Origin of the sequence: Micromonospora sp. NPDC048839 (assembly GCF_040649915.1) — a bacterium.
Classification (GTDB): domain Bacteria; phylum Actinomycetota; class Actinomycetes; order Mycobacteriales; family Micromonosporaceae; genus Micromonospora.
This window is the reverse complement of sequence record NZ_JBEZGL010000011.1, coordinates 121780-179450: the sequence shown is the minus strand read 5'-3', so window position 1 is coordinate 179450 and position 57671 is coordinate 121780. Positions and strand designations below refer to the sequence as shown.

45 protein-coding genes (1 of these 45 running past the window's edge) are annotated in these 57671 nt (G+C 71.4%); 22 read left to right on the top strand and 23 right to left on the bottom strand.

Annotation, left to right across the window (positions count from 1 at the left end):
* Nucleotides 1-445, bottom strand: partial view of a type II toxin-antitoxin system PemK/MazF family toxin gene (locus tag AB0C25_RS21950; protein WP_357375848.1) — the 5' portion only. It extends 98 nt beyond the left edge of the window; the window shows 445 of its 543 coding nt (coding positions 1-445); its start codon is at nt 443-445; its stop codon lies beyond the left edge, outside the window.
* 418 nt (nt 446-863) lie between these two features.
* On the opposite strand from AB0C25_RS21950, the gene ligA reads away from it, so the two are divergent.
* The 4 genes from ligA (at nt 864) to gatA (ending at nt 7799) form a co-directional block, all read left to right on the top strand.
* On the top strand, nt 864-2999 hold the full coding sequence (gene ligA / locus AB0C25_RS21945) for an NAD-dependent DNA ligase LigA (protein WP_357375846.1): 2136 nt from the start codon (nt 864-866) through the stop codon (nt 2997-2999).
* A 156-nt stretch (nt 3000-3155) separates the two neighbouring features.
* Complete coding sequence (locus AB0C25_RS21940) at nt 3156-5795, top strand: bifunctional diguanylate cyclase/phosphodiesterase (RefSeq protein ID WP_357375844.1); 2640 nt, start codon at nt 3156-3158, stop codon at nt 5793-5795.
* A gap of 146 nt (nt 5796-5941) precedes the next feature.
* A complete protein-coding gene (gene gatC / locus AB0C25_RS21935; protein WP_007456314.1) occupies nt 5942-6247 on the top strand; it encodes an Asp-tRNA(Asn)/Glu-tRNA(Gln) amidotransferase subunit GatC in 306 nt (101 codons plus the stop codon).
* Nucleotides 6248-6323: 76 nt separating this feature from the next.
* Nucleotides 6324-7799: an Asp-tRNA(Asn)/Glu-tRNA(Gln) amidotransferase subunit GatA gene (gene gatA, locus AB0C25_RS21930; RefSeq protein WP_357375842.1), complete on the top strand. Its 1476-nt coding sequence runs from the start codon at nt 6324-6326 to the stop codon at nt 7797-7799.
* A gap of 61 nt (nt 7800-7860) precedes the next feature.
* On the opposite strand, the gene AB0C25_RS21925 is transcribed toward gatA, so the two are convergent.
* Both AB0C25_RS21925 and AB0C25_RS21920 read right to left on the bottom strand, forming a co-directional pair.
* Nucleotides 7861-8208, bottom strand: coding sequence for a hypothetical protein (locus AB0C25_RS21925; protein WP_357375840.1), 348 nt, complete (start codon nt 8206-8208; stop codon nt 7861-7863).
* Entirely contained in the window at nt 8205-8477 is a 273-nt protein-coding gene (locus tag AB0C25_RS21920; protein WP_357375838.1) for a hypothetical protein, read from the bottom strand. The genes AB0C25_RS21925 and AB0C25_RS21920 overlap by 4 nt, the downstream gene beginning before the upstream one ends.
* 140 nt (nt 8478-8617) lie before the next feature.
* Here AB0C25_RS21920 and gatB point away from each other — a divergent pair, with 140 nt between their 5' ends.
* The 3 genes from gatB (at nt 8618) to AB0C25_RS21905 (ending at nt 13933) form a co-directional block, all read left to right on the top strand.
* Nucleotides 8618-10117: an Asp-tRNA(Asn)/Glu-tRNA(Gln) amidotransferase subunit GatB gene (gene gatB, locus AB0C25_RS21915; RefSeq protein ID WP_357375836.1), complete on the top strand. Its 1500-nt coding sequence runs from the start codon at nt 8618-8620 to the stop codon at nt 10115-10117.
* 122 nt (nt 10118-10239) lie between these two features.
* A complete protein-coding gene (locus AB0C25_RS21910) occupies nt 10240-12597 on the top strand; it encodes a pyruvate dehydrogenase (RefSeq protein WP_357375834.1) in 2358 nt (785 codons plus the stop codon).
* 295 nt (nt 12598-12892) lie between these two features.
* Nucleotides 12893-13933 (top strand): phosphotransferase, encoded by a 1041-nt coding sequence (locus tag AB0C25_RS21905; RefSeq protein ID WP_357375832.1) that lies wholly within the window; start codon nt 12893-12895, stop codon nt 13931-13933.
* Here the strand turns inward: AB0C25_RS21905 and AB0C25_RS21900 are convergent.
* The 3 genes from AB0C25_RS21900 to AB0C25_RS21890 form a co-directional block, all read right to left on the bottom strand.
* Nucleotides 13863-15479: a metallophosphoesterase gene (locus AB0C25_RS21900; RefSeq protein WP_357375830.1), complete on the bottom strand. Its 1617-nt coding sequence runs from the start codon at nt 15477-15479 to the stop codon at nt 13863-13865. The genes AB0C25_RS21905 and AB0C25_RS21900 overlap by 71 nt on opposite strands.
* A 61-nt stretch (nt 15480-15540) precedes the next feature.
* Nucleotides 15541-16713, bottom strand: coding sequence for a PQQ-dependent sugar dehydrogenase (locus AB0C25_RS21895; RefSeq protein WP_357375828.1), 1173 nt, complete (start codon nt 16711-16713; stop codon nt 15541-15543).
* Nucleotides 16714-16785: 72 nt separating this feature from the next.
* Nucleotides 16786-18603, bottom strand: a complete 1818-nt coding sequence (locus AB0C25_RS21890) for a GAF domain-containing SpoIIE family protein phosphatase (protein ID WP_357375826.1) — start codon at nt 18601-18603, stop codon at nt 16786-16788.
* A gap of 186 nt (nt 18604-18789) precedes the next feature.
* Here AB0C25_RS21890 and AB0C25_RS21885 point away from each other — a divergent pair, with 186 nt between their 5' ends.
* Entirely contained in the window at nt 18790-19716 is a 927-nt protein-coding gene (locus AB0C25_RS21885; protein ID WP_357375824.1) for a 2-hydroxyacid dehydrogenase, read from the top strand.
* A 9-nt stretch (nt 19717-19725) separates the two neighbouring features.
* On the opposite strand, the gene AB0C25_RS21880 is transcribed toward AB0C25_RS21885, so the two are convergent.
* Nucleotides 19726-20100: a PH domain-containing protein gene (locus AB0C25_RS21880; RefSeq protein ID WP_357375822.1), complete on the bottom strand. Its 375-nt coding sequence runs from the start codon at nt 20098-20100 to the stop codon at nt 19726-19728.
* A 215-nt stretch (nt 20101-20315) separates the two neighbouring features.
* On the opposite strand from AB0C25_RS21880, the gene AB0C25_RS21875 reads away from it, so the two are divergent.
* Nucleotides 20316-22697 (top strand): GGDEF domain-containing phosphodiesterase, encoded by a 2382-nt coding sequence (locus tag AB0C25_RS21875; RefSeq protein ID WP_357375820.1) that lies wholly within the window; start codon nt 20316-20318, stop codon nt 22695-22697.
* A gap of 6 nt (nt 22698-22703) precedes the next feature.
* Here the strand turns inward: AB0C25_RS21875 and AB0C25_RS21870 are convergent, their stop codons facing one another.
* Entirely contained in the window at nt 22704-23726 is a 1023-nt protein-coding gene (locus AB0C25_RS21870) for a LacI family DNA-binding transcriptional regulator (RefSeq protein WP_357375818.1), read from the bottom strand.
* 112 nt (nt 23727-23838) lie between these two features.
* On the opposite strand from AB0C25_RS21870, the gene AB0C25_RS21865 reads away from it, so the two are divergent.
* Entirely contained in the window at nt 23839-26283 is a 2445-nt protein-coding gene (locus AB0C25_RS21865; protein WP_357375817.1) for a glycoside hydrolase family 2 protein, read from the top strand.
* A 223-nt stretch (nt 26284-26506) separates the two neighbouring features.
* On the opposite strand, the gene AB0C25_RS21860 is transcribed toward AB0C25_RS21865, so the two are convergent.
* From AB0C25_RS21860 to AB0C25_RS21850, 3 genes are all read right to left on the bottom strand, one after another.
* Nucleotides 26507-27469 (bottom strand): HNH endonuclease, encoded by a 963-nt coding sequence (locus AB0C25_RS21860; protein ID WP_357375815.1) that lies wholly within the window; start codon nt 27467-27469, stop codon nt 26507-26509.
* 107 nt (nt 27470-27576) lie between these two features.
* Nucleotides 27577-27771 (bottom strand): DUF397 domain-containing protein, encoded by a 195-nt coding sequence (locus AB0C25_RS21855; protein WP_357375813.1) that lies wholly within the window; start codon nt 27769-27771, stop codon nt 27577-27579.
* On the bottom strand, nt 27764-28645 hold the full coding sequence (locus tag AB0C25_RS21850; RefSeq protein ID WP_357375811.1) for a helix-turn-helix transcriptional regulator: 882 nt from the start codon (nt 28643-28645) through the stop codon (nt 27764-27766). Before AB0C25_RS21850 ends, AB0C25_RS21855 begins: the two co-directional genes overlap by 8 nt.
* A 243-nt stretch (nt 28646-28888) precedes the next feature.
* Here AB0C25_RS21850 and AB0C25_RS21845 point away from each other — a divergent pair, with 243 nt between their 5' ends.
* The 3 genes from AB0C25_RS21845 to AB0C25_RS21835 all read left to right on the top strand — a co-directional run bounded on the left by AB0C25_RS21845 (nt 28889) and on the right by AB0C25_RS21835 (nt 32165).
* The gene (locus AB0C25_RS21845; RefSeq protein ID WP_357375809.1) at nt 28889-29140 is read left to right on the top strand and encodes a hypothetical protein; all 252 of its coding nucleotides are present in this window, start codon (nt 28889-28891) and stop codon (nt 29138-29140) included.
* Nucleotides 29137-31158 (top strand): hypothetical protein, encoded by a 2022-nt coding sequence (locus AB0C25_RS21840; protein WP_357375807.1) that lies wholly within the window; start codon nt 29137-29139, stop codon nt 31156-31158. Before AB0C25_RS21845 ends, AB0C25_RS21840 begins: the two co-directional genes overlap by 4 nt.
* A 188-nt stretch (nt 31159-31346) precedes the next feature.
* The gene (locus AB0C25_RS21835; RefSeq protein ID WP_357375805.1) at nt 31347-32165 is read left to right on the top strand and encodes a DUF3152 domain-containing protein; all 819 of its coding nucleotides are present in this window, start codon (nt 31347-31349) and stop codon (nt 32163-32165) included.
* A 72-nt stretch (nt 32166-32237) separates the two neighbouring features.
* Here the strand turns inward: AB0C25_RS21835 and AB0C25_RS21830 are convergent, their stop codons facing one another.
* From AB0C25_RS21830 to ilvD, 4 genes are all read right to left on the bottom strand, one after another.
* Complete coding sequence (locus AB0C25_RS21830; protein ID WP_357375803.1) at nt 32238-33074, bottom strand: hypothetical protein; 837 nt, start codon at nt 33072-33074, stop codon at nt 32238-32240.
* Between the two features lie 205 nt (nt 33075-33279).
* Nucleotides 33280-34335, bottom strand: a complete 1056-nt coding sequence (locus AB0C25_RS21825) for an aminoglycoside phosphotransferase family protein (RefSeq protein ID WP_357375801.1) — start codon at nt 34333-34335, stop codon at nt 33280-33282.
* Nucleotides 34332-36803 carry a hypothetical protein gene (locus AB0C25_RS21820; RefSeq protein WP_357375799.1) on the bottom strand — a complete coding sequence of 824 codons (2472 nt, stop codon included), beginning with the start codon at nt 36801-36803 and terminating at the stop codon, nt 34332-34334. Before AB0C25_RS21820 ends, AB0C25_RS21825 begins: the two co-directional genes overlap by 4 nt.
* A 318-nt stretch (nt 36804-37121) precedes the next feature.
* Nucleotides 37122-38969 (bottom strand): dihydroxy-acid dehydratase, encoded by a 1848-nt coding sequence (ilvD, locus tag AB0C25_RS21815; RefSeq protein WP_357375796.1) that lies wholly within the window; start codon nt 38967-38969, stop codon nt 37122-37124.
* Between the two features lie 111 nt (nt 38970-39080).
* Between ilvD and AB0C25_RS21810 the strand changes: the two genes are divergently transcribed.
* The 4 genes from AB0C25_RS21810 (at nt 39081) to ilvC (ending at nt 45234) form a co-directional block, all read left to right on the top strand.
* Entirely contained in the window at nt 39081-41453 is a 2373-nt protein-coding gene (locus AB0C25_RS21810; protein ID WP_357375794.1) for a bifunctional diguanylate cyclase/phosphodiesterase, read from the top strand.
* A gap of 187 nt (nt 41454-41640) precedes the next feature.
* Nucleotides 41641-43533, top strand: coding sequence for an acetolactate synthase large subunit (locus AB0C25_RS21805; protein ID WP_357375792.1), 1893 nt, complete (start codon nt 41641-41643; stop codon nt 43531-43533).
* Nucleotides 43534-43614: 81 nt separating this feature from the next.
* On the top strand, nt 43615-44130 hold the full coding sequence (gene ilvN, locus AB0C25_RS21800; RefSeq protein WP_124815780.1) for an acetolactate synthase small subunit: 516 nt from the start codon (nt 43615-43617) through the stop codon (nt 44128-44130).
* Between the two features lie 90 nt (nt 44131-44220).
* Complete coding sequence (ilvC, locus tag AB0C25_RS21795) at nt 44221-45234, top strand: ketol-acid reductoisomerase (protein WP_357250632.1); 1014 nt, start codon at nt 44221-44223, stop codon at nt 45232-45234.
* Between the two features lie 91 nt (nt 45235-45325).
* Here ilvC and AB0C25_RS21790 read toward each other — a convergent pair whose 3' ends face one another.
* Nucleotides 45326-45490, bottom strand: a complete 165-nt coding sequence (locus AB0C25_RS21790) for a hypothetical protein (protein WP_357375789.1) — start codon at nt 45488-45490, stop codon at nt 45326-45328.
* A gap of 277 nt (nt 45491-45767) precedes the next feature.
* Here AB0C25_RS21790 and serA point away from each other — a divergent pair, with 277 nt between their 5' ends.
* Nucleotides 45768-47366 (top strand): phosphoglycerate dehydrogenase, encoded by a 1599-nt coding sequence (gene serA / locus AB0C25_RS21785; protein WP_357375787.1) that lies wholly within the window; start codon nt 45768-45770, stop codon nt 47364-47366.
* A 76-nt stretch (nt 47367-47442) separates the two neighbouring features.
* Here the strand turns inward: serA and AB0C25_RS21780 are convergent, their stop codons facing one another.
* The gene (locus AB0C25_RS21780) at nt 47443-47799 is read right to left on the bottom strand and encodes a hypothetical protein (protein ID WP_357375784.1); all 357 of its coding nucleotides are present in this window, start codon (nt 47797-47799) and stop codon (nt 47443-47445) included.
* A 300-nt stretch (nt 47800-48099) separates the two neighbouring features.
* Nucleotides 48100-48942, bottom strand: a complete 843-nt coding sequence (locus tag AB0C25_RS21775) for an FAD:protein FMN transferase (protein WP_357375782.1) — start codon at nt 48940-48942, stop codon at nt 48100-48102.
* A gap of 226 nt (nt 48943-49168) precedes the next feature.
* On the opposite strand from AB0C25_RS21775, the gene AB0C25_RS21770 reads away from it, so the two are divergent.
* Nucleotides 49169-50200 carry a 3-isopropylmalate dehydrogenase gene (locus tag AB0C25_RS21770; protein ID WP_357375780.1) on the top strand — a complete coding sequence of 344 codons (1032 nt, stop codon included), beginning with the start codon at nt 49169-49171 and terminating at the stop codon, nt 50198-50200.
* 162 nt (nt 50201-50362) lie between these two features.
* Nucleotides 50363-51460 (top strand): branched-chain amino acid aminotransferase, encoded by a 1098-nt coding sequence (locus AB0C25_RS21765; protein ID WP_357375778.1) that lies wholly within the window; start codon nt 50363-50365, stop codon nt 51458-51460.
* A 78-nt stretch (nt 51461-51538) separates the two neighbouring features.
* Here the strand turns inward: AB0C25_RS21765 and AB0C25_RS21760 are convergent, their stop codons facing one another.
* From AB0C25_RS21760 to AB0C25_RS21745, 4 genes are all read right to left on the bottom strand, one after another.
* The gene (locus AB0C25_RS21760; RefSeq protein WP_357375776.1) at nt 51539-52330 is read right to left on the bottom strand and encodes a tyrosine-protein phosphatase; all 792 of its coding nucleotides are present in this window, start codon (nt 52328-52330) and stop codon (nt 51539-51541) included.
* A 24-nt stretch (nt 52331-52354) separates the two neighbouring features.
* Nucleotides 52355-52813 carry a PRC-barrel domain containing protein gene (locus AB0C25_RS21755; RefSeq protein WP_357250609.1) on the bottom strand — a complete coding sequence of 153 codons (459 nt, stop codon included), beginning with the start codon at nt 52811-52813 and terminating at the stop codon, nt 52355-52357.
* A gap of 136 nt (nt 52814-52949) precedes the next feature.
* Entirely contained in the window at nt 52950-53480 is a 531-nt protein-coding gene (locus AB0C25_RS21750; protein WP_357375774.1) for a carboxymuconolactone decarboxylase family protein, read from the bottom strand.
* A gap of 2 nt (nt 53481-53482) precedes the next feature.
* A complete protein-coding gene (locus AB0C25_RS21745) occupies nt 53483-53656 on the bottom strand; it encodes a hypothetical protein (RefSeq protein ID WP_357375772.1) in 174 nt (57 codons plus the stop codon).
* A 316-nt stretch (nt 53657-53972) separates the two neighbouring features.
* Here AB0C25_RS21745 and cimA point away from each other — a divergent pair, with 316 nt between their 5' ends.
* On the top strand, nt 53973-55556 hold the full coding sequence (gene cimA / locus AB0C25_RS21740; protein WP_357250601.1) for a citramalate synthase: 1584 nt from the start codon (nt 53973-53975) through the stop codon (nt 55554-55556).
* A 13-nt stretch (nt 55557-55569) separates the two neighbouring features.
* On the opposite strand, the gene AB0C25_RS21735 is transcribed toward cimA, so the two are convergent.
* Entirely contained in the window at nt 55570-56505 is a 936-nt protein-coding gene (locus AB0C25_RS21735) for an endonuclease/exonuclease/phosphatase family protein (RefSeq protein WP_357376008.1), read from the bottom strand.
* Nucleotides 56506-56912: 407 nt separating this feature from the next.
* On the opposite strand from AB0C25_RS21735, the gene AB0C25_RS21730 reads away from it, so the two are divergent.
* On the top strand, nt 56913-57422 hold the full coding sequence (locus tag AB0C25_RS21730) for a hypothetical protein (RefSeq protein WP_357375769.1): 510 nt from the start codon (nt 56913-56915) through the stop codon (nt 57420-57422).
* Nucleotides 57423-57671 lie beyond the last annotated feature (249 nt).

Genomic DNA, 57671 nt, shown 5'->3' with positions numbered 1-57671 from the left:
CCGGTTCGGTCAGGCTGAGGTAGCTGTCGTGCTCCGCGCCGGGGTCCCAGTCCTGGGTGGGGATCCGCACGTGGTCGTCCCGGTCGCTCTTGTCCTGACTGGTGATCTTGAGGACGTCGGCGCCCCGGGAGTCGGCGCGCAGCACCAGACAGGGGCGGACCTTCGAGCCAGTGCCGTCGGCGTACGGCACGTCGGCCCACCAGATCTCGCCCGGCGCCGGGGCGTCCCTACGGTCGGTGTCGCGTGAGCGGGGCTTTGCGCCCGGTCGGTCGGTGCCGCGCGGTCGAGGTGGGGTGGGCCGACGACCGCCGGTGCCGGCCGTGGCACGGCGATCCGGTCGGGTGCCCGACGGCCGGTTGGAAACCCGGTGCCGCCAGCTGTTCCAGGCCCAACCCGCACCCACGGCCAGCAGGATCGCCACCGCCCAGAGCAGTGCCTCGCGCATCGCACAACCTCCTGCCACCGACGGACGCATCCCCGCCGCTCTGCCCACCGGCGGGTGCCCCGCCTCGTGCCCACCGGCGGGTGCCCCGCCTCGTGCCCACCGGCGGGCGTACCCCCGCCTCCTGGCGGCTCGCGGGCCGCACCGTCCGGCGATCCTCGCACGCCGTCGCCCGTGCCGCCCGCCAACCACACCGCGGCTGCCCCGACGCCCCGCGGCACCCTGGGGACACCCCCTTGATCACTTCAGGGTGAGCAGCCGGATCGGGCCGTCGACGACCACCGAGCATCACGTGATCACGGAACGCGGTGGAGAGGAACGTCGCTGCGAGCGCGGGCGGGCAACGGATTGTCTCACCGGCCCGATACCGTGCCGGAGTAGCGTGATCAGGGAGGTCGCAGGCGTGTCCGAAGGTGGCGGTGTGTCCGAGGAGCAGATCGGTCAGCAGGTCAGCCCGGCGCAGGAGGCGGCGGCCGGGGCTGAGCCGACGCCGCAGGCCCGGGAGCGGCATGCCACGCTCAGTCAGGAGTTGACCGAGCATCAGTACCGCTACTACGTGCTGGACTCGCCGACCATTCCCGACGCCGAGTTCGACAAGCAGCTGCGTGAGCTGGAGGCGTTGGAGGCGGAGTTCCCCGCCCTGCGGACACCCGACTCGCCGACCCAACGCGTGGGCGGCACGTTCTCCACCGACTTCACCCCGGTCACCCACGCCGAACGGATGATGTCGCTCGACAACGCCTTCGCCGACGAGGAGTTGGCGGCCTGGGCCGAGCGGGTCGAGCGCGACGCGGGCGGCCCGGTGCGCTACCTGTGTGAGCTGAAGGTCGACGGGCTGGCCATCAACCTGACCTACGAGAAGGGCAGGCTGGTCCGGGCCGCCACCCGGGGTGACGGCCGCACCGGTGAGGACGTCACCGCCAACGTGCGCAGCATCCGGGACGTGCCCGGTCAGCTGACCCCGTCCGCCGAATTCCCGGACATTCCCGAGCTGGTGGAGGTTCGGGGCGAAATCTACTTCCCGGTCGCCGCGTTCGCCGATCTCAACGCCGGCCTGGTGGAGCAGGGCCGGGCGCCCTTCGCCAACCCCCGTAACGCCGCGGCGGGCAGCCTTCGACAGAAGGATCCGCGGGTCACCGCCTCCCGGCCGCTGCGTCTGGTGGTGCACGGCATCGGCGCGCGTCGCGGGTTCCAGCCCACCGCGCAGTCCGAGTCGTACGCGGCGCTCAAGTCGTGGGGGTTGCCGACGAGCGACCGCTGGCGGGTCGTGCCCGACCTGGCCGGCGTCGCCGAATACATCGCCTACTACGCCGAGCACCGGCACGACGTCGAGCACGAGATCGACGGGGTGGTGGTCAAGGTCGACCCGGTCTCCATCCAGGGCCGACTGGGCTCGACCAGCCGCGCGCCCCGGTGGGCGATCGCCTTCAAGTACCCGCCGGAGGAGGTCACCACCAAGCTGCTCGACATCGACGTCAACGTGGGGCGCACCGGCCGGGTCACCCCGTTCGCCGTGCTGGAGCCGGTGCGGGTCGCCGGCTCCACCGTCGCGCTCGCGACCCTGCACAACGCCCGTGAGGTCGAGCGCAAGGGCGTGCTCATCGGTGACACGGTGGTGCTGCGCAAGGCCGGCGACGTGATTCCCGAGGTCCTCGGCCCGGTGGTCGACCTGCGTCCCGCCGACGCCCGGCCGTTCGTCATGCCGACCACCTGCCCGGCCTGCGGCACCCCGCTCGCGCCGTCGAAGGAGGGCGACGTCGACATCCGTTGCCCCAACACCCGCAGCTGCCCGGCCCAGCTACGCGAGCGGGTGTTCCACCTTGCCGGTCGCGGTGCCTTCGACATCGAGGCGCTCGGCTACAAGGGCGCGGCGGCCCTGCTGGACGCGGAGGTCATCGCGGACGAGGGCGACCTCTTCCAGCTCGATGCCGAGCAGCTGTCCCGATCCCCGTTCTTCGTCAACAAGGACGGCAGCCTGGGCAGCAACGCCAGCAAGTTGCTGGACAATCTGGCCGTCGCCCGGCAACGGGACCTGTGGCGGGTGCTGGTGGCGCTCTCCATCCGGCACGTCGGCCCGACCGCCGCCCAGGCGCTCGCCCGGCACTTCCGCTCGATGGACGCCATCGACGCGGCCACCGAGGAGGAGCTGTCCTCGGTCGACGGCGTCGGGCCGACGATCGCGGCGAGCCTCCGCGAGTGGTTCGCGGTGGACTGGCACCGCGAGGTCGTCCGCAAGTGGGCCGAGGCCGGCGTACGGATGGCGGAGGAAGCGGGCGACGAGGGGCCGCGCCCGCTGGAGGGGCTGACCGTCGTGGTGACCGGCACGCTCGCCGGTTTCTCCCGGGATCAGGCCGCCGAGGCCATCCAGAGCCGGGGCGGCAAGGTCAGCGGGTCGGTCTCCAAGAAGACGAGCTTCGTCGTGGTGGGAGACAACCCGGGGTCCAAGGCCGACAAGGCGGCCAGCCTGAAGGTGCCGGTGCTCGACGAGGCAGGGTTCCAGCTCCTGCTGGACGCCGGCCCGGACGCCGCACGGGAGGTCGCCCAACCGGGCGGCTGACCGCACGGGTGCGACGCGCGGCGACTGGTCGCGTATACCAACTTAATTACGACTACGACCGATTCGTGACTGTCATACCGGGAAACCGGGGGCCGAGGGCGTTTCATTGGGTCACGGCGTGCGCACCCGCACGCCGAAGGTCGGTCGGGAGGTGTCGTGGAGGTCGCCGACCCACGCAACTCGCTGCCCCCGGGACGGGTGGCGCCGTTCGCCGCCTTCGTCGTCGGCATCCTGGTGGTGGCCGCGGTGACCGCAGCCGTTCCACTCGCGACCCTTCCCGATGAGCTGTCCCAGTTGCCGGTGGCGTTCTGGACGATGGCCGCGCTCGCCGTGGTCTGCGACGCCCGCCCGTTCGTCCCGCCGGGGCGCCGGCAGACCTCGGCGGTGTTCCCCTCCACCTGCTTCACCTTCGCGATCCTGCTCGGCTGGGGCCTCGGTCCGGCGGTGCTGGTGCAGGCGGTGGGGGTGCTCGTGTCGGGCTGGCGGATGCGGCACGCGGCGTGGCGGACGGCGTTCAACGTCGGGCAGTACGCGTGCGCCCTCGCCGCCGCGTACGGCGTGATCCTGCTCGGGCCGGGCACCATCTTCTCCGGCGGACGGTTGCACTGGACCGACGTGGCCGCCGTCGGCGGGGCGACGCTGGCCTGGTTCGTCGTCAACTACGGGCTGGTCAGCTGGGCGGTACGGCTGCGCTTCGGGGACCGGTGGTGGCCCACCCTGCGGCAGGGGCTCGGCTTCGAGATGCTCTCCACCGGCTCCCTGCTGCTGCTCGCCCCGGTGCTCGTCGCGGCGGCGCGGGTCAGCGCGGCACTGATCCCGCTGGTGCTGGTGCCGCTGTTCGCCGTCTACCGGATGGCGCGGCTGACCGTCGAACAGCAGCACCTCGCCGCCGCTGACCCGCTCACCGGTCTGCCCAACCGCAAGGCCCTGTTGACCGAGGTGGCCGAGCAGGTGCACGTGCATGCCGAGCGGACGGCCCGCGGCGAACCCGACGGTCAGTTGGCACTGCTGTTGATCGACCTGGACCGCTTCAAGAACGTGAACGACGCCCTCGGGCACGCCGTGGGCGACCGGCTGCTGGTCGAGGTGAGCGCGCGGCTCACCGACGTACGGCCTCGACCCCAGATGATCGCCCGGCTCGGCGGCGACGAGTTCGCCATCGTGATGACCGGGCTGACCGACGTGGGTCAGGCGCGGGAGTTGGCCGACGAGGTGGTCGAGGCGCTGGCCGAGCCGGTGCCGCTCGACGGGCTTCCGTTGGACGTGGGCGGGTCGATCGGGATCGCCCTCTTCCCCGAGCATGGCGAGGACTTCGCCACTCTGATGCGCCACGCCGACGTGGCGATGTACGACGCCAAGCACCGCAACGACACGGTGGCCGTCTACGCCCCCGAGTCCGACCACAACTCCGCCGAGCGTCTCGGCCTCCTCGCCGACCTGCGCCGCGTACTGGAGTCCGGCCCGCCGGTCGACGGACCGTTCGACGCCGAGCCGGCCGGCCACGGTCACCTCGGAGGAGCGCCGGAGCAGGCCGGGCGCGGCCGGAACGGCGTGCCGGGTGAGGTGGTCGGCGTACCCCTCGACGTGACGGCCGAGGTGCGCGGCGGCGACGGGGCGGCGCTGCCCACCGGGACGCCGGCCGAGGCCGCGCCGCACACGGACCCGGCGCCGGCGATCGCGACGGCACCCCGGTCCGGTGGCCGGTGGTGGGGACGCCGGCGGCGCGACGACGCCGACCTGGTGCACGCCGACGAGCTGATCAACCAGATCGCGACAGGTGCCGACCCGATCCGGGGCCGTAACACCCGCGGCGCGGTCAGCGGCAACCGGCCGGGTCGAGGTCGGGAGCGGCGCGCCGGGCTCGGACACGGCAGGCGGTCGCCGAACGGGAGCGCGGTCGCCGCGCTGGGCGCCGGGGGGCTCGGGCCACGGCGGGACGTCGGGCCGGACTCACCGGGGCGACCGGTCGAACCGACGGGGTGGGCGCACGCGGACGACGGACCGGCCGACGACGCCGGGGAAATCACGATGTACTACCAGCCGCAGATCGCCATCGCGACCGGCGAGGTGGTCGGTGTCGAGGCCCTGCTGCGGTGGCGACACCCACGGCGGGGCATGGTCGACCCGGAGGAGCTCATCCGGGTCGCCGAGCAGAGCGCCGTGATGCGGCTGCTCACCCGGCGGGTGGTCGACGACGTGGTGGAGCAGCTCGCCGCGTGGTCGGCGGCCGGCATCGGCCTGCGCGCGGCGTTGAACGTCAGCGTGCGTGACCTGCACACCGGCGAGATCGCGGACCAGATCGCCGACCGGCTGGCCCGCTACGGGGTGCCCGCCGAGCGGCTGCAGGTGGAGATCACCGAGGGTGCGTTGATGGCGGACCCGCGCCGGGTGCTGGCGACCATCTCCCAGTTGCACCGGATCGGGGTGGGCATCGCGCTCGACGACTTCGGCACCGGCTACTCGTCATTGCAGCACCTGCGTCGGCTGCCGCTCTCCGAGGTGAAGGTGGACCGGTCGTTCGTCCTCGGCATGGCCGACGACGCCGACGACGCGGCGATCGTCCGGTCGATGATCGAGCTGGCCGGCGCGCTGGGATTGCGGGTGGTGGCCGAGGGCGTCGAGGACGAGCGGACCTGGCGGATGCTGCACGCCGCCGGTTGCGACGCGGCACAGGGCTGGTTCTACGCCCGACCCATGCCCGCTGCGGAGCTGGTCACCTGGCTGGCCCGGTACCGGCCGGTGCGCCCCACGGGCGGGCCTCCGCAGGCCGACGTCACGCGCCGCCCCACCCGCTGACCCGGCACGGGGGCAGCCGGAGGGGGAGTCCGGGGACGCGGCACCGGAGCGGAACAATAGACTCGCTCCGGTCACCGCGCGTCACGCTTCCGTCGTCGTGCGGCCGGCACACCGCCCGACCAGCAGGACATCAGAAGGGGGCACGGATGGCCGCCATCTCCCGCGAGGAGGTCGCGCACCTGGCGCGCCTGTCGCGGCTCGCCGTCACCGAGGAGGAGCTGGACACGTTCGCCGGCCAGCTCGACGTGATCCTCCAGGCGGTCGCCCAGGTCGGCGAGGTCGCCGCCGCGGACATTCCGCCGACCTCGCACTCGGTGCCGTTGACCAACATCTTCCGCGAGGACGTGGTCACGCCGTGCCTGACCCCGCAGGAGGCGCTGTCGGGCGCGCCGGACGCCGAGGACCAGCGGTTCCGCGTACCGCGGATCCTGACCGAGGATGTGGCCTCATGAGCGAGCGCCAGCGAGTGAATCATGGTTGCAGCGCCGTGGTGCCTCGTGGCGTCGCGGAGCGAAGCGGAGTGACGGCATGACCGATTTGACCAGAATGACCGCGACGGAGATCGCGAGCCTGGTCGCCGGCGGCGAGACCTCCGCCGTCGAGGTGACCCAGGCGCACCTGGACCGGATCGCCGCGGTCGACGACCGGGTGCACGCCTTCCTGCACGTCGACAGCGACGGCGCGCTCGCCGCGGCCCGCGCGGTGGACGAGCGCCGGGCCGCCGGTGAGGAGTTGGGTCCCCTCGCGGGTGTGCCGGTCGCGGTGAAGGACGTGCTCGCCACCCGGGGTGTGCCGACCACCGTGGGGTCGAAGATCCTGGAGGGTTGGCGTCCGCCGTACGACGCGACGATCGTGCAACGCCTGCGGGACGCCGGCACGGTGATGCTCGGCAAGACCAACATGGACGAGTTCGCGATGGGGTCGTCCACCGAATACTCGGCGTACGGGCCGACGCACAACCCGTGGGACCTGAGCCGGATCCCGGGTGGCTCGGGTGGTGGCAGCGCCGCCGCACTGGCCGCGTACGAGGCGCCGTTGGCGATCGGCTCGGACACCGGCGGCTCGATCCGCCAGCCCGGCGCGGTCACCGGCACCGTGGGCGCGAAGCCCACCTACGGCGGCACCTCCCGCTACGGGCTGGTCGCCTTCTCCTCGTCGCTGGACACCCCCGGCCCGTGTGCCCGTACGGTGCTCGACGCGGCCCTGCTGCACCAGGTGATCGGTGGGCACGACCCGCGGGACTCCACCTCGATCCCGCAGCCGGTGCCGGACGTGGTGGCGGCGGCGAAGCTCGGCGCGACAGGTGACCTGACCGGTGTGCGGCTGGGCATCGTGAGCGAGTTCGTCGGCGAGGGCGCCGAGCCGGGTGTGATGGCCGCGTTCCGCGAGTCGGTGGACGCGCTGACCAAGATGGGCGCCGAGGTCGTGGAGATCTCCTGCCCGACGTTCGCGTACGCGCTCCCGGCGTACTACCTGATCGCCCCCAGTGAGTGCTCCTCCAACCTGGCCCGGTTCGACGGAGTCCGGTTCGGCCTGCGGGTCGGCGACGACGGCAACCGGTCGCTGGAGGAGGTCATGTCGCTGACCCGGGAGACCGGCTTCGGCCCGGAGGTCAAGCGCCGCATCATGATCGGCACGTACGCGCTGTCGTCGGGTTACTACGACGCGTACTACGGGCAGGCGCAGAAGGTCCGGACGCTGATCACCCGGGACTTCACCGCCGCGTTCGAGCGGGTCGACGCGTTGATCTCGCCGACCACCCCGTCGGTGGCGTTCCCGATCGGCGCGCGCACCGCCGACCCGTACCAGATGTACCTGGCCGACCTGTACACGATCCCGACCAACCTGTACGGCGGGCCGGGCATCTCGGTGCCGTGCGGGCTCTCCGAGGGGCTGCCGGTCGGTCTCCAGGTGATGGCCCCGACGATGGCCGACGACCGGATGTACCGGGTCGCCGCCGCGTTGGAATCCGCCGTCGGCACGTTCACCCCGCCGACGCTGTAGCGCCGTCGCGACCGGCCCCGACGGATCCGTCCGTCGGGGCCGGTCGTCTGTCCGAGGGCTCTCAGGTGTTGCGGTGGTTGGCGAGGTAGCGGTCGGCCTCCCGCAGGTCACGCCAGCGCATCCAGCCCTGGACCGCCCAGAAGACGCCGAGCACCACCGCGATCACCCGGGTGGAGGGGCGGGAGGCGCCGACGACCAGCAGTGCCTCGACCAGCACGGCGACGCCGAGGATCCACAGCACCCAGCGTCTGCCCCGGCGGCGTTCGGCCTCCTGGCGAGCGAGGGAGTCGACGCGCGGGTCGTCGGTGTGCCCGGCGCGCAGGGCCTGGCGGGCCGCCGGGCTGGCGGTCCGGGGTGCGGGTAGCCGGCGGCCGATCGGCTGTCGCCGCGGGGACGGCGGCGAGGTCACGACCCGGCCCGGTCGCGCTGCCGCCAGGCCGTCAACCTGCCCGTCCCCCAGGCGACGGCCAGCCCGATCAGGCCCGGGATGATGAGCAGCACCACCAGGAGCCGAAGGTCGTCCGGCTGCCGCTCACCGCCGGCGACAGTCCAGCCGATCAGGGCGACCACGGCCCCCACCGCCCACGCGGCCAGCACCACCAGCAGGACCCGCCTGTTGTCGTACCGCCGCCCCGGCCCGGCCCGGCGAATAGATCGATCATTCCCCGTATTCGTCATGGTCGACCGATACCCACGTGTCGGCGCGCACACACCCGGTTACGACCATTGCCAGGTGTCTCGGGAAACCCGGGCGACAGGCGGCCCGACAACCCCACTAGGCTGGACCGGTTCTGTCCGGATCGCGCCTGGAGCGTCTCATGACCACGACACTGCCCGCGTACGACGAGGTCGTCGCGCGCTTCGAACCGGTGATCGGCCTGGAGACCCACGTCGAGCTGGGCACGAACACCAAGATGTTCTGCGGTTGCCCGACCGACTTCGGTGGCGAGCCGAACACCCGGGTCTGCCCGGTGTGCCTGGGCCTGCCCGGTTCGCTGCCGGTGGCCAACAAGGCGGCCATCGAGGCGATCATCCGGATCGGCCTGGCGCTGAACTGCTCGATCGCCGAGTGGTGCCGCTTCGCCCGGAAGAACTACTTCTACCCGGACATGCCGAAGAACTTCCAGATCAGCCAGTACGACGAGCCGATTTGCGTCGACGGTTACCTGGACATCGAGGTGGGCGGCGAGACGGTGCGGATCGAGATCGAGCGGGTGCACCTGGAGGAGGACACCGGCAAGACGCTGCACGTGGGCGGGGCCACCGGCCGCATCCACGGCGCGACGGAGTCGCTCGTCGACTACAACCGGGCCGGCATCCCGCTCGTCGAGATCGTCACCAAGCCGATCACGGGCACCGGTGCGCTCGCGCCCGACGTGGCCAAGGCGTACGTCGCCGAGCTGCGCGACGTGATCCGTACCCTCGGCGTCTCGGACGTGCGGATGGAGGAGGGTTCGCTGCGCTGTGACGTGAACACCTCGCTCAACCTGCCGGGCGCGGAGTGGGGCACCCGTACCGAGACGAAGAACGTCAACTCCCTGCGGTCGGTGGAGCGGGCGGTCCGCTCGGAGATGCTGCGCCAGGCGTCGGTGCTCGAGGCGGGCGGCCGGATCACCCAGGAGACGCGCCACTTCCACGAGGACACCGGTGACACCACCCCGGGTCGCTCGAAGGAGACGGCCACCGACTACCGGTACTTCCCGGAGCCGGATCTGGTGCCGATCGCCCCGGACCGGGCCTGGGTCGCCGAGCTGAAGGCCGCCCTGCCGGAGCTGCCGCGGGTGCACCGGCGTCGGCTCCAGGAGCAGTGGGGCCTGTCGGACCTGGACATGCAGTCGGTGTTGAACGCTGGCGCGGTCGAGCTGATCGAGGCCACCGTGGCCGCCGGCACCACCCCGGCCGCGGCCCGCAAGTGGTGGCTGGGTGAGCTGTCCCGCCGGGCCAACGAGAGCGGTGTGGAGCTGGCCGAGATCGGCGCGACTCCCGCCCAGGTCGCCGAGCTGCAGGGGCTTGTCGACGCAGGCAAGCTCAACGACAAGATGGCCCGTACGGTGCTGGAGGGCGTGGTCGACGGTGAGGGCTCGCCCACCGAGATCATGACCAGCCGGGGCCTGGAGGTCGTGTCGGACACCGGCGCGCTCACCGCCGCCGTGGACGAGGCGATCGCCGCGAACCCCGGCATCGCCGACAAGATCCGCAGTGGCAAGGTCGCGGCGGTCGGCGCGCTGGTCGGGGCGGTCATGAAGACCACCCGGGGTCAGGCCGACGCGAAGACCCTGCGTGAGCTGATCCTGGAGCGCCTCGGCGTCCAGGGCTGAGAGACCCACCCGGAGCAGGCCGTCGCCGTGACCCGGCGGCGGCCTTCCGCAACCCTGTCGACTACGCGGCCACCCCGCACCCCTTGCGAGGGCGTCAACGGCGACGCCCGGATGGAGCCACCGTGACCGAGCACGACCTCGATGTCCTCGACGAGATCCAGCGGCGGGTGCTGTGGCTCGCCACCCGGATCGTGGACGCCGCCAACCACGACCGGGCCACCGGCGACGGGGTGAAGGTCGGCGGCCACCAGGCGTCCAGCGCCTCCCTGGTCACGGCGATGACCGCGCTCTGGTTCGCGCACCTGGACGCCGAGGACCGGGTCGCCGTGAAGCCGCACGCGTCCCCGGTGTTCCACGCCATCCAGTACCTGCTCGGCAACCTGGACCGCTCCTACCTGCCCCGGCTGCGCGCCCGTGGCGGCCTCCAGTCGTACCCGTCGCGCACCAAGGACCCGGACGAGGTGGACTTCTCCACCGGCTCCGTCGGCCTGGGCGCCGCCGCGCCGCTCTTCGCCGCGGCCACCCGGCGGTACGTCGACGCGCACTTCGGGGCACGGCCGCACTCCCGGTTCGTGGCGCTGATCGGTGACGCCGAGCTGGACGAGGGCAACATCTGGGAGGCGGTGGCCGACCCGGCGACCACCGGGCTGGGCAACGTCATGTGGCTCGTCGACTTCAACCGGCAGTCGCTGGACCGGGTGGTGCCGGGCATCCGGATCAACCAGTGGCGGGGCCAGTTCGAGGCGGCCGGCTGGCACGTCGTGGAGGTCAAGTACGGCCGGCGGCTCGCCGAGGCGTACGCCCGGCCGGGTGGCGAGGCGCTGCGCGACTGGATCGACGCGATGCCCAACGAGCAGTACCAGTCGCTGTTCGGGTTGACCGGCCCGCTGCTGCGCAAGCAGTTCCTCGACGGAGCGCCGGCCGGCATCGACGAGCTGATCGCCCACGTCGACGACGAGGAGCTGGGTCCGCTCGTCACCGACCTGGGCGGGCACGACCTGCAGGCGATGCTCGACGCGTACGCCCAGTGCGACGCGGTCACCGACCGGCCCAGCGTCGTCTTCGCGTACACCGTGAAGGGTTGGGGGTTGCCCATCGCCGGCAATCCGCGCAACCATTCCGCGCTGCTCAGCCCGGAGCAGGTCGACACGCTGCGCGCCGCGCAGGGGTTGACCGCCGAGACCGAGTGGGACCGCCTCGACCCGGCGTCACCCGCCGGGATCCGGGCCGGCGCCCGCCGGGAGGCGCTGTCCCGCGCGCCGCGCGAGCGCGCGCTGGGCGTCACCGTCCCGGAGAGCACGGGAGTACGCGCCAACAAGCCGATCTCCACCCAGGAGGTCTTCGGTCGGGTGCTGGTGGACCTGGCGCGGGACCGGGAGGTGGGCCGCTACCTGGTCACCACCGCCCCGGACGTGGCCACCTCCACGAACCTCGCCGGGTTCATCAACAAGACCGGGGTGTTCGCCCCCACCGAGCAGCGCTCCTGGACCGAGGACCGGATGCTGCGCTGGACGGAGAGCCCCGCTGGGCAGCACATCGAGCTGGGCATCTCGGAGATGAACCTGTTCCTGCTGCTCGGCCAGCTCGGCCTGTCCTGGGACCTGTCCGGGCAGCCGCTGCTGCCGGTGGGCACGGTCTACGACCCGTTCGTGCTGCGCGGCCTCGACGCGTTCCTGTACGGCACGTACTCCGGCTCCCGGTTCGTGGTGGCAGGCACCCCGTCCGGCATCACCCTCGCCCCGGAGGGCGGCGCCCACCAGTCCACGATCACCGCGTCGGTCGGCCTGGAGCTGCCCGGGGTGACCTTCGTCGAGCCGGCGTACGCGACCACCCTCGACTGGCTGCTCTGCGACGCGCTCGGGCAGATCGCCGGCGGGTCGACCCCGGCCGCGACCGCCGCTCCCGCCGAGGACGGCGCGTACTACTTCCGGTTGAGCACCCGACCGCTGGACCAGGCGCCGTTCGAGGCGGCCCGCGCCCGGCTCGGCGACGCGGTGCTGCGCCGTCAGGTGGTCGCCGGGGCGTACCGGCTGGTCGACGCGCACCAGGCGTACCCGCATCTGGTGGACGCCCCGGTGGTGCAGCTGGCCGCCTCCGGCGCGGTGCTGCCCGAGGTGCTGGCCGCCGCGGCGGAGTTGGCCGACGAGGGCATCGCCGCGCACGTGGTGGACGTGACGAGCCTCGACCGGCTCTACCGGGCCTGGCAGCGCACCCTGCGCCAGGGCGTACGGACGGCCACCGTGCCCAGTGTGCCGGGCGCGCTGCGGTCCGCGTTCGCCGATCGGGTGCCGGTGGTGACCGTGCACGACGCCGCGTCGCACGCGATGGCCTGGCTCGGGTCGGCGGTCGGCGCGCCCGCGGTGCCGCTCGGCGTGGACGAGTTCGGCCAGTCCGGCACCGTCGCCGAGCTGTACGACCTGCACGACCTGCTGCCCGGCAGCATCGTCAACGCCGCCCTGGCCGCCATCGCCCTACGCTGACCCGGCCGCAGCGGGTGGCGGCTGCGTCTTCCGGGCCGCACGGCCCTGCCGGACCGCCGTCTGGACTCCGCCTCGGCTCGACCGAGGACGTTGGCTGGGTCGGTGGGCGCAGCCGGATGCCGGCGGTGACCGTCGGTCACCTTCGGGGGGCGGAGGCGGTAGTTGAGCGGTATACCTCAGAGTCATGAATATGACTCTGAGGTATACCGCTCAACAGCACATCGACCTGGTGGGCAGCCGAAGCGGATGGCCAGCGCCCTTCGCCGCAAACCCAACCCCCTCCTGAGAGGCGACCATGACACGGGCGTTCCTCCAGCCGAACGATGTACGCGACCTGGTGGCGCACCAGTTCGGCGCTGACCGCAAGGTCGCCGCCCTGGACCGACTGACCGGCGGCAGCAAGAAGGGCGTCTACCGGCTTCAGTTGGATGACCAGACCACGGTGATCGTCTACCTGTGGGCGGCCGGCGAGAACTACTGGCCGCCGTCACCCACTGTTCCGGACGACCCGTTCACCGACGCGTCGGGCGCGGAACTGTTCGCCGTCAACCACGCGGCCCTCACCGCCGCAGGCGTGCGGACCCCCCGGCTGCTGATGCTCGACCGCGACGGCGGTTATCTGGACGCCGACATCGCGCTGGTGGAGGACGTCGGCGCGACGACGCTTGAAGCCTTGCTAGAAGGCGACCCGGCCGCAGCCGCCACCCCGCTGTCCACCCTGAGTGAAGCCTTGCGCCGCATGCACACCACGCTGGGCCCGCACTACGGCAAGCTCGCTGCTGTCGCCCGCGGCGAGGCGCCCCAGACTCGACGCACCGAGGACATCATCGCCGACCGGGCGCTCGGCCACCTCGCCGCGGCGGCGGCTCGCGACACCCGGCTCTCCGACGCACACGACCAGATCGCTGATCATGTGCGGCACCTGCACGCCGCGGTTACGGCCCGGCAGGCTTACGGCTTGGTCCACGGCGAACTCGGACCAGACCACGTGCTTGTCACACCCGCCGGCGAACCCGTCGTGATCGACATTGAAGGGCTCGCCTACTTCGACGTCGAGTGGGAGCACGCCTGGCTCCAGATGCGCTTCGGCGACGCCTACCCGGCCCTGCGCCCAGTGGACCTCGATCCCCACAGACTTGACCTCTACCGGTACGCGCAGGTGTTGTCCCTGATCGACGGCCCCCTTCGCATCGCCGACACCGACTTCCCCAACAGGCAGTGGATGCTCGATCTAGCCGAGTGGAACATCACCAAAGCACTCAGGATCAGCCGGTCGGGGTCGGGCTTGGCAGCGGACCCGGTGACTCCGGCGCGCCCCCGGTCGGCGTCGGGGTGACCGACGCCGGGGCGCCCTGCGCCGGATCGGCCACCACGTGCCGCTCCAGGTTGACCTGGGACTGGCCGGTGCCGCCCACGGTGATGTCGTCGTACGCCTGGAGCATCTTCTGCTGGTCGAAGTAGAGGACCGTCATCGTCAGCGGGGTGGGTTTCTCGCCCTCCAGGCCGCGCAGGCCCGCGCCGCCGGTGGAGCCCTCGACCATCAGCGCGGTGGGCTGCTGGCCGGGCGCCTGGGGCAGCTGGGACACCTGCCGCGCGTGGGTGTGCCCGGCCAGCACCAGCGGGCAGGTGCCGGCGAGTGGTCCGGCCGACGCCGGGTCGTGCACCAGCGCGATGTTCACCGGCTGGGGTGAGCGGCGCACCGTTGTCGCGAGCTGCTCGCCCGCGTCGATGACCTGGTCGGCGACCTGTTGGGTCAGGCCGCTGCCGGCGGGTGAGGTGTTCTTGTCCGGGGTGAAGCGGGGGTCGCCGATGCCGGCGATGGTCAGTCCGGCGACCGTCGTCGTCGAGTTGTTCAACACGATCGCGTTCGGCTGGCGGGCGACGGCGGCGGCGGTCTTGCCGGAGTCGTGGTTACCGCGGATGAAGACGTACGGCTTCTTGAGCAGGCTGATCGAGCCGACGAAGGACGCCTCCGGCTCGCTGCCCCAGTCGGTGATGTCGCCGGTGTCGATCACCACGTCGATGCCGAACTGCTCCACCACCGTCCGGATGAGTTGCCAGCCGGTCGGGTTGAGGTGCATGTCGGAGACGTGCAGTACCCGCGTGGTGCCCGGGGTCGGCTCCAACAGCGGAAGCGCCGACACGGTGGTGTAGAGCTGGCTGACGTTGCCGACCAGGCGTTGCAACTGCTCGGCGTACTTGGTGTAGTCGTTGGCGATCCGGCGCGCGTCACCGACGATGGCCGGCGCGTTGACCAGCAACCCCTCGTAGCGTGGCTCCTCGATCGCCTGGGGACGTACGGTGGCCGCCGCCGTGCCGAGGCTCCCGGCGGTGACCAGCAGCGCGAGCCCACCCGCCCAGGCGGTCCGTCGGACGTTGCGGAAGATCAGCCCGGCCAGGATCAGAGTGACCAGCACCGACGCGCCGAGGGCCCGTAGGCCGAGCCGCATCACACCGGAGCGGACGTCCTCCACGGCGCTCTGACTGGCCCGGCTGATGCTGGCCGGGTCGTCGATCAGCGCCTCGGTGCGTCCCTGATCGAGTGCGCCCAGCCGCACGGTGAGATGGGTCGGCCCGTCATGGCTGTCGAGCAGCAACGCGCCGAGCGGCGGGATGTCGACGGTGGTGCCACCGTCCCGGGCGGGGGAGATGCTGAGGTTGGCCCGGAACGGACCGATGTCGGTGTCGACCTGACCACCGGCCAGCACCCCGAGCACCGCCCCGGACAGGGCCACGGCGAGGACGGCGACGATCAGCCCGATGCGGCGCAGCGGCCCGCCCGGGCCGACCAACGAGCGCGTCGAACGTGGCGAATCGCCGTCGGTCACCGGGTCGTCCCGATCACTGGCGTCGTCGTGCTGCTCGTCGCGCTGCCCGTCCATGCTGAAATTCTGACCTGCCCGTCGGAAGATCTTGGTAAACCTGAACGGATGGTGACGAACGTCAGCTGCGGCCGCCGTCGCCGCCCGCGAAGACCACCCGCAGGAGCCGGTCGTCGTCGCCACCGGGGTTGCCTCGCCCGTCGTGGTTGGAGGTGCTCACCCAGAGCGAACCGTCCGGCGCGGCAGCCACCGCGCGCAGTCGGCCGTACCGGTTGGTGAGCAGCTCACTGGGCTGGCCGAGCAGCGTGCCGGTGTCGGTCAGCTCCATCACCCAGAGGCGTTTGCCGCGCAGGCAGCCGGTGACCAACAGCCGGTCGGTGGCGGCCAGACCCGAGCAGGACGCGTCCTCGGTCGCCCACTGCGTGATCGGGTCGGTGAACCGCCGGTCGCCGGCCCGCCCCTCGACCTCCGGCCAGCCGTAGTTGCCGCCCTTGGTGATCTGGTTGATCTCGTCCCAGGTGTTCTGGCCGAACTCGACGGCGTACATCCGCTTGGCGGTGTCCCAGGCGAAACCCTGGACGTTGCGGTGACCCTGGGACCAGACCGGGGAGCCGGGGTACGGGTTGCCCGGTGCGGGCTTGCCCTCCCGGGTGATCCGGAGGATCTTGCCGCCGAGGCTCTTCACGTCCTGCGAGAGGGGACGTTGACCGGCGTCACCAGTGCTGACGTAGAGCTGCCCGTCCGGGCCGAACCCCAACCCGCCGCCGTTGTGCACGTTGGCCTTGGGGATGCCGGTGAGGATCGGGGTGGGCTGCCCACCGAGTTGCAGCCGGGCGACCCGGTTGTCCCGCTCGGCCGTGTAGTAGACGAAGACCGTCCGGTCCTTGACGTAGTCGGGGGAGACGGCGATGCCGAGCAGGCCGCCCTCGCCGGCCGCGGCCACGTCGGCGATCGTCTGCACCGGGCGGACCCGCAGCCCGTCCGGCCCGGACTCGGGGCCGACCTGCAGGATCCGACCGCTGTCCCGTTCCGTGACGAGCGCCGCCCCGTCCGGCAGGAAGGCGATGGCCCAGGGCACCCGCAGACCCTTCGCGAGGACCGTCGCCACCGCCTGCTGGCCGGCGCCGCCGGGGCTCGCCGACGCGGACGGGGTCGGGAGGTTGGGCGGCTCGCCGGCCGGGTCGGGCTCCGGTTCGCCGAAGCTGCAACCCGCGCTGAGCAGCAGCGCCGCGCAGGACGCCGCGAGGGCCACCCGGAGGTTACGGACGCGAGGGTACGGGGGACGGGCTCTCACCCGGCCCAGGGTAGCCCGCCGGACGGCTCGGTCGAGCCCGATGGGTGTCGGCGAACCCGGGCGGTGCATCGTTCACCGTGCCCGTACGGCCAGCAGCGCGGTGTCGTCCTCGCGGTGGCGGATCGAGGCGAGCAGCAGGTCGCACAGCTTGTCGAGGGGCAGCGTGTCGGTGCCGTCCAGGCGGACCACCAGCTCGGCCAGTCCCTCGTCGATGGACCGGTCCCGCCGCTCGATCAGCCCGTCGGTGTAGAGCAGCAGGGTGTCGCCGGTGGCCAGGCTCGCCGACTGGCTGGTCCGCGACGACGGCCGGGCCAGGCCGAGCAGTGGTTCCGGTGTCGCCTGGAGAATCTCGGCCGTCCCTCCGACGCGGACCACCAGGGCCGGCGGGTGCCCGGCGTTGGACCAGGTCACCTCGTGGGCGCCGGCGTCCTGCGGACAGATCCGGACCAGTGTCGCGGTGGCGGCGATCGGCAGCCGCAGGCCGCGGATCGCGCCGTCCAGGTTGCTCAGCAGCGCCCCGACCGTGTCCGGCCGGCCGTAGGCGTTGCCCCGCACCAGGTTGCGCAGCTGGCCCATGGTCGCCGCCGCCTCGATGTCGTGCCCGGCCACGTCTCCGATCGCCGCGATCAGATCGCCGTTGGGCTGGACGAACGCGTCGTACCAGTCGCCGCCCACCTCCACCCGGTCGGCCGCCGGCTGGTAGCGGGCCGCCAACTCCAGCTTCGGCACGACCGGCAGCCGCGGCAGCATGCTGTGTTGCAGGACCTCGGCGACGTGTCGCTGCTCGCCGTACATCGAGCTGTTGCCGACGGCCTGGCCGGCCCGACGGCCGATCTCGACCGCGGTGAGCAGGTCGCGGTCGTCGAACTGCTGCCGCCCGGTGCCGTTGACCAGGGTGATCGCGCCCAGCACGGTGCCGCCGACGCCCGGCACCGGCACGCTCAGGTAGGACGCGATGCCCAGGCGGGCGGCGATCGGCGCCATCTCCGGGTGGGTGGTGCCCCTCGTCACGTCGGCCAGCGACGCGATGCTGCCGAGCCGGGGCTGGCCGGTCCGCAGCACCGCCCGGATGGACGAGTCCGGGCTCAGCCCGGTGCGCAGCAACTCACCGAAGCGGTCGATGTCCGCTGCTCGGGCCGGGTCGCGGTGCACCGAGACCACCTCGCGCGGCAGGCCGGTCGGGCCGATCAGGGTGAGCAGGCACCAGTCGGCGAGCAGCGGCACCATGGCGGCGGCGAGCCGGCGCAGCGCGGTGCCCACGTCCAGGGTGCCGGCCAGTGTCTCGCTCACCCCGGCCAGCAACTCCAGCCGTTCGTGCGCCTGCACGACCCGCCGCCGTGCCTCCTGCGCGCCGTCCAGGGCGATGCGCAGTCGCAGCTCCGACGAGCAGGCGGCAGCCAGGTCGGCCAGGGTCCGCAGCTGCGCGGCCGTCCAGGCGCGGGGCTTGTTGTCGATGGCGCAGAGCGAGCCGAGCACCCGGCCGGAGAGGTCGGTCAGCGGCATCCCGGCGTACGCGACCACGCCGAGGTCGTCGATGGCCAGGTTGTCCCGAACGCGGGGGTAGAGCCGGGCGTCCGGCAGCACCATCGGCACCTCGATGTCCACGACGTGCTGACAGAACGAGTGGCTCAGCGGGGTCTGCCGACGCTCCGACCAGGGCTCCGGCAAGCCGACCGCGCCCGGGAAGAACTGCCGGTCGGCGGAGACCAGGGAGACCAGCGCGACCGGCACGTCCAGCAGGTCGCTGACCAGCCGCGCGAACCTGTCGAACGCCTCGTCCGGGACGGCGTCGAGCCCGGTGTCGGCGAGCGCGCGCAGCCGCCTCGGGTCGCCGAGCGCCGCAGGTGAGGCGATTGGACGCCGGGCGGTGCCGGGGGAGCCGTCGGTCATCGAGCACCTGTCTGCTGGGGCGGAGGCCGACCGGCCCTCCGACCCTTCGTTATACCTCGTCCAGGCCCGGGTCGAACATCGGTGTGCTGAGTCTCGCCCGCCCCGGCTCCGCGCGCCATCCCCCGGGACGCCGGTTCGCGCCCGTGCCCGCTCCGGCCGCGGCGGTGGGGACTATCGTCGGCTGACGTGAAGGTATGGATTCCGAACCAGGCCGGCCTGAAGCTGATGGGTGAGCTGCCCCCGGATGTGACGGTCGAGGTCCTGGAGCACGCCGACCGGCTGCCCTCGGAGGTGGCCGACGTCCGCGTCTGGGTGCCACCGTTCCTGACCGGCACCGACGCGACGGCGCTGCTGCGTGAGCTGCCCGACCTGGCGGTGGTGCAGTTGCTCTCCGCCGGGGCGGACGCCTGGGCCGGCCGGACACCTCCGGGCGTCACCCTCTGTGACGCCCGGGGGGTGCACGACCCGTCCACCGCCGAGTGGGTCGTCACCGCGATCCTCGCCCAGTTGCGGGCGTTCCCGGCGTTCGTCCGGGCCCAGGCCGACCGGCGCTGGGCGTACCAGGGGAACACCCCGACCGACGAGCTGACCGGCAAGCGGGTGCTCATCATCGGCGCGGGTTCGATCGGCACCGCGGTACGCGATCGGCTCGCCCCCTTCGAGGTGAGCTTCACCCTGGTCGCCAGGACGGCCCGCCCGGAGCAGGGGGTGCACGCGGTCGAGGAGCTGCCCCGGCTGCTGCCCGAGGCGGACGTGGTGGTGGTGCTGGTGCCGCTCACCGACCAGACGCGTGGCCTGATCGACAAGGACTTCCTGGCCGCGATGCCGGACGGGGCGCTGCTGGTCAACGCCGCCCGAGGGCCGGTGGCACACACCGAGGCGCTCGTCGCCGAGCTGGGCACCGGCCGGATCTCGGCCGCGCTGGACGTCACCGACCCGGAGCCGCTGCCCGCCGACTCTCCGCTCTGGGTGATGCCGAACGTGCTGCTCACGCCGCACGTGGCGGGCTCGGTGCGCGGCCTGCTGCCGCGGGCCTACCGCCTGGTCGGTGACCAGGTCCGCCGGTTCGCCGCCGGACAGCCGCTGATCAACGCGGTCGTGGACGGCTACTGACCGGACACCTCAGCCGGCGTGGGGCAGCGTCTGGCCGGTGGCCGAGATCAGCCGGGGCAGGTCCGCGCCACGGACGGCCGGCAGGGTGACCTGCTGGCCGTCGTCGAGCCGGGCGACCGCCCGTCCGCGCTGGTCGGCGGTCAGCTCGACGACCCGGTCCCAGGTGAGGCGGCGTTGCCCGACCAACGCGCGTACGCGTAGTTCCCGCGCGTCGGCATCGGTGCCGGCCCGCCAGGCCCACACCCCGACGGCGAGCGGAACGAGCAGCACCGGCAGCAGGTAGGTCCGGGCGTTGGCCAACGGCAGGGCGCCGATGAAGGCGATGACCGAGGCGACCAGGATGGCTTGGTTGTAGCGGAAGCGGACCGTGTCGGGCTTACTCACCCTCCGATGATCCCACCCCGGACCCGTCCGACTCGCGGCGGGCGGTGCCGAGGGGCTGGTACGTCGTACAGTGACTCAGGTCATTGCCTCCTCTGGGTGACCGGCACGTAACCGATGTGGCCGCCGATCGTTCACAATTGTTGGACAGCGGACCAGGAATGGTCGATGTCCCGCACCGTCGTACCGCCCCGTGCCCCCTCACGAAGGCGACCGCCGTGCTCCTCGCGTACCCGTTCCGCGTCCTCGTCCCCCGCCGGGCACTGGAGACCGCCACGTCCGCGGCGGTGGCGCTGCTCCTCGTCGCCGGTGCCCTCGACCTGGTGCCAACTCCGGTGGTGATCGCGCTGGCGGCCGGCGCCGGTGCCACCCTCGCCGGGGTGCGGCTCTCCCGGCTGGCCGTCTCGCGTCGCGTCGACAGCTCACCGCGGCGAGCGGGCGTGCTGCTCGACGCGGCGGTGGTGACGGCCGGTCTGACCGCTGTCGCACTGCCGCTGGCCGCTGGCGGGCACACCGGCACCGTGCTGGTCGGGTCCCTGGTCGTGGCGGCCCTCGCCGGGGCGGGGCTGTGCCGGCTTCCCGGCCGGACGCGCCCGCCCGCCGGGGTCCGGCTGCGCGGGCTGGTCGAGTCCAGCGGCCCGGCCGTCGGGTTGGCTCTCGCCGGTTGGCTGCTGCTACCCCGTGCCGGGCCGCCGGTTCCGCTCCGGCTGGTGGCCGCGTTGGCGCTCGGTGGGCTGGGCATGGCCGCGCTCACCGCGTTCGCCGGCCCGCGGCGACGTACGGGCACGGCGGTCTGCCGGGGCGGTGTCCTGCTCACCCTGGGCGGTCTGGTGCTGTTGGCCGCGCTGCCGTCCGCGCCGAGCGGGCGGGCGACCCTGCTGGCCGTACCTCCGCTGGTGCTGGGAATGTTGCTGGTCGCGGTCGGTGCGGTCGACGCGGCGGACGCGGGCGACGTCGAGCCGGCGGAGCCGATCGCTTCGGCCTGGCCCCGGTCGGTGTTCCCCGCCGCGGTGCTCCTGCTGGCGACGGCTGTGCACCTGGGCGCGGGCCGCGCGCCGGATCGGACGAGCGTGTTGCTGGCGCTGGCGGCGGTGCCACCCCTGGTGCTGCGCGAGCTGCTGCGAGCGGGTGACGCCCCCACCTCGGCGCGCGCCGCCGCCCATCGCCGACCCGCCGGCAGCCCGGTGCGGCACCGCCACCCGGTCCCACCACGCTGGCTGGGTCATCTCCCGCCGGCTGAACCCGCGCACGACAGGCCCGACCCGGCTGACCCGGTGACCGCGCACGGCACCGGCTCGGCCTGGTCAGCGGAGGAGGACGCCGGCTGGTCGGCGCTGAACCGGCGGCCGGTTCCGGCGGGAGGTGGCCCGCCCGGTGACCGGGCAGCCCTGCTGGACGCCCTCGCCGCGATCGGCGACGTACCGGCACCGTCGGGCGCGCTGCTGCTGGTGGACCTGCACGTCACCGACGGGATCAGCCCGACCGTCCGGGAGGACGTGCTGGCCGAGGCGGTGCACCGGGTCCGCGCCGTCATCGCTGCCGACGATCTGGTCACCGGCTGCACGGGTGCCGGCTTCGCCGTGGTCACCGCCGCCGGCCCGGTACTGGCGTACGCGCTGGGCACCCGGCTGCTGGCCGCGCTCACCCCGCCCTACCCGATGGCCGGTTCGGTGGTACGGGCGCAGACCAGCATCGGGCTGGCCGAGGTGAGCGGTGACCGGCCGGCGGACGTGCTCCGGCAGGCCGAGCTGGCCCGACGGCGGGCCGTGCAACTGGGCCGGGACCGGGTCGAGTGGTATGACGCGTTCCTGGAGGAACAGCTGGTACGCCGGCTCGACCTGGAACGCGAGTTGCCAGGTGCGGTGGCCCGCAGCGAGTTGGATCTCGTCTACCAGCCGGTGGTCGACCTGACCGACGGGCAACCGGTGGGCGCGGAGGCGCTGCTGCGCTGGCGCAGCCCGGTGCTCGGCACGGTGCTCCCGGCCGAGCTGTTGCCGGTCGCCGAGGACCTGGACCTGGTCGGCGAGTTGGAGTGGTGGGTGCTGGACCGGGCCTGCCGGCAGTTGTCCGACTGGTCGGTGGGCGTCCGGGAGTTGTGGATGGCGGTGAACGTCACGACCCGGGAGCTGACGACACCCGACTTCGTGCAGCGGACGGCGGCCGTGCTGGCCGCGTACGGGGTGCCACCGGAGCGGCTGGTGGTGGAGGTGAGCGAGCCGAGGGTGGCGGGTGACCTGCCGACGGTGGTGGCCCGGTTGGCCGGGCTGCGGTCGTTGGGCGTGCGCACCGCGTTGGACGACTTCCGGGCCGAGCACGCATCGTTGGCCCAGCTCCGCCGGCTGCCGATCGACCTGCTCAAGGTGGGTCCGGAGTTGGTCGGCGCCCGGCCGGACGGGCAGCCACCGCTGATCGACGTGGTGGTGAACGTCGGTGAGCGGCTGGGCGTCGAGATCGTCGCCGAGGAGTTGGAGTCGTCGACGCAGGTCGAGGTGGCCCGCCGGGGCGGCTGCCGGTACGGGCAGGGGTTCGCGCTGGCCCGCCCGGCGACGGCCGAGCGGGTGGAGGCGTACTTCGAGGAGTTTCCCTCCGCCTCCCGCTGAACCGGTTCATCTGCCTCGGGGTGGTGGTGCGGTACTGCCCCGCGGGGTCAGGTGCGGCGTCTCGTCCTGCACCCGGCTCACCGGCTCCCCACCGATGACGGCGAGCAGTTGCCGGGCGGCGTGCGCGCCGTACGCCGGGATGTCCCGGCCCAGCGCGGTCAGCGGTGGGTGCACCAGCCGGCACAGGGGCGAGTCGTCCCAGGCCACGATGGACAGATCGCCGGGAACGGTGAGCCCCATCTCCTGGGCCACGGAGAGCCCCGCGATGGCCATCACGTCGTTGTCGTAGATGACCGCCGTGGGCCGCTGGGCGGAACTGAGCAGCCGGCGGGTGGCCCGCCCGCCCTCCTCGCCGCTGTAGTCGGACCAGACGGTGACCGCGTCGACCAGGCCGAGCCGTCGACACACCGCCGCGAACGCGTCGGTGCGGATCTCGGTGTGCCGTAGGTCGGGCAGGCCGGCGACCCGGGCGATCCGCCGGTGCCCGAGGGCGACCAGGTATTCCACCGTCTCGGTCAGCGCTGCCGCGTCGTCGGACCAGAGGCTGCCCAGCGCACCGGTGCCACCGGGGCCGCCGATCACCACCGCGGGCAGTTGAAGCTGCTCCAGGGCGGGGATGCGGCGGTCGTCGGTGCGCAGGTCGCAGATCAGCACCCCGTCCACCCGACGTTCGCCCCACCAGCGCCGGTAGACCGCGATCTCGGCGTCCGGGTCGGCCACCACCTGCAGGGTCAGCGCGTACGAGCGGGCGGACAGTTCGGCCTCGACGCCGCTGATCAGCGCCATGAAGAACGGCTCGATGCCGAGGATCCGGGCCGGTCGGCACAGGGCCAGGCCGACCGCCCCGGCGGTGGCGGCGGAGAGGGCGCGGGCGGCGCTGCTGCGGCTGAAACCGATCTCCGTGGCGATGGCCAGGATGCGCTGCCGGGTGGCCTCGGAGACTCCGGGCTGCCCGTTCAGCGCGTACGACACGGCGCCCTTGGACACCCCGGCGTGCCGGGCGACGTCGGCGATGGTCGGCCGCTTCACCGGCGTACTCCTTCGCTCTCTGGCCGTTGACAGTCCGAATTACCGAACCGTACGGTGGCTCAGCTTATCCGGTTCAGTAGGCGTCTTTCGATGCAGAAGGTGCGGTGCGGAGTTGAGCCGACAGGCACTCTACGACGGTTGGACCCTGCGGGCGGCATCCGGAGCGGAGGTGCCCGCCGACATCGCCGGGCGGGCCGTGCCGGCGACCGTGCCCGGTTGCGTGCACACCGACCTGCTCGACGCCGGGTTGATCCCCGATCCCTACCTCGACGACAACGAGCTGGCCGTGGCCTGGATCGGGCGCACCGACTGGCACTACCGGACGAGCTTCCGGCGGCCGACCGGCGACCACGACCGGGTGGACCTGGTCTGCGCCGGCCTGGACACCGTCGCCACGCTCACCGTCAACGGTGTCGAGGTCGGCCGCACCGCGAACATGCACCGCGGCTACCGGTTCGACGTCTCCCGCCTGCTGCGCGACGGCGACAACGACCTGTCCGTGACGTTCGGCTCCGCGTACCGCTACGCCGAGGCGCAGCGGGAGCGACTCGGCGACCGGCCCAACGCCTACCCGGAGCCGTTCCACTTCATCCGGAAGATGGCCTGCAACTTCGGGTGGGACTGGGGACCGACCCTGGTCACCGCCGGCATCTGGCAGGAGATCAGCCTGCACGCCTGGTCCACCGCGCGGCTGGCCGCCGTCCGTCCACTCGTCACGATGGACGGCCGGGACGGCCGGGTCGAGCTGCACGTCGACATCGAGCGGGCCACGGACGTGCCACTCACCGTCCGGGCCGTCGTCGCCGGCGCCCACGCCGAGACGGTCGTCCCGGCCGGGCAGCGCACGGCCGTGCTGACCCGCACCGTCCGCGAGCCCGCGCTCTGGTGGCCCCGGGGGTACGGCGAACAGGCCCGCCACCCGATCGAGGTGACGCTGCACGCGCCGGACGGTGACACCCTGGACACCTGGTCGCACCGCATCGGCTTCCGCTCGGTACGACTGGACACCACCCCCGACGAGCACGGCACCCCGTTCACGCTGTCGGTCAACGACGTCCCGGTCTTCGTCCGCGGGGTCAACTGGATCCCCGACGACGCGTTCCCCACCCGGATCACCCGGGACCGGCTCGCCGAACGGTTCGACCAGGCCACCGAAGCCAACGTCAACCTGCTGCGCGTCTGGGGCGGCGGCCGGTACGAGTCGGCGGACTTCTACGACCTCGCCGACGAACGTGGACTCCTCGTCCAGCAGGACTTCCTCTTCGCCTGCGCCGCGTACCCGGAGGAGGAGCCCTTCGCCAGTGAGGTGGCCGCCGAGGCCGCCGAGCAGGTCACCCGGTTGACGCCCCACCCCTCGCTGGTGCTCTGGACCGGTAACAACGAGAACATCTGGGGCTGGCACGACTGGGACTGGCAGGAGCCGCTGGCCGGGCGCACCTGGGGACGCGGCTACTACCTCGACGTGCTGCCCCGGATCGTCGGCGATCTGGACCCCACCCGCCCCTACTGGCCGGGCAGCCCCTGGTCGGGCACCGAGGCGATCCACCCCAACGACCCGGCGCACGGCACCACCCACATCTGGGACGTGTGGAACACCGACGACTACACCAAATACCGGGAGTACGTGCCGCGCTTCGTCGCCGAGTTCGGCTACCAGGCCCCACCGGCATACGCGACCCTGCGCCGGGCACTGAGCGACGAACCCATGGCGCACGACTCACCGGGCATGGCCCACCACCAGAAGGCGGCCGGCGGTGACTTGAAGTTGCAGCGGGGCCTGGACGCCCACCTGCCCGCCCCGGCGGACTTCGACGACTGGCACTACCTGACGCAGCTCAACCAGGCCCGGGCCATCCAACTCGGCGTCGAGCACTTCCGCTCCCACCGGGGCATCTGCGCGGGCACCATCGTCTGGCAGCTCAACGACTGCTGGCCGGTGACCTCCTGGTCGGCCGTCGACGGCGACGGCCGCCGCAAACCCCTGTGGTACGCGCTGCGCCACGCGTACGCCGACCGGCTGTTGACCGTGCAACCCCGCGACGGCGGGCTGGCCCTCGTCGCGGTCAACGACGGCGGCACGACCTGGCGGGCGTCGGCCTCGGTGACCCGGCTGACCCTCGACGGGGAGCCCCGGGCGAAGACGACCGTGGAGCTGGACGTTCCGGCGTACTCCTCGGTGGTGCTGGCGCTGCCGACGGACCTGGTCCGGCCGGACGACGCCCGGCGGGAGTTGTTGATCGCCGAGGCGGGGGACACCGCCGAGCGGGCGCTGTGGTTCTTCGCGGAGGACCGGGACGTGGAGTGGCCGTCGGCGGCCTGGGAGGCGGCGGTCGAGCCGTTCGATGGCGAGCAGCGGGTCCGGGTCACGGCCCGGACGGTGCTGCGCGACCTGACGCTCTTCCCGGACCGGCTGGACGCCTCGGCCACTGTGGACGCCGCGCTGGTCACACTGCTGCCGGGCGAGTCTGTCGTCTTCACCGTGCGGGCTGACGTTGTGTTGGATGAGGCGGCCCTCATCACCCGCCCGGTGCTGCGCTGCGTCAACGACATCGGCTGAGGCCAGCAAGATCGCGCGCGCGACGCTCCGCCGGACCTGACCCGCGACTGAGGGGACCGCCAACCCGGTCCACGGGACCTAAATCAGGGCATGCGTGGGGAGTGGTTGCCACGGGCGCGGGACCCACAGGCACCTGTCGGCACCGAGGTCAACTTGCCGCGACACGTCCCTGGCCGACGAAGCGTTCGGCGGTGAGACCCATTGAAATAGGTCATCTAGGGGCTCATGCTGCCTTGTACACCTCGTCGAGGTGCCACTCCAGGAACTCGCGATGCGGACGGTCGCGAGTGGCAGTCGGGACGGTGATCGCGGTACCGGCCCGAGCGTAGAACTGTTCCCCGTTACCGAACTCGGTCCGCAGTCGCGGACTGACCATCAGTCGATGCTTGGGGTCGATGCCGAGGTAGCCGTGGTCGAAGAGGGTGTGCACGTCGGACCGGAGCAGCATGCCGTTGTCCAGCCTGTGCTCACCTCCGGCCGGGAGAGGTCTGATGTGCGCCGCCTGGAGCACCGGTTGAATCCGGTCACCGGTGATGGCGCACCGCCGGCCGTAGGCGTCGAGCACCACGGCCTTGAACGACTGTTGTCCCAACCGGTTCGGCGTCAGGCGAGGGTCCCCGAAGACCGGGCCGGGCCTGTGCCACGGCTCGCTGAAATCGACCTCAAGGGGAGCGCCGAGCAGTCGGCTTATCAGCACCTGGAAGTAGCCGAAGGGCGTCTCGTTCGCGACGACATATCCCTTGCCCTGAACGATGTTCGAGGCGAAGTCTGGCGGCGGCCCGGTGGGTTCCTCGGCGGGGAAAAAGACGGTGTCGCGGATCAGGACGCAGCCGATCAGCGGATCCTCAGAGGCGGGGATCGGTGCTGGCCGGTATCTCCCGATGATCCGCCGCATCCCGGCGAGATCCGAGACTCCGTTGCCTTCCTGGAACAGGTCCCAAGCCTCCGACACGCGCAACTGCGCGAAGCCACTGAAAAAGCCACCGCCCACCACCCTGTTGTGGGGGTGGTGGGTCTTGAAGAAGAAGGGCTCGCCGGGGGACAGCGCGCGGAAGGCCCGTGAGCCGGCGGGACGCCAGAAGTTGACCTCGGCAAGGTGCGGGCGAGCCGCCAGGAACCGGAACCAGTCCCCGTCGGTGACTCCGACATAGGCTCTCACGGCACTATCTTGTCGCTCGACAGCCAATCCGTCAGCCCCGGTCGATTGTCACGACGGCGTTCATTTGTTCGCGACTGGCGGTTAGTCGATACGCCGTGGGTGCCCCGATCGCCATCGGGGCATCCACTGGCGTCTCAGCCGGCCGTGGGCGCGGCCCGTACGAAGGTGGCCCAAGCCGCAGTTGTGAAGGTGAGCGCCGGGCCGTGCGGGTCCTTGCTGTCGCGTACCGCGACGATGCCGGACAGATTGTCGGCAACCTCAACACACTCGCCACCGTTGCTGCCGCTTCGGGTGCTCTTGCGCCAGCGGGCACCGCTAAGATCAACCATGATGGACCTCCCCGATGATCTTATTGATCAAGTGCCTTGATTGTCCTTCATCGAGAGCGAGCTGATCCAGGCTTGCCCACACCTTCTCGTAGGCCGCGAACTCCTCGGGCCGGTCGAGGTAGAGAGCGCCCGTCCATGACTCGCTGTAGACCACCGGAGGTTCGGGGGTCGCGCGGTTGCCGAGGGGGAAGTTGAGCATCACGAAGGACCCTGCCTCGACGCCACGGTGAAGGCCGGCGGTGAGCGGCAGGATTCGGATGGAGTTGGTCGCTGTGGTTGCCAGTGCCAGCAAGTGGTGAAGCTGGTGCGCCATCGTTTCGGAACTGCCGACGGTGCGCAGCAAAGCGGCCTCGGAGAGAATGACGTCCAGCTTCGGAGGTGGGGGTAGGCGACGTCGCAGCAGAGCTTGGCGTTGCAGCCGGACCTGCACAAGGCGCTCACGTTCTTCGTCGCTGACCTCCGTGCGGTGCTGATAGATCCCGTGCGCGTAGCGCGGATGCTGTAGCAGGCCCGGCACCATTGCTTCGTTGAAGAATCGAAGCCTCGACGCGGCGGATTCGAGGCCGACGTACAGCTCGAACCATTCGGGGACGGCATCGCCGTACGCGTGCCACCAGCCCTTGGCCCTGGTCTCGCCGGCCAGGGAGGTCAGTGCGCGGGTCAGCTCGCCCGTCGCCCCGTACAGCTCGCACATCGCCCGGACGTCGACGCCGCGCACCGAGCCCAGCCCGCTCTCGATCCGCCACACCTTCTGCCGGCTGCACTCCAGCGCCTCGGCCACCGCGTCCAGGGTCGCCCCCGCCTCGGTGCGCAGGTCACGTAGCGCCCGGCCGAGCTGCCGTCGGGGCACCGTCGAGCCCATGTCGTCGGTCACGCGGCTCTCCTTCCTGTTGAATTTTGCAACATCCCGACAGCCGTTCTGCAACAGGGGAATGTTGCCCACAATTAATGGAACAGTGCGAGTCGACATTCATTGCGATAGCGCCTCTGACCTTACAAGATGGGTCCGACAAAGGCGATGACCGCGCAATTCCCGTCTGCCGCCGATTGTTCAACCAATCCGTCCGTGAGGAGAATGCATGCGCGCGTTTCTTCGAGCCGAGCAGACGGCCGTCCAATGAGCCCCCGCTGGGTGGCGCACCTGCCGTTCACCGCCGCCGACCTGCCAGCCGCCCAGCACTTCGCCGGCACCCTGGCCCGATCCCTGACCTTCCTCACCGAGGTAGATGCGGGCGAGACCACCGTGTCCGCCGAGGACGCTCAGGGCGTACATCATCGGGTCTTCTGTGACCTGCCGCTTCACGGTGGCCGGCGGTGTGTGCGCCGCGTGGAGCACGACGGTGACTGCACGGCCCGGCGGTGTCGGTGACCGGCGCACCCGTCGTCACCTGCCCCGACTGCGACGGGATGACCTTCACGCTGGACCCGTGTCGGTGCACCACCTACGGCGACCGGTTCCTCGCCGACGCCGATGTCCCCGCCCCGCCTCGGGAGGCGTACCGGGGTTGCGAGCAGTGTCGGGGCGCGGGCACCGTGGCGTACCCCTGTTATCGCTGCGACCGGCGCGGCCGGCGGCGGGCGCAGCTCGTGGTCACCGTCGCCAACCTGGACACCGGCGCGGTCGCGTCCCACCAGGTCGTGCCCGGCGGCCTCAACCCCCACCGCGACCCGGCGGGCCACTGGGTGGTCGACCTTGCTTCCCGGGTACGCGAACTCGCCGCCACCGTCGGCGCGGTCGTGGCCGACGCCGACGTGCCGTCGTTGTGGCTGGACCGGCAGTGGCGACCCGACCTGCCCGCGGAGCTTCGGCACGAACTGGAGGCCCACGCCATTCTGCGGGCTGATCACGCCCCCTGGCGGCTGGTGCTGGGCCGTTCCACCGCCGCGCCCACCGTCGATCCGGCCGCACGGCTGGCCCGGCTGTGCGCGCTGGCGGACCTGTTGCTGCTGGACCTGGTCGTCGAGGCCCGCCGGCAGGGCGGAGGGTTCGGTTGGGCCGTCCGATACGAGGTGCCTGGCTCCCCGGTGCCGTCCGGTTCGCCCAGCCGGTGGCGGGACCTTCCGGAAGCGCTGACCCACACCGACGTTGGCGACGCGCTCACCGGTCTCGCCGAGCGCGGCCTGGCCGTCCCCGCCCGGCTGTTGCGCCCCGACTCGCCCCGCCCACCCATCGCCCCAGCCATGGACGTCGATCAGCTCGAACGACGCGTCCTCGCCGACTGCGTCGACCCGGGTGGTGGCGGCGAGCTTCCCGGCGCGCAGGCCCTCTGGCGGGACGGCCGCTGGTGGCACACCTCCCTCCGCTCCGGCGATCCGGAGGAGACCCTCGCGGAGCAGCCCACCGGTCAGGTGGTTCGCCGCGTGTCCGTGCCGGTGGTCCGCGGCTACCAACCACCCGATCCGCCCTGGCTGGGCGAACCCGTCGAGTGGCGGCCCTGCCCGGACTGCCGGCCCGAAAGCCGGCTGCGCGCCTGCGACTGCCGGCTCGGCGGTCGCCCCGCCGACAACGACTGCCCGCACTGCCACGGGGCCGGCCTGCGTCCGTCGGCGCTGCGTTGCTTCACCTGCGGCGACACCCACCGCCTGCACCAGACCGTGCTGGTCACCGTCACCGACCTGCGGCACCGGGTGGTGCACCTGACCTGGCAGGCCGGCACGCCAGAGGTGGCCCCGCTGGTCGCCACCCAGCCCAACGGTCGGCCCGTCGTCCAGCTCCCCGACCGGTACCGGCTCGGCTCCTGGGCTGCCGTCCTCGGCGTGCGACCCGAGGACCTCCGCGACGCCGACGGCGGGCACGACCTCGACCGGGATCTGCGCGACGGGTACGTCACCCTGCCCTGGGCCGGAGCCGACCCGGTGGGGGAGTACGCGCGCAGCGCCGGGCGGGGCACCGCAGCGGGTCGCCTGATCGTGGTGGCGGCACCCCCCGACGCGCCGCCGCTGCCCGAGCTGCTGCGGCTCGCCCTCGGCCTCGACCTGGCGCTCGTGGTGGCCGTGTGCGACCTGCGGCACAACGCCGGCGATCCGTTGCTGGCCGACGGCCTGCGCTGGTCGGTCGAGGTGAAGCCGCGTGACGTACCAGTGAGCCCCGACGACCTGCCCTACCGGCCGAGCCTGGCCGCCGCCCTCGCCTCGTGCCAGGAATGCCTGACCGACGCCGTTGCCGGGGCCGGCCCGACCGACCCGGCGGTGCCGATCCCGGTGCCCTGTTCGGGGCTGCGCGATATCGTCGCCGACCCCGTGCCGGATCTGCTGCGGCTCGCCGCCCGGCATGCCGGACAGGCGGTCACTGTGCGCTTCACCCGTGCCGGCTGTGCCGTGCACCGGCATGACGACGACGGGGTACGCCTCCTCGCTCGAACCCACGACCTACGCGGTCTGCCGTAGGGCAGACCCTCGGCCGTCGCCTTCCAGATGGTCAGGTGTCAGAAAACGACGGACCGTAAGACGGCCTGTCCGCTCCGCCAACCTTTGCTGGGGTATCGGCCCTGGCCGTCCTGATGTTTTCCTTACCCGTAGTCACCTAGCCTTCCGGTGTTCCTCACCTGACCGTGATCGACCCTGGAGGTTGCAACGTGCGGATCAACGGACGGCTGCTCGCGCCGGTCTCGTTGGCGGTGGTGCTGGCGACCGCCGCCTGTGGTCCGGCGTCCACGCCGGCTTCCGGGGGCACCGATACCCCGCGCTCTGGGTCGCGTGAGCTGCGCGCCAGCGATACGCCGACCTCCAGCCCGACTCCGGAGATCCCGACCGACGCGGAGATTCCCACCAGGGCTGCCGGCACCTTCACCACCGCCACCGGCAACGGTCGCGTGATCGGTACGGGCAAGAAGCGGGTGCGCTACAGCGTCTCGGTGGAGAAGGGGATCGCCTGGGGCGACATCCCGGCCTGGAAGCCGGACCGGTTCGCCGAGAGCATCGAGCAGGTGTTGGCAGCACCGAACGGGTGGGCCGATTCGGCGCAACACCCGGTCACCAACGACGCGGTGAATCTGACCCGGGCGTCGTGGTCCTTCCAGCGGGTCGGAGGTGGACGTGTCGACGTCGATGTCCGCCTCGCCACACCGAGGACGGTGGACCGGCTGTGCGGTGCGAGCGGCGTCGACACCGAGGGGGTCTACTCCTGCAAGTACGGCAAGACCATCATGATCAATCTGCGGCGCTGGCTCCAGGGCTCACCGGGATACCCGGTCAGCATCGAGGATTATCACGCCGGCGTCATCAACCACGAGTTCGGCCACTTCCTCGGCTTCGCGCACATGAAGTGCGGCGGGCGGGGCAAGCCGGGGCCGGTCATGATGACCCAGACGATCGATCTGGGTGGGTGCCTGCCCAACGTCAGTCCGTTCAACAAGAACGGCCAGTTCATCAGCGGTCCGTGGGCGCCGTCCTGAGCCGGCGACCACAGAGACGGCGCTGCCCGGCCGGTGAGTCTCCTCGCCGACCGGGCAGCAATCCGGTGCTGGTCAGGTGGTAGTGGTGGTCATGCCCTTCAGCATCTCGGCCAGGTCCGCGGTCTCCGCCGCCGGCGGCGCCTCGATGGTCACCGCCTTGCCGTAGTCGGTGTAGTCGATGACCATGTCGCCCATCTTGCCCATGCCCAGGCTCGCCCGACGCGGCCGGTACTGCTCGTCGACCCACAGGTCGAGCTTGATCTCCTTGACGCCCTGCGCGGCGAGCGTCTCCTCGGTGCTTGCCCGCCGCTTGGAGTCGATCTGCTCGAGGTACGTAGCCACCGGCGTGGTGACGGTGTAGTGGACGGTCGCCGCCCCGTTCACCGTCTCCTGCCCCACCACCTTCGTGCCCTCGATGCCGAGCAGCGTCTTGACCTGCTTGATCGGGTCCATCTCTTCGAACTGCTTGCCGAAGTCCGCGCCCGCCTTGTTGCCGGCCACCGCGGACAGATCCATCTTCATCCAGCGCTTGCCGCCGGTGTTCGCGCGGTCCTCCGCGGGAATCTCGACGAAGAACACCGCACCGATCATCCGGACGGTGACCGTCTTGCCCTCCGGGACGGTCATCGTCATCTCGGCCTTGGGTGCGCCACCCAGGTCCAGCACACCCTGCATCGAGACCTGCTGACCGCTCATGGTGCCCGTCATCTTCACGGTCACCGAGTCGGTCTTGGTGGTGGTGTCGACAGCCTTCTGCAGCGACCCCTTGAGATCACTGGCAAGCAGCTCCAGGACGCTGGTCTGCTTGTCCGGCGCCTCGGTCGACCCGCCCTGCGGGCCGCAGGCGACGCCAGCCAGCGCCGTGAGCGCCGCGACCGCCACCCCGGCGGTCTTCTTCCACAATGCCACGTGCACGCTGCTTCCCCCCGTAGGAATCTGGGTCATCCCAGATAGACCGACGCCACGCTAACCTATGCGGTCGATCCGGAGGTACCGCCTTTCCGCCGGCCCGTCCGCTCTACCCGGGCACTCATCGGCGCCGTCGCCGGCTGGACCGTCGGTGGCCGCCGCACTGGGACGGTGCCGACTGATGTCTCGGGCCATGGCCAGCCCGTCACCCGGTCCGATACTGATGCCGGTTGCGGGAAACGCCGGAACCCAGTCGGGTGTCGGCATCGTGGACCCAGTCGTTCAGAGCACTCTCCACCTCGTCGACGGTGATGCGAGTGGAGATTCCCCAGTACGGGCGTGCCGCGTTGAGCTTGGCCGCCATGGATTCCAGCATCGTCGCCTTCGCGTAGGGCCAGGGGCCGTTCGCGACGAACAGTTGCGAGTACCGCACGGTGTCAACGACCGCCGACTTGATCTGCTCATGGCTCAGGTAGGCACGGAGGTCGGGCTGCCAGCCCGCCACGTGCTGCGGAGGCATCCTGGCCGACCAGCGAAGGAGCAACTCGTCCCGCTCGTCGTCCCCATAGTCCATCTTGTGCAGGTGTACGGCCATGTCGTAGACGGGATCGCCCCAGAGCGCCAGCTCCCAGTCGAGAAAAACGCTGCCGCCCTCGTTGACGATGATGTTCTTCCGATGAACGTCGGCGTGCACGCAGACCGAAGGGCGTGCGGTCAGCGTTGGCCAGATCTCCGTCAGGCAGGCCAAGGGCTGGTCGGGTATTTCGAAGCGGGCGAACAACGGACGGTACTGCTCGGCGAAGGTGTCGTAGACCCATTGGGTGAGCGAGGTCAGCCGTCGGGCGAACGCTGCGCTGTCGGCGTCTGCCGGCCACTCATCCGGTATTGGGGGCAGGACATCACGGGGTACGTCAACAAGTTGTAGGAACAGCTCGGCCACGTCAGTCAGCACGTGTCGCGGGCACGGCACGCCACGGGGTGCGATGTCGTTGAGCACCACGCCCTCGATGAACTCGTGAATCTGGAACGGAGGTGCGGTGGAGAGGAAGACCAACCGAGGCGCCCGGGCCACGTAGGGAGCTATTGCGGGTAAGAGCTCCTGCTCCCGCCACAGTCGCAGATCCATGACGTCGGCGCCCTCGATCGGGATCCGTACGATGACTGACTCCGTGCTGAGGTCGACGCGGACGTTGTGGTTGTAGTAACCGGCTGCGGCATCGAGACGAGTGCGTGCTCGCTCGTAAATGTCGGACCATGTCATGGTCGTTCCTCCAGGAGTGCTGTCACGATCCGGCGGCTACGGCCTTCTAACGCCGACAGCGAGTCCAGGGCGTCGATCCGCTCACGAGCGGCGGTGGCCGCCGTGGTGATCCACTCGTCGCGCAGGCCGCTGGCGGCGAGGAGCTGATCAGCCAGCACGATGAGCGTCGGATAGACCTCGGCCTCGATGAGTTCAGCAACGGCCCACCGGGCCGCGGCCAATGTGGAGTCCAGGTCGCTGAGTCGCGCGTAGAGGAATGCTCGGAACAGCTCGGCGCGGGCGCGACCCGACCGGTAGCCGGCAGCGTCCAGTGCGGCGGCGGCTGCGCCGAAGGAGAGACCTGCGGCCTCGTAATGACCGAGTCGGGTCTGCGCTATCGCCAGCCCGGTGAGCACCTTGCCGAGCTCGTGTTGCGCACCCATGTTGCGTTGCTGCTCGATTGCCTCGCCAGCTACGCGCACTGCCTCGGCAGGATCGGTCCAGGCCAGCAATTCCACCTGGTTGGTCCGCAGGTTGGCCAACCCGACCACCGTGTCCGCCTCCTCATAGAGCGCCCAGGCGCGGTGCCACTCGCGCCAGGAGGAGTCGAAGTCGAGCGCGAAGCGGTAGCCGAGGTGGAGTAACCGGCTGACGTCACCGTGCAGCAACGGGTCGTCGGCGGTGTTCTCGGCGAGGATCTGGTTGGCCATGGCGAACGCGTCCCGGCACCGGCCCTGCCACATCTCGATATCGGCGAGGCAGATCCCGGCCCGGTGCCGGACGGGTCCGCTGTGCTCCTGCCAGACCCGGGCGTAAATGAGGCGAGCGGCCTCCGTTGCCCCCGCAATCCGCCGGCCGTGGGCGGCAGCGATAGCCAACCGGGCCTGAACCACCTCGTCGACCGGCCAGTCCACCTCGGGAGTGATCGCCGTGGCCGATGCTGCGTCTCCCAGCACGATGGCGGCCTCGGCGTCCATGCAACGCAACGCCGCAGTCAGATCCTCGTCGGACCGAGCGTCGACCACCTCCGCCAGATCCTGTCGTACACCGTCGAAGGCCTGCTTACCCCCGCAGTTCAGCGCTTTGTCCGCGTAGGCGAGCAGTCCTGCACCGGAAACGAGACCGGAATGCAGCGCCGAGTATGCGCCCTCCCGAATGGCGCGGGCCCGCGTCGCAACGCCATCCTCCGTGCGTTGGGCCTGCTCCGAGCGAACGTCCCAGATGTCGCGCAGGAGCGCGTGCACGTCGCGGGTGGTGGCCGCGGAGACGTGCGTGCCGAGGGCTGCTCGCATCAGCTGGTGCAGTCTGCGGCCGTGCGCGCCAGACGGGTAGACGAACGAGTAGGCGGTGAGGGACTCCCAGGCCGGCCGGTGCTGCGGTAGGTCGAAGGCCCGGGTGAGCGCCCGGAAGATCTCAAAGTCGAAGATCCGTGGAACGCTCAGGAGTTCAAGGGTGCGCACCTCGCTGCTCTCAACGTGTTGGAGGAAACGCTGCACGATCTCTTCGGGCGAGACCGCGAGGGTCCGCCCGACCGCGGTCTGCGTGTCGATCGCCAGATGCAGGTAGAACGGCAGGCCGGCGCTGGCGTGCGCGATTGCGAGCTGGTCCGTCGTCTCGGTGACTCCACACTCCGTCAGCAGGTCGATCCGGGCCTTCATCGGTAGGCCGCCCACGTGACGCACGCGCGTCACTGATGCCCAGGTCGAGTCGTACACATGCCAACTGAGCGGCTCCCGGCTGGCCACGACCACCAGTCCTCGGTCGAGTTGAGCGACCAGGTCACGCAGCCAGGCATCGGCGGTCGCGGAGCGACCTGCTTGCGGTGCGGCGCGGCTGATCGCTTCGTACGCGTCAATGAAGATCGCGTAGGGGTGATCCTCGCTGGCCTCCCGAAGGTCCTCGGCGAACAGGTAGGTGACCGCGTCGGCGAGGTCGACGCTGGACAACTCATCCAGCGAGCGCAATGTCTCGTCGATTCTGATCCGTCGCCGCCGACGCGCACCGGACGCAGCCTTCTCTGCTAGACGGAGAAGGCTGACGCCGGTGCCAAACACGGGAATCCCCGACGCCGTGTCGAGGATCTGTGTCAGCGCCTCGCTCTCGTCGATGAAGGGCAGTTCCGCCGGGTTCAGTCGCAAGTGCGGGTGGAGTCGCTGCCAGAAGACCGCGTAGCCGATGTCGAACCGGTCGAACTTGACGCCTTGTCGGCCCAACTCGACACGAAGCACGGCCAGGGCATCTTCCTGCTGACGCAGGGCCGGCACTTGCAGATCCAGAACAGCGGTCCGGTGGGTTTTTGCCGGTGTCCGGTCCCGAAGTTCCCGGAGCAGGCGGGACTTTCCGATGCCACCAACCCCGACCAGGTTGAGGATCCGTACGCCAGCTCCGGCAGCCGCCAGCTCGTCGGCGTAGTCGGCCAGAATCGACTCACGGTTTACGAATGTGCGGCGAAGAGCGGCAACCCGACGAAACCTCGGCTTGAGGGTCACCAATCCTCCTTCTACCGCACACGAACCGATGACGCTCGTGACTGTAGCGATAGAAGGCAATACGAGCAGTCCCATTTCGGCTACCGTCAGCGACAGCTGTGCCCCTTCCCTGCTCAGCAGGCAAGGGGCACAGCTGGATGCACTGATGTCGCCTCACCTAGCCGGAGCGTGTCAGGCACCCGGGTGGTCTGAAGGTGGAAAGCGACGGGTCCGGCCGCCTCGACACGAGATTGCGGATATCGGGGTGTCCGCCTACAGGGGACACCCCGATATCGCTGAGCTCGTGTCGATCACGCCAGACGCGGCCGCGCGGCGTCCCTACTCCGGGACGCGGCGGTAGGCACCGTCGCTGGCCGAGGTGGCCATCGAGGCGTACGCGCGCAGCGCCGCCGACACCGGCCGCTGCCGATCGGCCGGGGTGTACGGCTTGTCGCGCTTCTCCTCGGCCACCCGTCGCGCCTCCAACTCGTCGGCCGGCACGTTCAGCTCGATGGACCGGGCCGGGATGTCGATGACGATCTCGTCGCCCTCGTGGACCAGGGCGATCAGCCCGCCGGAGGCCGCCTCGGGGGAGGCGTGGCCGATGGAGAGCCCGGAGGTGCCGCCGGAGAAGCGGCCGTCGGTGAGCAGTGCGCAGGACCGGCCCAGCCCACGGCCCTTCAGGAACGAGGTGGGGTAGAGCATCTCCTGCATGCCCGGCCCGCCCCGGGGGCCTTCGTACCGGATCACCACGACGTCGCCCGCGACGATCTCCTTGGCGAGGATCGCGGTCACCGCGTCGTCCTGCGACTCGTAGACCTTCGCCGGGCCACGGAAGGTCAGGCAGTCGTCCGGCACGCCGGCGGTCTTCACCACGCAGCCCTCCGGTGCCAGGTTGCCGTGCAGGATGGCCAGGCCGCCGTCGGCGGAGTAGGCGTGCTCGCGGTCCCGGATGCAGCCACCGGCCGCGTCGGTGTCCAGCGACGACCACCTGTTGGTGGTGGAGAACGGCTCGACGGTACGCACACCACCGGGCGCCGCGTGGAACAGCTCGACCGCCGTCGGGGTCGGGGAGCCGCCGCGGACGTCCCAGTCGGTCAGCCACTGGGCCAGCGAGGGGGAGTGCACGGCGTGCACGTCCCGGTTGAGCTGCCCGGCACGGTCCAACTCGCCGAGGAGCGCGGGGATGCCACCGGCCCGGTGCACGTCCTCCATGTGGTAATTCGGCGAGTTGGGCGCGACCTTCGCCAGGCAGGGCACCCGCCGGGAGATGGCGTCGATGTCGGTGACGCCGAAGTCGAGTTCGGCCTCGCGGGCCGCGGCGAGCAGGTGCAGCACCGTGTTGGTGGAGCCGCCCATCGCCACGTCCAGGGCGACCGCGTTCTCGAAGGCGGCCTTGGAGGCGACCGTGCGGGGCAGCACCGAGTCGTCGTCGCCGTCGTACCACCGCTTGGAGATCTCCACGACGGTGCGGCCGGCCTCGACGAAGAGGGACCGGCGCGCGGCGTGGGTGGCCAGCGTCGAGCCGTTGCCGGGCAGCGCCAACCCGATCGCCTCGGTGAGGCAGTTCATCGAGTTGGCGGTGAACATGCCGGAGCACGAGCCGCAGGTCGGGCAGGCGGAGCGTTCGATCTCGCCGAGTTGCTCGTCGGTGACCGAATCGTTCGAGGAGGCGATCATCGCGTCGATCAGGTCGATCTTGCTGTGCACGACCCCCTCGATCGCCATCGTCTTGCCGGCCTCCATCGGGCCACCGGAGACGAAGACGGTCGGGATGTTGAGCCGCAGCGCGGCCAGCAGCATCCCGGGGGTGATCTTGTCGCAGTTGGAGATGCAGACCAGGGCGTCCGCGCAGTGCGCGTTGACCATGTACTCCACCGCGTCGGCGATCAACTCACGGCTGGGCAGCGAGTAGAGCATGCCGCCGTGACCCATCGCGATGCCGTCGTCGACCGCGATGGTGTTGAACTCCCGGCCCACCCCGCCGGCCTCGGCGATCGCGTCGGCGACCAGGCCACCCATGTCCTTGAGATGGACGTGACCAGGCACGAACTGGGTGAAACTGTTGGCGATGGCGACGATCGGCTTGCCGAAATCGTCGTCGGTCATCCCGGTGGCCCGCCAGAGGGCCCGGGCGCCGGCCATCGTCCGACCGTGTGTGGAGGTCCTCGACCGCAGCTCAGGCATACGTACCAGCATGCCACCGTCGCCGCGCCGACCCTCCCGCGTATGCGCCGTGTCCCAACAGTTGCACACCCAGGCCCCCACGGCGTGCGTCGATCCGGCACTCTTTAAGGCGTGCAACTCCCCCCGGGCATGGTCGCTGTCGCGGGGCTCAGCGGGCTCGTCGCCGCTGCGGCCGCCGTGCTGCTGACCCTGGTCGCCCGGCGGCGCACCGGGCCGCATCGACCGGCACACGTGCTGCTCGCGGCGGCCGCCGGGGTCGCCCTGCTCAGCCTGCTGGCCGGGGTGGTCGCCGCGCTCAACGCCAACCACCACTGGACCCACGAGCAGGGGCAGCGCACGGGCTGGGCGACGGTGGTGGCGATCGGCACGGCGGTGAGTGGGCTGGCCTTCGCCGCCGGGCTGCTCCGACTGCCGGGGGTGGCCGCCACCGCGGCGGGCACGGCCCGGCTCGCCCTGGACGGGCTGGTGATGGCGGCGGCGCTGTGGTTCGTCGGCTGGGTGCTCTTCTCCGAGCCCACCCGGTTGCTCGGCGCCGCCACCCCGACCGCCTGCTCGGCGATCCTGGTGGTCACGGTGAGTGCCGCGCTCGGTGCCGGGCTCGCCGTGATCGTCATCTTCCGGGCTGCCGCCCCACGTCGACGGCTCGCCGCGCTGGGCGTCGGCATCAGTGCGGTCAGCTGCGGCGGGATGGGTCTCAGCGCCGGGCTCTGCCAGACCGGGCCGACCATGGCGTTGACCGGCGCGGCGGTGCTCGCCGCCGGGCTGCTGACCGTCGCGCTCGCCGTGCACCGGGCCGACCGGCCGGGGCAGGTCGAGGTGGATCTGATCGGTCGCGACGGCGAGTACGCGATCGCCCCGATGGTCGCGATGGCCGCCTCGGCGATGTATCACCTCGCCCAGAACGGCCGCTTCACCGCGGCGGGCATCGTGGCCGGCAGCGTGGAGGGCTTCGCCCTGGTGGCGCGGCAATACCTCACCCTGCGGGACGTCCGGGGGTACGCGAGCCGCCTGGCCGAGCGGGAGGCCCACTTCCGCGAGCTGGCGCACACCGACCCGCTGACGTCGTTGGCCAACCGGCGCGGGCTGCTGCGCGCACTTCACGACAGCGCCGCGGCGCGCACTCCGTGCGTGCTGCTCGGTCTCGACCTGGACGGCTTCAAGAACGTCAACGACATGCGCGGCCACGACGTGGGTGACGCCGTGCTGGCCGAGGTCGGGCGGCGGTTGCGGAGCAACCTGCGCCCCGGCGACGTGGCCGCCCGGTTGGGTGGCGACGAGTTCGCCGTCCTCATGCAGGGCCGCCCGGCCGAGGCGGACCGTGTCGCCGAGCGGTTGCTCGGGGTGGTCAACCGGCCGTACGACGAGCCGGAGGGGCCGGTCTTCCTCTCGGTGAGCATCGGGGTGGCCGGGTGGGTCGGCGAGCCGGACGTGGACCTGCTGTTGCGCCACGCCGACCTGGCACTGCGCTACGCCAAGCAGCGCGGCAAGAACCGGATCGAACGCTACGACGCCACGTACGACAAGCTGCTGCGCCGGCGGACGACGGTGGAGCACGAGCTGCGCGGCGCCATCGATCGCGACGAGCTGCGGTTGGCCTTCCAGCCGGTGGCGTCGCTGCCGTCGGTGCGGCCGGTCGGCGCCGAGGCGCTGTTGCGGTGGCACCACCCCGAGCTGGGCAACGTCGGCCCGGACGAGTTCATCCCGCTCGCCGAGGAGTGCGGCATGATCGCCCCGCTGGGTGCGTGGGTGCTGCACCAGGCCTGCTACCAACTGTCCCGTTGGCTGGCGGACGGCCACGACGTCTGGGTGTCGGTGAACGTCTCTCCGCGTGAGCTGCACGCCCCGGAGTACGTGGTCCAGGTCGCCGAGGCGCTGCGCGCCCACCACGTGCCGCCGCAGCGGTTGGTGCTGGAGGTCACCGAGCACGCGGTCGCCACCGACCTGGACGAGCTGATCCGGCGGTTGACCGCCCTGCGGTTGACAGGTGTCCGGATCGCGCTCGACGACTTCGGGGCCGGCTACTCGTCGCTGGGGCAGTTGCGCCGGCTGCCGATCGACATTTTGAAGATCGACCACAGCCTGGTGGCCGAGCACGAGCCGGTCCGCCCGGTCGGTCGGGACGGCCCGGCGTTCGCCCCGATGGTCGACATCGTCATGCGACTGGGCCACCAGTTGGGCCTGGAGGTGATCGCCGAGGGGGTGACCACGCCTACCGAGCTGGCCGCGGTGGTGGCCGCCGGCTGCCGCTTCGGCCAGGGCGCGCTCTTCGGCTGGGGGGTGCCGGCCGAGCACCTGGAGGCGATGCTGGAGGCGGCCACCTCACCGGGTGCACGGCCCACGCCGGTGCCCCCGCCACGCCGGGTTCCGGGCGGTTACCCGCAGGTCAACCCGGCTGCCGATGGCGAGTCGCTGGGCGACTCGCCGACATCCGTTGACCAACATGTGGGAGCAGTTGACTCATCGCGTGAGATGCGTCAGGCTTAGCCGCATGTCGTCGTACCGGTCGCTGCGAGTACTTACCTGAGCGCACTCTCCCCTTTGAGAGTGCGCTGGCCCCGTGCATCTGCACGAGGGCCGTTTTTATTGCCATCGGAACCTGGCGAGGCGGGTCCCGCCCGCGTCGCATCGCTTGACTAGCCACCAGCCACTCCAGCCGAAGGCCAGAACCGTCATGACGAGACCCACGCCCGAGACCCTCGCCCACTCCGCCCGCCGGGCCCGTGCGGCCGTCGACCCGACCGTCGACGTCGACCCGGCCGCCGCGCGTTCCGCGGCGCCCCCGGCCATCCCGGCCGTTCCGGCGGTACGGCCCTCCGCGCCGGCCCAGGTCACCGGGGCCGGTTCGCTCGTGCGGTCCCTCGAGGCGCTCGAGGTCGACGTCGTCTTCGGCATCCCGGGCGGCGCGATCCTGCCGGCGTACGACCCGCTCTACGACTCCAGCGTCCGGCACATCCTGGTGCGCCACGAGCAGGGCGCGGGGCACGCGGCGACCGGGTACGCGCAGGCCACCGGCAAGGTCGGCGTGTGCATCGCCACCTCCGGCCCGGGTGCGACGAACCTGGTCACCCCGATCGCGGACGCGTACATGGATTCGGTGGCGATGGTGGCGATCACCGGGCAGGTGGCCCGCCCGTCGATCGGCACCGACGCCTTCCAGGAGGCGGACATCCAGGGCATCACCCTGCCGATCACCAAGCACAACTTCCTCGTGCAGAACGCCGAGGAGATCCCCCAGGTGCTGGCCGAGGCTTTCCACCTGGCCAGCAGCGGCCGGCCCGGCCCGGTGCTCGTCGACATCCCCAAGGACGTGCTCCAGGCGCAGACCACCTTCGCCTGGCCGCCCACCCTGGACCTGCCCGGCTACCGGCCGACCCTGCACCCGCACGGCAAGCAGATCCGGGAGGCGGCGCGGCTGATGGCCGCCGCCCGCCGGCCGGTGCTCTACGTCGGCGGCGGTGTCCTCAAGGCCGGCGCCACGGACGGGCTGCGCCGACTGGCCGAGCTGACCGGCATCCCGGTGGTCACCACGCTGATGGCGCTCGGCGCGTTCCCCGACTCCCATCAGCAGCACCTGGGCATGCCGGGCATGCACGGCACCGTCGCCGCGGTCTACGGCCTGCAGAAGGCGGATCTGATCGTCGCGCTCGGCGCGCGGTTCGACGACCGGGTCACCGGCAAGCTCGACTCGTTCGCCCCGGACGCGACTGTGGTGCACGCGGACATCGACCCGGCGGAGATCGGCAAGAACCGGCACGTGGACGTGCCGATCGTCGGAGATGCCAAGCACGTCATCGACGAGCTGATCGCCGCGGTGACCGTCGAGCGGTCGGCGGGTCGCAGCACCGACCTGGGCGACTGGTGGACTCAGCTGGACGACCTGCGAAACCGCTACCCGCTGGGCTACGACGAGCCGTCCGACGGCACGCTCTCCCCGCAGTACGTGATCAAGCGACTGGGTGAGATCGTCGGCCCGGACGCGATCTTCGTGGCCGGGGTGGGCCAGCACCAGATGTGGGCGTCCCAGTTCATCTCCTACGAGAAGCCGTACACCTGGTTGAATTCCGGTGGCCTCGGCACGATGGGTTACGCGGTGCCGGCGGCGATGGGCGCGAAGGTCGGCAAGCCGGACACGGTGGTCTGGGCGGTGGACGGTGACGGCTGCTTCCAGATGACCAACCAGGAGTTGGCCACCTGCGCGTTGGAGGGCATCCCGGTCAAGATCGCCGTGATCAACAACGGCAATCTCGGCATGGTCCGGCAGTGGCAGACATTGTTCTACAACGAGCGTTACTCCAACACCGACCTCGGCACCCACAAGCACCGCATCCCGGATTTCGTCAAGCTCGCCGAGGCGCTGGGCTGCATCGGGTTGCGTTGCGAGACCGCCGACGACGTGGACAAGACCATCGCCGCGGCCATGGAGATCAACGACGCTCCGGTCGTGATCGACTTCGTGGTCGGCAAGGACGCGATGGTGTGGCCGATGGTCGCGGCCGGCACCAGCAACGACGAGATCATGTTCGCCCGCGGCGTCCGCCCGGTCTTCGACGAGGATGACATCTGACATGAGTGAGCACAGCGAACGAATCAGCAGGCTCAGCCTTGCGCATGGTCGGGGCGCGACCGAGCGAAGCGAGGTCGTGGCATGACCATGCACACCCTGTCCGTGCTCGTGGAGAACAAGCCCGGTGTGCTCGCCCGGGTCTCCGGCCTGTTCTCCCGGCGCGGGTTCAACATCGACAGTCTCGCCGTCGGTGAGACGGAGAACCCGGACGTCTCCCGGATCACCATCGTGGTCAACGCCGAGTCGTCTCCGTTGGAGCAGGTCACCAAGCAGCTCAACAAGCTGGTCAACGTGCTCAAGATCGTTGAGCTGGATCCGCAGGTCTCGGTCGCCCGGGAGTTGCTGCTGGTGAAGGTCCGCGCCGACCGGTCCGCCCGGTCCCAGGTGCTGGAGACCGTCAACCTGTTCCGCGCCCGGGTGGTCGACGTCGCCCCGGACACGCTGACCATCGAGGCCACCGGCACCCCGGACAAGCTCGACGCGCTACTCCGCGATCTTGAATCCTTCGGGATCAAGGAGATGGTCCAGTCCGGGCTGGTGGCGATCGGGCGCGGCTCGCGTTCGATCACCGCCGGGCCCGCGCTCCGGGCCGCCTGACCGCCACCGGTCGGCCCGGCCGGGCCGTCCCGAACCCATCCGCACAGCCACGACGGGCCGCCCCGGCCGTCGTACGAAAGGGAAGTTCTCATGAGCGTTGAGGTGTTCTACGACGACGATGCCGACCTCGGCCTGATCCAGGCCAAGAAGGTCGCGGTCATCGGCTACGGCAGCCAGGGCCACGCCCACGCGCTGTCGCTGCGGGACTCCGGCGTCGACGTGGTGATCGGTCTGCCGGAGGGCTCGAAGAGCCGGCCCAAGGCCGAGGAGCAGGGCTTCCGGGTCCTCACGCCGGCGCAGGCCTCCGCCGAGGCCGACGTGATCATGGTGCTCGCGCCGGACACCGCCCAGCGTTCGATCTACTCGGAGTCGATCGCTCCGAACCTCGCCGCGGGCAAGGCCATCTTCTTCGGCCACGGCTTCAACATCCGGTACGACCTGATCAAGCCGCCGGCCGACGTGGACGTGGCGATGGTCGCGCCGAAGGGCCCCGGCCACCTGGTCCGCCGCCAGTACGCCGACGGCAAGGGTGTGCCCTGTCTCGTCGCCGTCGAGCAGGACGCCAGCGGCAACGCTTTCGCCCTCGCCCTCGCGTACGCCAAGGGGATCGGCGGCACCCGCGCCGGCGCGATCAAGACCACCTTCACCGAGGAGACCGAGACCGACCTCTTCGGCGAGCAGGCGGTGCTCTGCGGCGGTGCCTCGGCGCTGGTGCAGACCGGTTTCGAGGTGCTCACCGAGGCGGGCTACGCCCCGGAGGTCGCCTACTTCGAGTGCCTGCACGAGCTGAAGCTGATCGTCGACCTGATGTACGAGGGCGGCATCGCGAAGATGCGCTACAGCATCTCCGACACCGCCGAGTACGGCGACCTCTCCCGTGGCTCGCGCATCATCGACTCCCGGGTCAAGGACGAGATGCGCAAGATCCTGGGCGAGATCCAGTCCGGCGAGTTCGCCCGCGAGTGGGTCGCCGAGGACGAGGCTGGCCGGCCCAACTTCACCAAGTGGCAGGCCGAGGGTGCGGCGCACCCGATCGAGGAGACCGGCAAGAAGCTGCGCGGCATGATGAGCTGGGTCGACCGCCCGATCACCGAGACCGCCTGACCCGTTCGACCAGGAACGGTCCACCAGCGGCCGGCGATCCCGCGCTCTCCCCGGCGCGGGTCGCCGGCCGCTGGCCGTAACGCGCTCCACGTCAGCGGCTTTCGAGCGCCTCGGCCGCTGCGGGGCCGTCCCGCCGGGACACGACGCTGCGGAGGATTTTCACCTGTTGGGACCGGGTGACCAACGCCTCGGCCAGCTTCGGACCGAACCGCGTGAGATCGACGCGGGTCAGCCGTCGGAGCAGCGTGCGGCGCACGGCGAGCACCAGGGGCGGTGCCCTCCGGAGGGCTGTGCCGCCGGTCGTCGTGCAACGGAGCAACCGTGTCGGTGCGGTGAACGGCCGATGTCCGTCGCTCGACCGGGCGTGTGAGGGCACTCACCCCGAAGACCGGAACACGTCGACCAGCCCGGCCCCTACGATCGCCTGTAGGTGCAGCAGCCGGCACCTGACGGCCACGGCACGGATCAGCGCAGGGCGCAGTGCTGCGCCCGGCCACCCGCGCCGATCGCAAACACGACCTCTACGAGGACCGATGAATCCTGTCGTACTGATCGCCGAAGAACTCGCCCCCGCCGCCATCGAGGTGCTCGCCCACGACTTCGACGTCCGGCACGTCGACGGCACCGACCGTCCGGCCCTGCTCTCGGCGCTCTCCGAGGCCGACGCCGTCATCGTGCGCAGCGCGACCCAGATCGACGCGGAGGCGGTCGCCGCCGCACCGCGACTCAAGGTGGTCGCCCGGGCGGGCGTCGGGCTGGACAACGTCGAGGTGGCGGCCGCCACCGCGCGCGGCGTGATGGTCGTGAACGCGCCCACCTCCAACATCGTCTCCGCCGCCGAGCAGGCCGTCGCGCTGTTGCTCGCCGTCGCCCGGAACACCGCCAGCGCCAGTGCCGCGCTCAAGGCGGGGGAGTGGAAGCGGTCGAAGTACACGGGCGTCGAGGTGCAGGGCAAGACCGTCGGCGTGGTCGGGCTCGGTCGCATCGGCGTGCTCTTCGCGCAGCGCATCGCCGCGTTCGGCACCCGGCTGATCGCGTACGACCCGTACATCCAGCCGGCCCGCGCGGCGCAGCTCGGCGTCCGCCTGGTCGGGCTGGAGGAGCTGCTGCGGGAGAGCGACTTCATCTCCATCCACCTGCCGAAGACGCCGGAGACGGTCGGCCTGATCGGTGAGAAGGAGCTGGCGATCGTCAAGCCCGGCGTTCGCATCGTCAACGCCGCCCGTGGTGGGCTCGTCGACGAGCAGGCGCTCGCCAACGCCATCGCCGAGGGCCGGGTCGCCGGCGCCGGCGTCGACGTGTACAGCAAGGAGCCGTGCACCTCCTCGCCGTTGTTCGCCTTCGACAACGTGGTGGCCACCCCGCACCTGGGCGCCTCCACCAACGAGGCGCAGGACAAGGCCGGTCTCGCCGTGGCGAAGAGCGTCAAGCTCGCGTTGCAGGGCGAGTTCGTGCCGGACGCGGTGAACGTGCAGGCCGGCGGCGTGGTCGCCGAGGACGTGCGGCCACTGCTGCCGCTGGCCGAGAAGCTGGGCCGGGCGTTCACCGCTGTCGCCGGCGGCATCGCGGCCAGCGTCACCGTCGAGGTCCGCGGCGAGATCGTCGCGCACGACGTGTCGGTGCTCAAGCTCGCCGCGACGAAGGGCCTGTTCAGCTCGGTGGTCGAGGAGCAGGTCACCTACGTCAACGCGCCGCACCTGGCCGCGGAGCGGGGCGTCGAGGTCACCCTGGCGACCCTGGCCGAGACGGCCGAGCAGCCCACCCTGGTCACCGTACGCGGCGCGCTGCCGGACGGCCGGACGGTGAGTGTCTCCGGCACGGTCACCCACTCGGGTGCTCGCGACGTGCTCAAGCTGACCGAGGTGGACGGCTTCGACGTGGAGATCGGCGCGGAGGGCATCCTGCTCTTCCTGCGCTACGCCGACCGGCCCGGTGTCGTCGGCACGGTCGGCACCCTGCTCGGCGAGTCGGGCATCAACATCGCCGCCATGCAGGTGGCCCGGCGTGAGGCGGGTGGCGAGACGCTGATGACGCTCACGGTCGACCAGGCGCTCGGCGCCGACCTGCTCACCTCGGCCGCCGAGTCGATCGGCGCGACCGCGGCCAGCGCCGCCGATCTGCGCGACGAGTAGTAACCGGCACGCACCGTGGGGGGCCTGGCGATTCGCCGGGCCCCTCGTCATTTCCCAGTCCGTGCCGCCGGTCAGGTTAGCCGGGCAGTCGCGCCGGGGGCGGGTAGACCGAGCCGTCCTGCGGGTCGAAGAGCATCAGCCCGTGCTCGCCGGCCAGCCGCTCGATGTCCAGCAGCACCTGGTCCGCGCAGGTCGGGTGCAGGTTCAGCTCGACATGGTCGTGGGCGGCGTGCAGTGGCGCCACCGCCCACGGGCTGTTCGCGCCGGGGTGACGGTCCGGATAGGACGCGGTGATCGCCCGGTAGAAGCTGACCACCCGCGGATCCGGATAGCGGTCCACGTGTCGCCCCTGCCGGCAACCGTTGACCGCTGTCCGCACGTCCTCGGGCGTCGCCCCGTCCGCCAGGGCCCACACGCTCAGATCGAAACTCACGGCGGATAGCGTGCCATCCGCCGTTCACCATGTCGAAACTGCCTCGCCGCCGGTCAACCATCGGATCCGGGGTCTCCCGTCCCGACGGTCCGGTGTAGAGACTCTTGCGTCGAGTTGCGTCGATTCGCTAGCGTACGTACTGCGGTCACTGGCCGAGTTCGAGGCGCCGGCCCGTCTTCGGGTGGCGCGGTCGGCATCCGGCGCGACCGGTCCGCACCCCTCGATTGCGCGAGCCACGCGCACTCGTCGCTGATCGGCCCCCACGGTCGTTGCCGAGAGCGTGGGGGCCGATCGCAACATTCAGCGTCGGTGGGCGAAGAGCGCCCGATACTGGGAGTTGCCCCGGAACCACGCCAGGCCGGTGGGACCGGCCGCGTACAGCGCGGTGGCGTAGGCGTCGGCGATCGTCAGGTCCGGACCCACGACCGTGGCGGCGACGAGCTCGTCAGCCGGCTCGCCGGTGTGCGGGTCCACCACGTGCCCCTGTCGCCCGGTCACCCCGGAGGTGCCGACCGCGCCGGCGGTCATCTCCAACACCAGCGGTGCGCGCTCGGGTGCGGTGGGGTGGTGCACCGCTACCCGCCACGGCCCACCGTGCGGCGCGTGGCCGCGGACGACGAGGTCGGCGCCGGTCAGTACGGCGTAGTCGTGGATTCCCGCGGCACGAAGCCTCTCGGCGACCCGTTCCACCGCCCAGCCACCGAGCAGGCCGCCCGGGTCGAAGCCGCCGGGCACCGCCCAGGCGTCGAACCATCCGTCGGTGGCCGCGCGCATGGCCGCGCAGCGGTCGACCAGGTCGGCGAGCGGGGCGTACGAATCCGGGCTGATCTCACCCCGGCGCAGCCGGGAGACCAGGCTCTCCGGCCGGTTGGGGCCGTAGGTGAGGTCGATGGCGCGCAACTCCGCGACGCTGTCCCGCAGCGCCTCGCCCACGCCCCGGCGGCCGAGCCACTCGGGCGCGTTGAGCAGGAGGGTGTATTCGGCGGTCGCGGTGCGGACGGTGTGCTGCACGGCGATCCGCCCCTCGGTGGCGCCGGCCGGGTCGATCCGCTGTCGACGGCTGCCGAGGCGAAGGTCCGGTCGACGACTGCGGAATGCCGACGGGTCCGGCCACCGGGTCCGCGGCTGCTCGTCGATGCGCATCGCATCTGCCCCCTCGCACTCGGTGCCGTGTCGGCGCGACCCGGCGGTCAGTAGGCCCCCGTGACCCACTGCCCACACCGTAGGCAGCGGACATGACCGCCTCATGAGTCCCAGCTGAGAGGCTGCTGTGCATCACAATTTCTCACATATTGGACGCCGCGTACCGGGAGGCGGGACAGCGACGTACCGTTGCCGAGACGGACCCGTTGAGCAGAGGAGTGCGGTCGTGGCGCGGATCGCGGTGGTGGCCGGAGACGGCATCGGGCCCGAGGTGGTCGCGCAGGCCCGCAAGGTCCTCGACGCGGTGCTGCCAGGCGTGCAGGCCACCGAGTACGACCTCGGCGCGGCCCGCTGGCACCGTACCGGAGAGGTGTTGCCCGACTCGGTGCTGACCGAGCTTGCCGGGCACGACGCGATCCTGCTCGGCGCGGTCGGTGACCCGACGGTCCCGCCCGGTGTCCTGGAGCGGGGACTGCTGCTCAAGCTCCGGTTCGCGTTCGACCAGTACGTCAACCTGCGCCCGTCCCGGCTCTGGCCCGGGGTCGCCAGCCCGCTCGGCAACGTCAAGCCGGGCGAGGTCGACCTCGTGGTGGTCCGCGAGGGCACCGAGGGCCTCTACGCCGGGGCCGGTGGAACGCTGCACCGGGACACTCCCGCCGAGGTCGCCACGGAGGAGAGCCTGAACACCCGGCACGGCGTGGAGCGGGTGATCCGCGACGCGTTCGCCCGCGCCGCCCGCCGGGAACGACGCAAGGTCACCCTGGTGCACAAGACCAACGTGCTCACCCACGCCGGGTCGCTCTGGTCGCGCACCTTCGACCTGGTCGCCGCCGAGCACCCGGACATCGCCACCGAATATCAGCACGTCGACGCCGCCGCGATGTTCCTGGTCACCCAGCCGCAGCGCTACGACGTGGTGGTCACCGACAACCTCTTCGGTGACATCCTCACCGACATCGCCGCCGCCGTCACCGGTGGGATCGGGCTGGCGGCGAGCGGCTGCATCAACCCCGAGGGGGCGTACCCCTCGATGTTCGAGCCGGTACACGGCTCGGCGCCGGACATCGCCGGACGGGGCATCGCCGACCCGGTCGCCGCCGTGCTCTCCGCAGCGCTGCTGCTGGAGCAGCTCGGGCACACCGAGTCCGCGGCCCGGGTCAACGCGGCGGTCGCCGCCGAGCTGGCCGCCCGCACTCCGGGCGCGACGCTGCGGACCGAAGAGGTAGGGGACCGGCTCGCGGCTCACGCCGTAGCCTGACCGCCCCGGTCCCAGCAGCGGCCGGCCCAGCCCTCGGCTCGGCCGGACCGCCCGTCTCGCCCGAGCGGCGCTACCCGCTGAACGGCCGTTCGGGTAAGTTTCTGGCACAGCCAATTCGGTGTGCGGTCCCGCATGCCGTTGTCCCGCAGGGAGGTCAGCCCGATGAGCGGTGGTGACATGCTCGACTTCGAGATCCGTCCGAATCCCGCGCCGGTATCCGCCGCCGACCGGGCCGCCCTGCTGGCCAACCCCGGGTTCGGCCGCGTCTTCACCGACCACATGGTCACCGTCCGCTACGCCGAGGGCAAGGGCTGGTACGACGCCCGGGTGGAGGCGCGGGGCCCGATCCCGATGGACCCGGCCAGCGCGGTGCTGCACTACGCGCAGGAGATCTTCGAGGGATTGAAGGCGTACCGGACGGCCGACGGCGGCGTGACGATGTTCCGGCCGGACGCCAACGCGGCCCGGTTCGTCGCGTCGGCGCAGCGGATGGCGATGCCGGAGTTGCCGCCCGAGGTGTTCGTCGACTCGCTGCACAAGCTCATCGAGATCGACCAGGAGTGGATCCCGACCGGCGAGGACGGCAGCCTCTACCTGCGGCCGTTCATGTTCGCCAGCGAGGTCTTCCTCGGTGTCCGCCCGGCCAACGAATACCTCTACCTGGTGATCGCCTCACCTGTCGGCGCGTACTTCACCGGTGGGGTCAAGCCGGTCACCGTCTGGGTCTCGCCGGACTACACCCGGGCGGCGCCCGGCGGCACCGGCGCGGCCAAGTGCGGCGGCAACTACGCGACGTCGCTGGCCGCCCAGGCCGAGGCGATCGAGGCGGGCTGCGACCAGGTCGTCTTCCTGGACGCGGTGGAGCGCCGGTTCGTGGACGAGCTGGGCGGCATGAACGTCTTCTTCGTCTACGACGACAACTCCATCGTCACCCCGCCGCTGACCGGCACGATCCTGCCGGGCATCACCCGCGACGCGATCCTCACGCTGGCCGGCGCGGCCGGGCACGTGGTCGAGGAGCGACCGGTCAGCTTCGCCGACTGGCAGGCCGACGCGGCCAGCGGTCGCCTCCGGGAGGTGTTCGCCTGCGGCACCGCCGCGGTGGTCACCCCGATCGGCGGGGTCCGCTTCCCCGACGGTGAGTTCCTGGTCGGTGGCGGCGAGCCCGGCCGGGTCACCATGAGCCTCCGCGAGCAGTTGGTGAACATCCAGCGTGGCAAGGCGGCCGACGAGTACGGCTGGGTGCAGCGGGTCCTCTGACCTCCGTGGCCGCGCCGGCCCGTCCCATCGGACGGGCCGGCGCAGTCGACGGTCGTGGTCGGCCCCGGCCCGCGCGGGCTACGCCTCGGTCGGCTCGTCGAGCAGGTGGTCGCGGAGGGCGGCGAGCTGCTCGTCGGTCACCCCGGCGTGCCGCAGGTACGCCTCGACCGAGCCGTACCCCTCGCGTAGCTCGTCGAGGAAGAGCTGCATCGCCTCGGCGGGCGAGGCCAGAAACGGCGCCGGCACGGCCGCGCCGGTCGGGCTGGTGGTCGCCAGCCAGGCACTGAACCGGGCTGACGCCTCGCTGCTGAGCGCGTAGTCCGCCGTGATGTCCGCGTCGTCGACGCCGAGCACGGCTAGCGTCAGCGCACAGACGATGCCGGTGCGGTCCTTGCCGGCGACGCAGTGCACCACCGCCGGGGCATTGGCGGAGTCGGCGATCAGCCCGACCGCCTCGGCCAGCCCGGCGGTGCCGGTCTGGGCCAGGTCCGCGTACCGGTCCGCGAGGTAACGGGCCAGGCTGGCGCCCTCCTGGTGCGGTGTGCTCGACCAGTCGGTGTGCTCCGGGTGGATGTTGCGGTAGGTCAGCCCCTGGTATTCCGGCACCCGGCCGTCCCGCTGCACCTCGCTGGGGCGGCGCAGGTCGATGACGGTGCGGATCCCGATCGCGGCGAACGCGTCCCCGTCCTGCTCGGTGAGGCGGTGCAGCGAGTCGGAACGGAAGAGCCGGCCCCGGCGTACGGGTCGGTCGCCGTGGCCGAGGTGGCCACCGACGTCGCGGAAGTTGAAGGTGGCGGGCAGCGAGGTCTGACGATTTTCGTCGATGGCGTCCACGCTCACACGGTAACGGCCGGTGGGACCACACCACACCCCACCGGCCGTCGGGTCGAACAGTCAGCGGGCCGTGCCCGGCGGGAGGGCGCCGTACGTCTCGTCGTAGTAGCCGCCCAGCTGATCCCGGTAGCTCGGGTCGCTGTGGCTGCTCTCGTCGTACTCCGGGGCGGCCTTGATCTGGTCCCGGGTGCGGTCGACGGAGACGGTGCGCTGGTCGTGGTCGACCTGGTTGACGGTGCCGGCCGGCAGCATCACCTTCTTGCCGAAGATCCAGGGGCCGGTGTCCACCACCAGGTAGCTGCCGCCCACCTCGTGGCTGGCACTGTCGATCTTGCCGACGCCACCGTCGCTGGCCTCGACCTTGTAGCCGACCAGGTCGGCGTCGGCCACCCCGGCCTGGTCCCGGTACCGCCAGGGGTCGAACGTGCCGGCTGGCGCGCCACCGGGCACGACGCCCTGGTCGCCACCGTGCAGCGGGTCCGGCCCGGCGTGCGTGGCGTGCGGATCGATCCTGTCCATGCCGTTCACTCCTGACTGTCACCGATCAGCTCATGTCTTGGCAGGAGCTACCCGGCCGTCGGGGGCCGGAAACGGCGACAGGCCGAGGCACGGCGACGGACCGAGGCCGCGAGGTGTGGCGTCGGGGCGTACCCGCTCAGGCCAGTGCGGCCTCGGCGTCCAGGGTGACCGCCGCGGCGTGCACCACGGCGGAGATCCGCAGGGCCTCGTGCAGTTGCTCCCGGGTGAAGCCGATGCCGCGCAGCTTCTTCTCGTGCAACTCCAGGCACACCGCGCAGCCGGCGATGGCCGACACGGCGAGGCACCAGAGCTCGAAGTCGCCCTTGTCCACCCCCGGCCTCGCGATGATCTGCATGCGCAGGCGGGCCGGCATCGAGGCGTACTGGTCGTCGCCGATCAGGTGCTTGGCCCGGTAGTAGACGTTGTTCATCGCCATGATCGCCGCGGCGCCCTTGGCCGCCTCGACACCCTCCGGTCCGAGGTGGCCGAGCGCCTCGGCCGCGATCTCCCGCAGCACCACCGGGTTGCGGGCGGTCACCGCACAGGCCAGCGCGGTGCCCCAGCTCTGCCCCCGGGTCAACGTCGGGGTGCCGATGGTGGAGCCCAGGTTGAGCGCGATGTCCTTGGCGTACTCCGGCAGGGCCGCCTTGATCGCGTCCAGGCCCACGGTCAGACCCCGATCTCCGTCGGGCCGATGGAGGTGAACTCCATCGGCCCGACGAAGACCAGACGCCACGTGCCCTCGTGGGACGTGTGGTCGATCGTCGTGGACGCGTTGGTGGCGCCCAGGGATACGCAGGTGGTGGGTCCGTGCTCAGGTGAGCGGTCACTGACGGTGAGCACAGGTCCTCCCTGCCGACGGCACGGTGGCCGTCACCGGATCCGTTGCAGATGCTTCCGCATGGCTGTTTCTGCCGATGAGGGGCCTGATGGCTTGTGAAGCCGATCACGAGCGACGGTTCGGGGTGAACGAACACTCAGTCATTGTCTCGCTATGTGGATTGGTCCTCCCAAAAACAGGTGAGGGGTGGCAGAGTGGCCATCGTGACCAGCACCGCCCTGATTATTGCGACCTAGCGCGCCGGCTCTCCCCTCCGCCGAGCGCGCAGACCTCCCGCACCCGCGGGAGGTCTTTTTGTTGCTCCGAGAAAGGATCCTGATGACGTTCCAGGTCTTCGACACGACCTTGCGCGACGGCGCCCAGCGCGAGGGGCTCACCTACTCGGTGGTCGACAAGCTGGCGGTGGCCCGGCTGCTCGACGAGTTCGGCGTCGGCTTCATCGAGGGCGGCTGGCCGGGCGCCGTGCCCAAGGACACCGAGTTCTTCCGTCGGGCGCGTACCGAGTTGGACCTGCGGCACGCCGTGCTTGTCGCGTTCGGCGCCACCCGCAAGGCCGGTGTCGCGGTCGCCGACGACCCCCAGGTGCGGGCCCTGCTGGACGCGCAGACCCCGGCGGTGGCGCTCGTCGCCAAGGCCGACAGCCGGCACGTCGAGCGGGCGCTGCGCACCACCGGCGCGGAGAACCTGGCGATGATCCACGACACCGTCAGCCACCTCGTCCGCGAGGGCCGGAGGGTCTTCGTCGACGGCGAGCACTTCTTCGACGGCTATCGGCACGACCCCGCGTACGGCGCGGCCGTGGTGCAGACCGCGTTGGCCGCCGGCGCCGAGCGGATGGTGCTCTGCGACACCAACGGCGGCATGCTGCCGTCCCAGGTGACCGCCGTGATCGGCGACCTGACCGACCGGCTGGGGATCGACGCCGGGCTGCTCGGCATGCACGCCCAGAACGACACCTCCTGCGCGGTTGCGAACACGATCGCCGCCGTGGAGGCGGGTGTCCGCCACGTCCAGGGCACCGCCAACGGGTACGGCGAACGCCCCGGCAACGCCGACATCTTCGCGGTCGTCGCCAACCTCCAACTCAAGCTGGGCATGCCGGTCCTACCGGAGGGCTGCCTGGCGCAGATGGTGCGGGTCTCGCACGCCATCGCCGAGATCGCCAACATCGCCCCCGACACCCACCAGGCGTACGCCGGGGCCGCCGCCTTCGCCCACAAGGCGGGGCTGCACGCGAGCGCGATCAAGGTCGACCCGTTGCTCTACAACCACGTGGACCCGTCGGTGGTGGGCAACGACATGCGGATCCTGATCACCGAGATGGCCGGCCGGGCCAGTGTCGAGCTGAAGAGTCGTGAGCTCGGTCTGGACCTGGCCGGCAGTCCGGAGGCGTTGACCCGGGTCACCAAGCGGGTCAAGGAGTTGGAGGCCGGCGGCTGGTCCTTCGAGGCCGCGGACGCCTCCTTCGAGCTGCTGGTCCGCTCCGAGCTGCCCGAAGGGGGTCCGGCGCGACCGTTCACTCTGGAGTCGTACCGGGTGCTCGTCGAACACCGTGAGGACGGTTCGGTGGTCTCCGAGGCGACCGTCAAGATCCGGGTACGCGGTGAGCGGGTGATCGCCACCGCCGAGGGCAACGGCCCGGTCAACGCGCTCGACGAGGCGCTGCGGGTCGGGCTGGCCAAGCACTACCCGCAGCTGCGCGGCTTCGAGCTGGCCGACTACAAGGTGCGCATCCTGGAGGGCAGCCACGGCACCGGCGCGGTGACCCGGGTGCTGCTGGAGACCGCCGACGGCACCGGCCGTGACTGGACCACGGTAGGCGTACACCCCAACGTGGTCGAGGCCAGCTGGCACGCCCTGATCGACGCCCTCACCTACGGTCTGGCACCCGCCTCGGTCTGACCCGGCGGCGGGATCACTGTGGGAGGGTGAGCGTGGCCAGGACCGGGCGGTGGTCGCTGCCGGGGAGGGTGAGCACCCGCACCGACCGGACCGCGATGCGGCGGTCGACGAGAACGTGGTCGATGGTGACCGGTGGGATGAGGTCACCGTCGTACGGACCCCAGGTGCCGGTCAGGCCCTCGCCGGCGGCGTCGGCGGCGTCCACGTAACCGGTGCGCAGCAGGGCGCGCAGCGGACCGTGGTCGAGAGTGGCGTTGAAGTCGCCGGCAAGGATCCGCAGGGCGCCGTCCGGGGTGGCCGGGGGTTGGGCGGTCAGGTCGGCGCGCCAGTTGCCGACCTGGTCCAGCGCGTACGGGGCCGAGGGGTGGGCCGACTCGACCCGTACCGGGGGTGCGCCGGGGACGGCCACCGTCCCGTACGCCTGGGTGAAGCCCCACCCGTTGAGGTTGCGCCGCAGGCCGACGTCGGTCAGCGGCCACCGCGAGTAGAGCCCGGAGCCGGGCGTGCCGATCTCCGGGTTGAGCTGCCGGTGTGGCAGCAGCCGGTCGAGGCCGGCCTGGTCCAGGGCGGCCTGCGCCTCCGGTGTGAACTCCTGCACGGTGAGCACGTCCACCCCGTGCCGCCGGACCAACTCGACAAGCGTCCGCGCGTCGCCGGTGCCGGCGAGCAGGTTGGCGGTGAGCAGCCGCACGGTCGGCCCGGCCGCCGCGGGTTGCGGGGTGGCCAGCGCCCGGGGTGCGACGACGCCGAGCAACGCCACCGCGGTCAGGGCCGCGACCGCCGCCGGCCACCAGCGCCGCAGGGCGAGCGCGAGGGCAAGTGGCAGCACGCTGAACCCCGCGACGTACGGCGTGAAGGCGAGCGCCTGCACCAGGGGACCCCGGTCCAGGCCGAGCAGTCGGACGGCGGCCCAGAGGGCGGTCGGCGCGACCGTCAGCCAGCAGAGCACCGTGCCGAGCCGTGCGCCGCGGTACCACCGCGCTGAGGGGGTGGGCGTGGGTGGCCCGTCGACGATCATGACGCTGATCATAATGGGTGTGCCGAAACCATTTCGTGAATGGCGCGCCACGTTCACTTTCACAATTATCTGACGGCTGATTGACAACTCGATAAAGTGAGATCAACTATTGACGTCCAGCTTTTTGCGGTGCTACGTTCCATCTGACTCAAGCGACGCAACTCTGAGTAGTAATCGCAGCTCAGGCGGGATGTAGATCGTTCAGAAATCAACCTCACCGGTTGCCAGTGGGCTAGGTTTCCCGCACCCCAGTGTCGTCGTCCGCCTATTCATGGGCAGTCATCCGTCCCGCCCCGCGGGTCGGCCGAATTCGCACGGTTACACAAGGGGGACCTGTCATGGAAACATCCTTCCGACGCAAGGCGGCAGCGGTCACGTTCGCTGTCCTGGCGCTCACTCTGGTCGGCGGGGGGATCGCCGTCGCCCAGCCGTCGGCGAAGGCGCCGCAGGCGGCCGCCAAGCCGATGGACCGGGGCACGAACAGTCAGCCGCCGGTCACCGCCGAGTCCGCACGCTCGGCGAAGGCCGCGCTGAAGTCCGGCGGGGTCACCACGATGGCGGCCGCCAACTGGTTCACCGTCGTCAACGCCAACGGCACCAAGGCGCGCGGCACCGGCACCGTGCTCAAGTACGGCACCGGCGAGTACGAGGTGCAGTTCGGCTACAACGTGTCGGCCGGCGCCTACCTGGCCACCATCTCCCGGCACGACTCCTGCTGCATCCCACCGGCCGGTGAGGTCTCGGTCGCCCCACGGCTGGGCACGCCCAACGCGGTCTTCATCCAGACCCGCAACGCGGCGGGAGTGCCGGCCGACCGGGGCTTCACCCTGCACACCCACACACCCTGATCGAGTCGACACCCGGCCCCCGCGCTTCGTGCGCGGGGGCCGAGTGCTGATCACCGGCGCACCGCCCGGCCAATGGGCGGCCCGGTCCGTTGCCGATCCCGGCCCGGTCCGTCGCCCGTCCCGGTCCGCCGCCCGGCCCGGTCCGTCGCCCGGTCCGGTCCGTCGCCCGGTCCGGTCCGTCGCCCGGTCCGGTCCGTCGCCCGGTCCGGTCCGTCGCCCGGTCCGGTCCGTCGCCCGGTCCGGTCCGTC

Excerpts from the sequence above, each read along its gene's own strand:
- gatC (WP_007456314.1), top strand. The coding sequence starts at position 5,942 with ATGGCCGCCATCTCCCGCGAGGAGGTCGCGCACCTGGCGCGCCTGTCG.
- gatA (WP_357375842.1), top strand. The coding sequence starts at position 6,324 with ATGACCGATTTGACCAGAATGACCGCGACGGAGATCGCGAGCCTGGTC.
- AB0C25_RS21920 (WP_357375838.1), bottom strand. The coding sequence starts at position 8,477 with ATGACGAATACGGGGAATGATCGATCTATTCGCCGGGCCGGGCCGGGG.
- gatB (WP_357375836.1), top strand. The coding sequence starts at position 8,618 with ATGACCACGACACTGCCCGCGTACGACGAGGTCGTCGCGCGCTTCGAA.
- AB0C25_RS21905 (WP_357375832.1), top strand. The coding sequence starts at position 12,893 with ATGACACGGGCGTTCCTCCAGCCGAACGATGTACGCGACCTGGTGGCG.
- AB0C25_RS21900 (WP_357375830.1), bottom strand. The coding sequence starts at position 15,479 with ATGGACGGGCAGCGCGACGAGCAGCACGACGACGCCAGTGATCGGGAC.
- AB0C25_RS21890 (WP_357375826.1), bottom strand. The coding sequence starts at position 18,603 with ATGACCGACGGCTCCCCCGGCACCGCCCGGCGTCCAATCGCCTCACCT.
- AB0C25_RS21855 (WP_357375813.1), bottom strand. The coding sequence starts at position 27,771 with ATGGTTGATCTTAGCGGTGCCCGCTGGCGCAAGAGCACCCGAAGCGGC.
- AB0C25_RS21845 (WP_357375809.1), top strand. The coding sequence starts at position 28,889 with ATGAGCCCCCGCTGGGTGGCGCACCTGCCGTTCACCGCCGCCGACCTG.
- AB0C25_RS21825 (WP_357375801.1), bottom strand. The coding sequence starts at position 34,335 with ATGACATGGTCCGACATTTACGAGCGAGCACGCACTCGTCTCGATGCC.
- ilvD (WP_357375796.1), bottom strand. The coding sequence starts at position 38,969 with ATGCCTGAGCTGCGGTCGAGGACCTCCACACACGGTCGGACGATGGCC.
- AB0C25_RS21805 (WP_357375792.1), top strand. The coding sequence starts at position 41,641 with ATGACGAGACCCACGCCCGAGACCCTCGCCCACTCCGCCCGCCGGGCC.
- ilvN (WP_124815780.1), top strand. The coding sequence starts at position 43,615 with ATGACCATGCACACCCTGTCCGTGCTCGTGGAGAACAAGCCCGGTGTG.
- ilvC (WP_357250632.1), top strand. The coding sequence starts at position 44,221 with ATGAGCGTTGAGGTGTTCTACGACGACGATGCCGACCTCGGCCTGATC.
- serA (WP_357375787.1), top strand. The coding sequence starts at position 45,768 with ATGAATCCTGTCGTACTGATCGCCGAAGAACTCGCCCCCGCCGCCATC.
- AB0C25_RS21775 (WP_357375782.1), bottom strand. The coding sequence starts at position 48,942 with ATGCGCATCGACGAGCAGCCGCGGACCCGGTGGCCGGACCCGTCGGCA.
- AB0C25_RS21765 (WP_357375778.1), top strand. The coding sequence starts at position 50,363 with ATGAGCGGTGGTGACATGCTCGACTTCGAGATCCGTCCGAATCCCGCG.
- AB0C25_RS21755 (WP_357250609.1), bottom strand. The coding sequence starts at position 52,813 with ATGGACAGGATCGATCCGCACGCCACGCACGCCGGGCCGGACCCGCTG.
- cimA (WP_357250601.1), top strand. The coding sequence starts at position 53,973 with ATGACGTTCCAGGTCTTCGACACGACCTTGCGCGACGGCGCCCAGCGC.
- AB0C25_RS21730 (WP_357375769.1), top strand. The coding sequence starts at position 56,913 with ATGGAAACATCCTTCCGACGCAAGGCGGCAGCGGTCACGTTCGCTGTC.